The sequence below is a fragment of the Shimazuella sp. NTD250 genome, from assembly GCF_059510375.1.
This window is the reverse complement of record NZ_JCAJZS010000002.1, coordinates 346,029-403,699: the sequence shown is the minus strand read 5'-3', so window position 1 is coordinate 403,699 and position 57,671 is coordinate 346,029. Positions and strand designations below refer to the sequence as shown.

General features: G+C 40.7%; 56 protein-coding genes and 1 riboswitch (2 of these 57 cut by a window edge). Of the genes, 45 read left to right on the top strand and 11 right to left on the bottom strand.

Annotated elements, in window-relative coordinates; translation table 11 throughout:
* A protein-coding gene (locus AC5WOF_RS06900; protein ID WP_496049208.1) for a DUF2705 family protein crosses the window boundary here: on the top strand, positions 1 to 717 show its 3' portion. 48 nt of this gene lie to the left of the window's left edge; the window shows 717 of its 765 coding nt (coding positions 49-765); the start codon falls outside the window, past its left edge; it ends in the stop codon at positions 715 to 717.
* A 41-nt stretch (positions 718 to 758) separates the two neighbouring features.
* On the opposite strand, the gene map is transcribed toward AC5WOF_RS06900, so the two are convergent.
* On the bottom strand, positions 759 to 1,502 hold the full coding sequence (gene map, locus AC5WOF_RS06895) for a type I methionyl aminopeptidase (RefSeq protein WP_496049207.1): 744 nt from the start codon (positions 1,500 to 1,502) through the stop codon (positions 759 to 761).
* A gap of 10 nt (positions 1,503 to 1,512) precedes the next feature.
* A complete protein-coding gene (locus AC5WOF_RS06890; protein WP_496049206.1) occupies positions 1,513 to 1,983 on the bottom strand; it encodes a hypothetical protein in 471 nt (156 codons plus the stop codon).
* Positions 1,984 to 2,154: 171 nt separating this feature from the next.
* Between AC5WOF_RS06890 and hemA the strand changes: the two genes are divergently transcribed.
* The 7 genes from hemA to ahbA are packed head-to-tail and all read left to right on the top strand — an operon-like array spanning position 2,155 to position 9,466.
* Positions 2,155 to 3,483 (top strand): glutamyl-tRNA reductase, encoded by a 1,329-nt coding sequence (gene hemA, locus AC5WOF_RS06885; RefSeq protein WP_496049205.1) that lies wholly within the window; start codon positions 2,155 to 2,157, stop codon positions 3,481 to 3,483.
* Between the two features lie 10 nt (positions 3,484 to 3,493).
* Positions 3,494 to 4,312 (top strand): cytochrome C assembly family protein, encoded by an 819-nt coding sequence (locus AC5WOF_RS06880; protein WP_496049204.1) that lies wholly within the window; start codon positions 3,494 to 3,496, stop codon positions 4,310 to 4,312.
* 15 nt (positions 4,313 to 4,327) lie between these two features.
* Positions 4,328 to 4,993, top strand: a complete 666-nt coding sequence (locus AC5WOF_RS06875; protein ID WP_496049203.1) for a precorrin-2 dehydrogenase/sirohydrochlorin ferrochelatase family protein — start codon at positions 4,328 to 4,330, stop codon at positions 4,991 to 4,993.
* The gene (hemC, locus tag AC5WOF_RS06870; RefSeq protein ID WP_496049202.1) at positions 4,981 to 5,889 is read left to right on the top strand and encodes a hydroxymethylbilane synthase; all 909 of its coding nucleotides are present in this window, start codon (positions 4,981 to 4,983) and stop codon (positions 5,887 to 5,889) included. Before AC5WOF_RS06875 ends, hemC begins: the two co-directional genes overlap by 13 nt.
* Positions 5,890 to 5,903: 14 nt before the next feature.
* The gene (cobA, locus tag AC5WOF_RS06865) at positions 5,904 to 7,418 is read left to right on the top strand and encodes a uroporphyrinogen-III C-methyltransferase (RefSeq protein ID WP_496049201.1); all 1,515 of its coding nucleotides are present in this window, start codon (positions 5,904 to 5,906) and stop codon (positions 7,416 to 7,418) included.
* Between the two features lie 26 nt (positions 7,419 to 7,444).
* Complete coding sequence (gene hemB, locus AC5WOF_RS06860) at positions 7,445 to 8,422, top strand: porphobilinogen synthase (protein WP_496049200.1); 978 nt, start codon at positions 7,445 to 7,447, stop codon at positions 8,420 to 8,422.
* A 3-nt stretch (positions 8,423 to 8,425) separates the two neighbouring features.
* Positions 8,426 to 9,466 carry a siroheme decarboxylase subunit alpha gene (gene ahbA / locus AC5WOF_RS06855; RefSeq protein WP_496049199.1) on the top strand — a complete coding sequence of 347 codons (1,041 nt, stop codon included), beginning with the start codon at positions 8,426 to 8,428 and terminating at the stop codon, positions 9,464 to 9,466.
* A gap of 184 nt (positions 9,467 to 9,650) precedes the next feature.
* On the opposite strand, the gene AC5WOF_RS06850 is transcribed toward ahbA, so the two are convergent.
* Together AC5WOF_RS06850 and AC5WOF_RS06845 are read right to left on the bottom strand one after the other, a co-directional pair.
* On the bottom strand, positions 9,651 to 10,418 hold the full coding sequence (locus tag AC5WOF_RS06850) for a MerR family transcriptional regulator (protein WP_496049198.1): 768 nt from the start codon (positions 10,416 to 10,418) through the stop codon (positions 9,651 to 9,653).
* Positions 10,393 to 11,322, bottom strand: a complete 930-nt coding sequence (locus tag AC5WOF_RS06845) for a DUF2268 domain-containing putative Zn-dependent protease (protein WP_496049197.1) — start codon at positions 11,320 to 11,322, stop codon at positions 10,393 to 10,395. Before AC5WOF_RS06845 ends, AC5WOF_RS06850 begins: the two co-directional genes overlap by 26 nt.
* Before the next feature lie 329 nt (positions 11,323 to 11,651).
* Here AC5WOF_RS06845 and AC5WOF_RS06840 point away from each other — a divergent pair, with 329 nt between their 5' ends.
* From AC5WOF_RS06840 to AC5WOF_RS06790, 11 genes are all read left to right on the top strand, one after another.
* On the top strand, positions 11,652 to 11,813 hold the full coding sequence (locus AC5WOF_RS06840; RefSeq protein WP_496049196.1) for a hypothetical protein: 162 nt from the start codon (positions 11,652 to 11,654) through the stop codon (positions 11,811 to 11,813).
* A 246-nt stretch (positions 11,814 to 12,059) separates the two neighbouring features.
* Complete coding sequence (locus AC5WOF_RS06835) at positions 12,060 to 13,046, top strand: thiamine pyrophosphate-dependent dehydrogenase E1 component subunit alpha (RefSeq protein ID WP_496049195.1); 987 nt, start codon at positions 12,060 to 12,062, stop codon at positions 13,044 to 13,046.
* A gap of 13 nt (positions 13,047 to 13,059) precedes the next feature.
* Positions 13,060 to 14,058: an alpha-ketoacid dehydrogenase subunit beta gene (locus tag AC5WOF_RS06830; RefSeq protein WP_496049194.1), complete on the top strand. Its 999-nt coding sequence runs from the start codon at positions 13,060 to 13,062 to the stop codon at positions 14,056 to 14,058.
* A 3-nt stretch (positions 14,059 to 14,061) separates the two neighbouring features.
* A complete protein-coding gene (locus AC5WOF_RS06825) occupies positions 14,062 to 15,291 on the top strand; it encodes a dihydrolipoamide acetyltransferase family protein (RefSeq protein ID WP_496049193.1) in 1,230 nt (409 codons plus the stop codon).
* Positions 15,292 to 15,357: 66 nt separating this feature from the next.
* Positions 15,358 to 16,314 carry a sugar-binding transcriptional regulator gene (locus AC5WOF_RS06820; protein ID WP_496049192.1) on the top strand — a complete coding sequence of 319 codons (957 nt, stop codon included), beginning with the start codon at positions 15,358 to 15,360 and terminating at the stop codon, positions 16,312 to 16,314.
* 97 nt (positions 16,315 to 16,411) lie between these two features.
* Positions 16,412 to 16,810 carry a transcriptional regulator GutM gene (locus tag AC5WOF_RS06815; RefSeq protein ID WP_496049191.1) on the top strand — a complete coding sequence of 133 codons (399 nt, stop codon included), beginning with the start codon at positions 16,412 to 16,414 and terminating at the stop codon, positions 16,808 to 16,810.
* A 42-nt stretch (positions 16,811 to 16,852) separates the two neighbouring features.
* Entirely contained in the window at positions 16,853 to 17,401 is a 549-nt protein-coding gene (srlA, locus tag AC5WOF_RS06810) for a PTS glucitol/sorbitol transporter subunit IIC (RefSeq protein ID WP_496049190.1), read from the top strand.
* A 21-nt stretch (positions 17,402 to 17,422) separates the two neighbouring features.
* A complete protein-coding gene (srlE, locus tag AC5WOF_RS06805) occupies positions 17,423 to 18,412 on the top strand; it encodes a PTS glucitol/sorbitol transporter subunit IIB (RefSeq protein ID WP_496049189.1) in 990 nt (329 codons plus the stop codon).
* A 20-nt stretch (positions 18,413 to 18,432) separates the two neighbouring features.
* Positions 18,433 to 18,840, top strand: coding sequence for a PTS glucitol/sorbitol transporter subunit IIA (locus AC5WOF_RS06800; RefSeq protein ID WP_496049188.1), 408 nt, complete (start codon positions 18,433 to 18,435; stop codon positions 18,838 to 18,840).
* A 24-nt stretch (positions 18,841 to 18,864) separates the two neighbouring features.
* Positions 18,865 to 20,166 (top strand): NAD(P)H-dependent oxidoreductase, encoded by a 1,302-nt coding sequence (locus AC5WOF_RS06795; RefSeq protein ID WP_496049187.1) that lies wholly within the window; start codon positions 18,865 to 18,867, stop codon positions 20,164 to 20,166.
* A gap of 63 nt (positions 20,167 to 20,229) precedes the next feature.
* Complete coding sequence (locus AC5WOF_RS06790) at positions 20,230 to 20,559, top strand: bh protein (protein WP_496049186.1); 330 nt, start codon at positions 20,230 to 20,232, stop codon at positions 20,557 to 20,559.
* Positions 20,560 to 20,740: 181 nt separating this feature from the next.
* Here AC5WOF_RS06790 and AC5WOF_RS06785 read toward each other — a convergent pair whose 3' ends face one another.
* Together AC5WOF_RS06785 and AC5WOF_RS06780 are read right to left on the bottom strand one after the other, a co-directional pair.
* A complete protein-coding gene (locus tag AC5WOF_RS06785) occupies positions 20,741 to 21,166 on the bottom strand; it encodes a hypothetical protein (RefSeq protein WP_496049185.1) in 426 nt (141 codons plus the stop codon).
* A 287-nt stretch (positions 21,167 to 21,453) separates the two neighbouring features.
* Entirely contained in the window at positions 21,454 to 22,098 is a 645-nt protein-coding gene (locus tag AC5WOF_RS06780; protein WP_496049184.1) for a hypothetical protein, read from the bottom strand.
* Positions 22,099 to 22,636: 538 nt separating this feature from the next.
* Here AC5WOF_RS06780 and AC5WOF_RS06775 point away from each other — a divergent pair.
* Entirely contained in the window at positions 22,637 to 23,041 is a 405-nt protein-coding gene (locus AC5WOF_RS06775) for a hypothetical protein (RefSeq protein ID WP_496049183.1), read from the top strand.
* 287 nt (positions 23,042 to 23,328) lie between these two features.
* Here AC5WOF_RS06775 and AC5WOF_RS06770 read toward each other — a convergent pair whose 3' ends face one another.
* Positions 23,329 to 23,802, bottom strand: a complete 474-nt coding sequence (locus tag AC5WOF_RS06770; RefSeq protein WP_496049182.1) for a hypothetical protein — start codon at positions 23,800 to 23,802, stop codon at positions 23,329 to 23,331.
* A 219-nt stretch (positions 23,803 to 24,021) separates the two neighbouring features.
* Positions 24,022 to 25,155: an NADH-dependent flavin oxidoreductase gene (locus AC5WOF_RS06765; protein WP_496049181.1), complete on the bottom strand. Its 1,134-nt coding sequence runs from the start codon at positions 25,153 to 25,155 to the stop codon at positions 24,022 to 24,024.
* Between the two features lie 144 nt (positions 25,156 to 25,299).
* On the opposite strand from AC5WOF_RS06765, the gene hemL reads away from it, so the two are divergent.
* From hemL to zwf, 3 genes are all read left to right on the top strand, one after another.
* The gene (hemL, locus tag AC5WOF_RS06760) at positions 25,300 to 26,637 is read left to right on the top strand and encodes a glutamate-1-semialdehyde 2,1-aminomutase (RefSeq protein ID WP_496049180.1); all 1,338 of its coding nucleotides are present in this window, start codon (positions 25,300 to 25,302) and stop codon (positions 26,635 to 26,637) included.
* 415 nt (positions 26,638 to 27,052) lie between these two features.
* Positions 27,053 to 29,059, top strand: a complete 2,007-nt coding sequence (ptsG, locus tag AC5WOF_RS06755) for a glucose-specific PTS transporter subunit IIBC (protein ID WP_496049439.1) — start codon at positions 27,053 to 27,055, stop codon at positions 29,057 to 29,059.
* 323 nt (positions 29,060 to 29,382) lie between these two features.
* The gene (zwf, locus tag AC5WOF_RS06750) at positions 29,383 to 30,873 is read left to right on the top strand and encodes a glucose-6-phosphate dehydrogenase (RefSeq protein ID WP_496049179.1); all 1,491 of its coding nucleotides are present in this window, start codon (positions 29,383 to 29,385) and stop codon (positions 30,871 to 30,873) included.
* 44 nt (positions 30,874 to 30,917) lie between these two features.
* Here zwf and gnd read toward each other — a convergent pair whose 3' ends face one another.
* Positions 30,918 to 32,333, bottom strand: coding sequence for an NADP-dependent phosphogluconate dehydrogenase (gene gnd, locus AC5WOF_RS06745; RefSeq protein ID WP_496049178.1), 1,416 nt, complete (start codon positions 32,331 to 32,333; stop codon positions 30,918 to 30,920).
* A 216-nt stretch (positions 32,334 to 32,549) separates the two neighbouring features.
* Entirely contained in the window at positions 32,550 to 33,047 is a 498-nt protein-coding gene (locus AC5WOF_RS06740) for a cysteine dioxygenase (RefSeq protein WP_496049177.1), read from the bottom strand.
* 201 nt (positions 33,048 to 33,248) lie between these two features.
* Here AC5WOF_RS06740 and AC5WOF_RS06735 point away from each other — a divergent pair, with 201 nt between their 5' ends.
* The 19 genes from AC5WOF_RS06735 to AC5WOF_RS06645 all read left to right on the top strand — a co-directional run bounded on the left by AC5WOF_RS06735 (position 33,249) and on the right by AC5WOF_RS06645 (position 54,085).
* On the top strand, positions 33,249 to 34,154 hold the full coding sequence (locus AC5WOF_RS06735; protein WP_496049176.1) for a LysM peptidoglycan-binding domain-containing protein: 906 nt from the start codon (positions 33,249 to 33,251) through the stop codon (positions 34,152 to 34,154).
* A gap of 16 nt (positions 34,155 to 34,170) precedes the next feature.
* Complete coding sequence (locus tag AC5WOF_RS06730; protein WP_496049175.1) at positions 34,171 to 35,103, top strand: phosphotransferase; 933 nt, start codon at positions 34,171 to 34,173, stop codon at positions 35,101 to 35,103.
* 114 nt (positions 35,104 to 35,217) lie between these two features.
* Positions 35,218 to 35,433, top strand: coding sequence for a hypothetical protein (locus AC5WOF_RS06725; RefSeq protein ID WP_496049174.1), 216 nt, complete (start codon positions 35,218 to 35,220; stop codon positions 35,431 to 35,433).
* Between the two features lie 70 nt (positions 35,434 to 35,503).
* A riboswitch (SAM riboswitch) is annotated at positions 35,504 to 35,611 on the top strand.
* Positions 35,612 to 35,676: 65 nt separating this feature from the next.
* A complete protein-coding gene (locus tag AC5WOF_RS06720; RefSeq protein ID WP_496049173.1) occupies positions 35,677 to 35,976 on the top strand; it encodes a hypothetical protein in 300 nt (99 codons plus the stop codon).
* 358 nt (positions 35,977 to 36,334) lie between these two features.
* Positions 36,335 to 38,251 carry a stage V sporulation protein D gene (locus tag AC5WOF_RS06715; RefSeq protein ID WP_496049172.1) on the top strand — a complete coding sequence of 639 codons (1,917 nt, stop codon included), beginning with the start codon at positions 36,335 to 36,337 and terminating at the stop codon, positions 38,249 to 38,251.
* Between the two features lie 284 nt (positions 38,252 to 38,535).
* On the top strand, positions 38,536 to 40,020 hold the full coding sequence (locus tag AC5WOF_RS06710; protein WP_496049171.1) for a UDP-N-acetylmuramoyl-L-alanyl-D-glutamate--2,6-diaminopimelate ligase: 1,485 nt from the start codon (positions 38,536 to 38,538) through the stop codon (positions 40,018 to 40,020).
* The gene (locus AC5WOF_RS06705) at positions 40,010 to 41,389 is read left to right on the top strand and encodes a UDP-N-acetylmuramoyl-tripeptide--D-alanyl-D-alanine ligase (RefSeq protein WP_496049170.1); all 1,380 of its coding nucleotides are present in this window, start codon (positions 40,010 to 40,012) and stop codon (positions 41,387 to 41,389) included. Before AC5WOF_RS06710 ends, AC5WOF_RS06705 begins: the two co-directional genes overlap by 11 nt.
* A 79-nt stretch (positions 41,390 to 41,468) precedes the next feature.
* The gene (gene mraY / locus AC5WOF_RS06700; protein WP_496049438.1) at positions 41,469 to 42,431 is read left to right on the top strand and encodes a phospho-N-acetylmuramoyl-pentapeptide-transferase; all 963 of its coding nucleotides are present in this window, start codon (positions 41,469 to 41,471) and stop codon (positions 42,429 to 42,431) included.
* Positions 42,428 to 43,783 carry a UDP-N-acetylmuramoyl-L-alanine--D-glutamate ligase gene (gene murD, locus AC5WOF_RS06695; protein WP_496049169.1) on the top strand — a complete coding sequence of 452 codons (1,356 nt, stop codon included), beginning with the start codon at positions 42,428 to 42,430 and terminating at the stop codon, positions 43,781 to 43,783. The genes mraY and murD overlap by 4 nt, the downstream gene beginning before the upstream one ends.
* A 32-nt stretch (positions 43,784 to 43,815) precedes the next feature.
* Positions 43,816 to 44,916, top strand: coding sequence for a stage V sporulation protein E (gene spoVE / locus AC5WOF_RS06690; protein ID WP_496049168.1), 1,101 nt, complete (start codon positions 43,816 to 43,818; stop codon positions 44,914 to 44,916).
* A 13-nt stretch (positions 44,917 to 44,929) separates the two neighbouring features.
* Positions 44,930 to 46,045: an undecaprenyldiphospho-muramoylpentapeptide beta-N-acetylglucosaminyltransferase gene (murG, locus tag AC5WOF_RS06685; RefSeq protein WP_496049167.1), complete on the top strand. Its 1,116-nt coding sequence runs from the start codon at positions 44,930 to 44,932 to the stop codon at positions 46,043 to 46,045.
* A gap of 24 nt (positions 46,046 to 46,069) precedes the next feature.
* The gene (gene murB, locus AC5WOF_RS06680) at positions 46,070 to 46,981 is read left to right on the top strand and encodes a UDP-N-acetylmuramate dehydrogenase (RefSeq protein ID WP_496049166.1); all 912 of its coding nucleotides are present in this window, start codon (positions 46,070 to 46,072) and stop codon (positions 46,979 to 46,981) included.
* Position 46,982: 1 nt separating this feature from the next.
* A complete protein-coding gene (locus AC5WOF_RS06675; RefSeq protein ID WP_496049165.1) occupies positions 46,983 to 47,249 on the top strand; it encodes a hypothetical protein in 267 nt (88 codons plus the stop codon).
* Positions 47,250 to 47,845: 596 nt separating this feature from the next.
* A complete protein-coding gene (locus AC5WOF_RS06670; protein WP_496049164.1) occupies positions 47,846 to 48,577 on the top strand; it encodes a cell division protein FtsQ/DivIB in 732 nt (243 codons plus the stop codon).
* A 145-nt stretch (positions 48,578 to 48,722) separates the two neighbouring features.
* Entirely contained in the window at positions 48,723 to 49,958 is a 1,236-nt protein-coding gene (gene ftsA / locus AC5WOF_RS06665) for a cell division protein FtsA (RefSeq protein WP_496049163.1), read from the top strand.
* A 16-nt stretch (positions 49,959 to 49,974) separates the two neighbouring features.
* The gene (gene ftsZ / locus AC5WOF_RS06660; RefSeq protein ID WP_496049162.1) at positions 49,975 to 51,126 is read left to right on the top strand and encodes a cell division protein FtsZ; all 1,152 of its coding nucleotides are present in this window, start codon (positions 49,975 to 49,977) and stop codon (positions 51,124 to 51,126) included.
* 371 nt (positions 51,127 to 51,497) lie between these two features.
* Positions 51,498 to 52,178, top strand: a complete 681-nt coding sequence (locus AC5WOF_RS06655) for a response regulator transcription factor (protein WP_496049161.1) — start codon at positions 51,498 to 51,500, stop codon at positions 52,176 to 52,178.
* A complete protein-coding gene (locus AC5WOF_RS06650) occupies positions 52,162 to 53,652 on the top strand; it encodes a HAMP domain-containing sensor histidine kinase (RefSeq protein ID WP_496049160.1) in 1,491 nt (496 codons plus the stop codon). The genes AC5WOF_RS06655 and AC5WOF_RS06650 overlap by 17 nt, the downstream gene beginning before the upstream one ends.
* Before the next feature lie 106 nt (positions 53,653 to 53,758).
* A complete protein-coding gene (locus tag AC5WOF_RS06645; protein WP_496049159.1) occupies positions 53,759 to 54,085 on the top strand; it encodes a hypothetical protein in 327 nt (108 codons plus the stop codon).
* 145 nt (positions 54,086 to 54,230) lie between these two features.
* Here AC5WOF_RS06645 and AC5WOF_RS06640 read toward each other — a convergent pair whose 3' ends face one another.
* The gene (locus AC5WOF_RS06640; protein ID WP_496049158.1) at positions 54,231 to 54,797 is read right to left on the bottom strand and encodes a GNAT family N-acetyltransferase; all 567 of its coding nucleotides are present in this window, start codon (positions 54,795 to 54,797) and stop codon (positions 54,231 to 54,233) included.
* Positions 54,798 to 55,197: 400 nt separating this feature from the next.
* On the opposite strand from AC5WOF_RS06640, the gene spoIIGA reads away from it, so the two are divergent.
* The 3 genes from spoIIGA to sigG form a co-directional block, all read left to right on the top strand.
* Positions 55,198 to 56,106 (top strand): sigma-E processing peptidase SpoIIGA, encoded by a 909-nt coding sequence (spoIIGA, locus tag AC5WOF_RS06635; RefSeq protein WP_496049437.1) that lies wholly within the window; start codon positions 55,198 to 55,200, stop codon positions 56,104 to 56,106.
* Positions 56,107 to 56,119: 13 nt separating this feature from the next.
* Positions 56,120 to 56,842 (top strand): RNA polymerase sporulation sigma factor SigE, encoded by a 723-nt coding sequence (sigE, locus tag AC5WOF_RS06630; protein WP_496049157.1) that lies wholly within the window; start codon positions 56,120 to 56,122, stop codon positions 56,840 to 56,842.
* Between the two features lie 152 nt (positions 56,843 to 56,994).
* Positions 56,995 to 57,671: the 5' portion of an RNA polymerase sporulation sigma factor SigG gene (sigG, locus tag AC5WOF_RS06625; protein ID WP_240874880.1), read on the top strand. 100 nt of this gene lie beyond the right edge of the window; the window shows 677 of its 777 coding nt (coding positions 1-677); the start codon lies at positions 56,995 to 56,997; its stop codon lies beyond the right edge, outside the window.

Here is a 57,671-nt window from a genome sequence, read left to right as displayed (position 1 = left end):
AGCCGTGTGAGCAATTGGGTGATGGTCGGCTTCTTTTTTCTCGTCATCTTATTTAATGTGGCGATGACACCAGCTGATCTGCCTAACGCATCAGTCGAAGATCAGTTCTCCTATTTTTTGAGCAGCTCCGATTCTCCGCTCATGGTTATCACTGCACTATCGATTATTTGGGCGTCAAGTATTATGGCAGCGGAATTTTCGTCTGGTACGATTAAACTACTCCTCATTCGTCCTGTCACCCGTGTAAAGATACTGTGGTCCAAATATACACTAGTTGTGATGTATGCTTTGGGAATGACTCTTATTTATTTTTTACTGACCGTTCTGTTTGGTTATCTTCTATATCCAGACGTTTCGTTTCCAAATGAAGCCATAACTACTTTAGCTAAAATTTCAGGGCTGTCTTTTATTGAATCATTATTTATGATTACTCTTACCTATTTTATCGCAGTTACTTCTTATAATCGATCGTTGGCTCTAGGTATTTCCTTATTTCTCTATCTTATGAGCTCTGTACTTGCTTTTGTGTTACAAACCAAGCCATGGTCCAAATATTTATTCTTTACCCAATTAAACTTAACCAAGTATGCTTCTTTTGATGGTGGTATCTCAGCGATGAATACCTTGTCTTTTGCCTTATGTGTGCTCGGTGTATATTTCGTTTTATTTATTGCTGCGACTTGGATTACATTTTCAAGTCGTGATGTAGCAAGTTAATAAAAAACTTGTGCCAAATTGATCGACGGCACAAGTTTTTATTATTGTTCTGTTAAAATAATGGGACCATCTTTGGTGATAGCCAATGTATGTTCATATTGAGCAGATAAGCTCTCATCCACCGTCACTGCTGTCCATCCATCTCCTAGTACGCGGACATGATGTTTCCCTAGGTTCAGCATCGGTTCTATGGTGAAAACCATGCCTTCTGTAATGAGTGGACCGGTGTGCGGGGTTCCGTAGTGTGGGACTTCTGGTGGCTCATGCATGCGTTTGCCGATTCCATGTCCGATAAAGGGCCGTACGACGGAAAGTCTATTGGATTCTGCAAATGATTGGATCGCATGGGAAATATCTCCAATTCGGTTTCCGATCTGAGCCTGTTCAATCCCTTTATACAATGATTCTTTCGTTAATCGAAGTAATCGATCTGCTTCCTCACTCACTTCACCTACTGCATAGCTCCAAGCAGAATCTGCTAACCATCCATCCACGTTTACCACCATATCAATGGTAACAATGTCGCCATTTTGAAGCGTTTCTTTGCGAGGAAATCCATGACATACTTCATGATTGATAGAGGCACAAGTAGCATATGGGAAGCCTAAGTATCCTTTTTGTTCAGGAGTAGCGCCATGTTGTTCCAAGTAATCTTCGACAAATTGGTCGATCTCCCAAGTCGTGATGCCTGGGACAATGCGTTTGGAAATTTCCCGATGGCAAGAGGCGAGTAGTTGACCTGCTCGTTTCATTTTGTTTATTTCTCCCATAGACTTAATTCCCATTGTACTCCTCCTATTTTTTTACGATAAAGATTGCTCCAAGCCCAACAATGAAAATGGGCCAATATACATTTGTAAAAGTGGCGATTGGAGCTAAATAAGTAATATCTTTTAATCCCGGCCAAGCAAATACACCACTTAACAATAAGACGATACCAATGACTAAAGTTATGTTATTCTGATTCAAGATATATTGTAACATCAATGTTGCCCCAATCATAATGACGATAATACTCCAATGTCTGGGCCATGCAGCAACATATTGGAATCCCCATACGGTTATTCCGATCGTCGCAAAAATGCCGCCGAGTAATGTCAAATGACTTTGTTTTTGGACAAAAGAAAAGAAAATAAGGAATATACCCACTACAAATAGCAAAAAAGACCAGCTGAGGAATGAAGTTAATTTCGCCCAGTTAGCCTCTACGATCAATAGTATAACACCCATTAACACGAGAAAAAAACCAATCACACGGTTCTGCATGTGTAAGTCGCCCCTTAAGAAAAAACAATTATGAAAGTTTCTTTTCATCATATCACAGATGCTTCATGAGGTGTTCACAGTTGAAGATGGAGTTTGGTAAAGTTTGTGTTATAATGTGAATGGTTTTATGTGCGGTTCTATGTTCATTCTAAAGAATTGAGGTGAGAAAAGATGCATACCCTTGTTGTTGGTCTCAGTCATCAGACTGCTCCGGTTGAGCTTCGGGAGAAGTTTTCTTTTGATCTCGATCGAATTGCCATTGCTCTTCGATCCCTTCGAGATATGAAAAGTATGTTGGAGTGTGTGATTGTGAGCACCTGTAATCGGACAGAGTTATACATTGTAGCTGACCAGCTTCACACTGGGGAGTATTATGCCAAAGCTTTTCTCGAGAGCTGGTTTCGTGTCTCACGAGAGGAATTCGTTCCCCATTTGTATGTGAAGACTAATATGGAAGCAGTCAGGCATTTGTTTCGCGTAGTCTGTGGTTTGGAGTCTTTGGTTATTGGAGAGACACAAATTTTAGGTCAAGTCAAACAAGCTTTCCAGGCGGCTCTACAAGCAGGTACGACTGGCACTCTTTTCAATCATTTATTTAAACAAGCGATCTCACTAGGCAAGAAAGCACATACACAAACGGAAATCGGTCAAAATGCAGTTTCCGTGAGTTATGCAGCAGTGGAATTAGGGAAAAAACTGTTTACTTCCTTTGCTAAGAAAACCATTTTATTGGTTGGAGCTGGGAAGATGAGTGAACTAACCGCAAAACATTTTGGTGCTTCTGGAGTAAAAAATGTGATTGTTGCCAATCGAACTTTTACCAAAGCACAACAATTAGCTGCCGTATTTCAGGGGACTGCTTATCGATGGGAAGACCTTTCTCGGGCATTGCAGGAAGCTGATGTCGTAGTGAGTTCCACAGGAGCAAAACAGTTTGTCATCACTCGTGAAATGGTACAAGCGACATTAGTAAATCGTAAGAAACCTTTATTTTTTATTGATATTGCAGTACCAAGAGATATTGATCCAGCTGTTAATGAACTGGATAATGCATTTCTTTATAATTTGGATGACCTCGAAGAAATTGTGGCTGCAAATGTAGGACTGCGTGAGCAAGAAGCGATCCGCGTGGAAGCATGGATAAAAGAGGAACGAGCATCCTTCCAAGAATGGTTAGACACTCTTGGGGTAGTTCCTGTTATTCGTGCATTGCGCAGTAAATCATTGCAGATTCAAGCTGATGCGATGACAAAGATCGAGCGAAAATTACCTGATCTTACTGAACAACAAAGACGAGTGATCAATAAACAGACAAAAAGTATTGTGAGCCAAATGATGCATGACCCGATTATGCGCATGAAAGAATTAGCTAGTACAGAGGAAAAAGAAGTAGCATTACGATTATTTCAGCATTTATTTGCACTTGAAGTCGAAGATGAGCCAAAAGACCAAGAAGTAAAGAACGTGATGCCAAACGGTTTACCACTTCCGATGAACTAGGGGATTTGTTATGTTTACCGAGCGATGGGTTTTTGATTTTGTCCTTTATGCATATGTTTTAAGTTTGCTTTTTTCTTATGCAACCCTGCTCCGTCCCAACCGACAAGCAAGGATACTATCGAGTTCCTTGCTTATTGTTGTATGGCTCACCCTAACGATGGATATCGTTCTTCGGTTTTGGGCCAAAGGGAATATATATGGACATTTGGAGCCGCTAATGTTATATACATGGGCTTTAATCACGATCACCTTATGTATTTCCCTTGTATTTCAACTCGACTTGTTTGTATTTTGTGCAGGCTTGATAGGAATTACGGTGCTAACCATTCATTTGTTTGTATCAAAAGAAGTAGCACTGACAGCACCTCCTGGGGTGATTTCAGAATTGACGTTTGTGCATATTACCTTAGCCGTCAGTGCATATGCAACATTTTCTCTAGCTGGAATCTGTGCTATGTTGTACTTGATCAGCAGACGATTGTTGAAACAAAAAAAATGGAATTTACTTATGCGTAGATTGCCAAGCCTTGACCGGTTGGAGCAGTTTATGCTTTGGTTTGTTGGAGTGGGAGTAATGCTTTTGTTGGTATCCCTGATTTTAGGTACAATATGGGCATACCAAGTTTATGGACAACTTCACTGGATGGATATAAAAGTTATTGGTTCTCTGTTTCTATTTTTTCTTTATGCGGTTCTTTTTGGCATGGCTTGGAGAAGATGGATAGCAACACAGAAAGTTGCATGGTGGGTACTCATTTCCATGATTTTCGTAATTAGCAATTATTTTTTGTCAAAGGTTTACTTTTCTTTTCATCACTGGATTTCATAAAAAGAGGGGTACTTCATGGCACATTCTTACCCGATGATGGTTGATCTACAAGAGAAAAACGTATTAGTGGTCGGCGGCGGCAGAGTCGCAGAACGGAAAATCCAGTCTTTGCTACCAACAGGTGCTAGCATTATGGTGGTCAGTCCTACCATTACAGATGAAATTCGAAGGCTCACCAAGCAAAAAAAAATTCTGTTGCAATTGCGGGAGTATCAATCTTCGGATGGTGATGATTGCTTTTTTGTTATTGCAGCCACTAACCAAGCCTTGGTCAATCTGCAAATCTATGAAGATGCACAGAAGCGTAACCAATGGATCAATGTCGTCGATCAGCCTTCTCTTTGTAATTTTACTGTTCCATCTGTATTCAAACGAGGAAAACTGACCATATCAGTTTCAACGGAAGGTGCTAGTCCCTCTTTAGCAAAGCAAATAAGACATGATTTAGAATCTCAATTTGGTGATGAATATGCATTATTATTAGAAATAACGCAAGAAATTCGATCAAAATTGCAGTGGGAGATTGATGATTCGCAAACACGTTATCGATTAATGAAAGAACTAGTAAACGATAGATGGATTGAAGTATGTCGTTTGCGTCCTCATGCTGCAAGATCGGAGATGCTGGATTGGATAGACGCACAAATTCATATGAGAGGAGAAGCGAAATGCGGGAATTAATAATAGGAACCAGAAAAAGCCATTTGGCTATTACTCAATCCAATTGGGTGCGTACAAAATTGCTCGAACATAAGCCAGAACTCTCCATTGAATTGGAAAAAATCATAACCAAAGGCGATAAAGTATTAGATGTCACGCTTTCAAAAATTGGAGGAAAAGGATTATTTCTCAAAGAAATCGAACAAGCCCTCTTAGATAAACAAATTGATTTAGCAGTACATAGTTTAAAAGACATGCCTACCGAATTGCCAAAAGGATTGGTTATTGGGTCAGTTCCTATTCGGGAAGATGCACGAGATTGTTTGCTGTCGCGCGATGGGCTTACTTTAGAAGAGCTTCCAACAGGTTCTGTTGTTGGGACAAGTGGTCTTCGTCGGCAAGCACAAGTCTTATCCATCCGGCCTGACTTAGTTGTAGAACCGATCCGCGGTAACGTGGAAACACGAATCGCCAAATTGCGCGATGGAAAATTTGATGCTATTATTCTTGCGGTAGCTGGATTAAAGAGAATAAATTTATGCGATGAAATCAGTGAGTATTTATCCATTACTACCATGCTGCCTTGTGTAGGACAAGGAGCATTGGCGATCGAATGCCGTGAGGAAGATCAAGAGATGTTAACATTGCTTCAAGGAATTCATGATGAAGCATCTGGAAATGCTGTGAAAGCTGAACGTGCTTTTTTACAAGCGATAGAAGGGAGCTGTCATCTCCCTGTGGCAGGATATGGTATTTGGAAAGAAGATAAGGTTCACCTAACAGGATTGGTTGCTTCTCCAACAGGTAAACCTATTATTAAAGGGATAGAAATTGGTACAAATCCGATTGAAGTTGGGAAACAACTAGCTAAAAAGTTAATGGAACAAGGTGCAAAAGAGATTTTGGCCGCGGTATAGAGGAGTGCTTATAGATGAGTGCTATGGTTTATTTAGTAGGTGCGGGTCCTGGAGATCCAAAGTTGATCACGGTTAAAGGCAAAGAAGCGATCGCAAAAGCTGATGTAATTGTATATGACCGTTTGGCCAGCCCGCAACTGTTGCAAAATGCCCGTCCGGAAGCAGAGCGAATTTATGTAGGAAAGTTGCCAGACCGCCATACTTTAACCCAGGAAGAAATCAATCAGCTATTAGTTGAAAAAGCAAAAGCAGGCCTTATTGTTACTCGATTGAAAGGGGGAGACCCTTTTATTTTTGGTCGTGGAGGAGAAGAGGCAGAGACTTTAGTTGATGCAGGAATTCCTTTTGAAGTTGTCCCAGGGATTACTTCAGCTGTAGCAGTGCCAGCATATGCAGGTATCCCAGTTACGCACCGTGATTTTAACTCCTCCTTTTCTATTATTACGGGTCATGAACGGCCTGAGAAGACCGAGTCATCTATCAACTGGGAAAAGCTGGCTACTGCAACAGAGACGCTTATTTTTTTGATGGGTGTCTCGAATTTATCTTTTATTGTGAAACAACTCACGAAATATGGACGTGATGCACAAACACCAATCGCTCTGGTTCGCTGGGGAACGAGAATTGAACAGGAGACATTAGTTGGAACCTTATCTGACATCGTTGAAAAGGTAGAGGCAACAAAGTTTAGCTCTCCAGCGATCATTATTGTAGGAGAAGTAGTGAAACTTAGAGAGAAGTTATCATGGTTTGAAAAAAAAGCATTGTTTGGTAAACGAATATTGATAACGCGGGCGAGAAGTCAAAGCAGTGAACTGGCGGAAATGATAAATGAGCTTGGTGGCGAAGCGATTGAATTTCCAGTAATTCGGTTAGTCGAACCACACCACGGGGATGTTTTTAATGAGGCACTGCATCATATATCCGATTACAATTGGGTGATCTTTACGAGTGTAAATGGAGTAAAATACTTCTTTGATCGGATACGCAAACAAAAGATAGATATTCGTCAAATGACAAATGCAAGACTGGCAGCCATAGGTCCAAAAACGGCTGCTGCGTTAGAAGAGAAAGGACTCCTTGTAGAATCCTTACCTGAAGAATATAAAGCTGAGTCACTAGTTGAACGTCTGCGCCCGCTTGTAAAGGAAAGAGATAAAATCCTTTTGCCACGTGCAGATATCGCACGTGAAGTTTTGGCAGAAGGACTCCGTGAAATGGGCTGTGATGTGACCGAAGTCGATGCTTATGATACAAAAATAGATGCTACCAATGCTCATGGCATCGTGAAAATGCTTCAGCGGCAGCAGATTCATATCATAACGTTTACTAGTTCTTCTACGGTACGTAATTTCATACATGCCATCCGCCTTGCCACAACGGATATTCAAACCGTTTTGCAACATACAAAAATCGCTTGTATCGGTCCTATTACAGCGAAAACAGCAGAGAGCCTTGGCCTTAAAGTAGATGTAGTGGCAAAAGAATACACCATCGATGGCTTAGTACAAGCAATACAAACATTATAAACATTATAATTGGGGGAGGACTTCCTATGCAGTTTCACCGCCATCGTCGTTTGCGACGCAATCAAGCAATTCGTAACATGGTCAAAGAAAATCATGTTCGTGTTGAAGATTTTATCTATCCGATCTTTGTGGTAGAAGGGGAAAATAAAAAAGAAGAAATTTCTTCTATGCCTGGTGTATTTCATTTTTCATTGGACCGCTTAAATGAAGAAGTAGAGGAATTAGTTTCACTTGGAATTGTATCGATCATGATCTTTGGTGTTCCTCACGATAAAGATGAATGTGGATCATCAGCAGATGATGCACATGGTATCGTGCAGAAGGCAATTCGCCAAGTGAAAGAAAATTTCCCTGATTTATATGTGATGGCAGATACCTGTCTCTGTCAGTTTACTTCTCATGGGCATTGTGGTGTCGTAGAAGATGGAGAAATTGTAAATGATGCCTCGCTAGAGCGACTAGCAGCTACCGCTGTTTCTCAAGCTAAAGCGGGAGCAGATATGATCGCACCATCCAATATGATGGATGGATTTGTAGCTGCGATCCGCAAAGGATTGGATGAGGCCGGATTTGAAGATGTTCCGATCTTATCTTATGCTGTTAAATATGCTTCTGGCTTCTATGGACCATTCCGCGATGCGGTGCATAGTGCTCCACAATTTGGTGATCGCCGCACTTATCAGATGGACCCAGCAAATGCAAGAGAAGCACTGCGTGAAGCAGCTTCTGATGTTGCTGAAGGTGCAGACATGTTGATGGTAAAACCAGGACTTCCCTATCTAGACATTATTCATCGGGTATACCAAGAATTCAATCTTCCTGTTGTTGCGTATAACGTCAGTGGTGAATACGCGATGGTCAAAGCCGCTGCTATCAATGGCTGGATAGATGAAAAGAGAGTAGTAGAGGAAACATTGACTAGCTTTAAACGAGCGGGAGCAGAATTGATTCTCACCTACCATGCCAAAGATTTTGCCAAATGGTTAAAAGAAGGGAGTATATAAAACATGGATCATCTTGATCAAGAACTGCTGAACATACTCCAAGCTGGATTAGAGCTCGTTCCACAGCCTTTTCAAGCAATCGCTGATAAACTTGGAATACCAGAATCAGAAGTATTAGAACGTACCAAGAAATTAAAAGGGGATTCCATTCGTCAGTTATCTGCGATTTTTGATACCCGAACACTAGGATATAAATCAAGCCTTGTAGCGGCAAAAATTCCAGAAGATCGCTTGGATCAAGCAGCACAAATAATCAACCAACACCCAGGTGTTACCCATAATTACAAACGAAACCATGATTATAACCTCTGGTTTACGATTGCAGTTCCTCCAAACAGCAAACTCGGTTTAGAAAAAACCGTCGATTTGCTTGGGAGACTAGCAGGTGTTGATATCATAAGGCTGATGCCAACATTAAAATTGTATAAAATCGGTGTACAGCTAGACATGACTGGCAAAGAAGATACAACCAAAGCAAAAGCCAAACCGCAGTATACCGAAGCAGATCGACAAAATGCAGTGAAAGAAATTACTGATTTTGATATTGCTGTGATCCGCCAATTACAAAAAGATTTACCAATTGTTTCCCGTCCATTTGATGACTGGGCAAACGAAATTGGGGTAACAACAGAAGAACTCCTTTCTGCTGGTAAACAGATGATCGAGCGCAAACAAATGCGCCGTTTTTCCGCTGTTCTTAACCACCGCAAAGCAGGATTCCGTTTTAATGGGATGGGTGTATGGGCAGTACCAGAAGAAAAGACAGATGAAATAGGATATGAGATGGCAGCATTCAAAGCAGTGAGTCATTGTTACTTGCGTCCTACTTATCCGGATTGGCCATATACCATTTTCACAATGGTACATGGGAGAACACATGAAGAATGTGAAGATATACTGCAAGCGATCGAAGATGAAACAGGTATAAAACAACGAGCTACGCTATATTCGACCAAAGAGTATAAAAAAACGAGAGTTTCCTACTTTACACCAGAGATGGAAGTATGGGAAGGAAAAATTATCGAAGAAGGATTACATGTATAGCAGGAAAAAAACCACCTTTTCGTTATAGAGAAGGTGATGGGATAGCGTCTGGAAAACGAATACAACTTTAAGAAAGTTTTAATAGAAAGCCCAATTTCTCCATTTAAATGTGGAGAAATTGGGCTTTTTCGTTCGGAAAATCTATTCAATGGGTTTAAATTTTCAAGCTAGAAAAGTATGTGATTTATTCCTTTTTCTGGTTGATATGATGCATAATAGCGTTGTATAAAAAATCGGCTAAGTCTTCATCACTGAATTGATTGATATAACTTTTGAATCGATTATGAAATTTATACGTATTTGCAATACATGTTAATATCTCAGAGTCACAAACGATAGCTTGTTCTAGATTACTTTTCCATTCTGTAATTAATTGCTGTACTTCATCAGAAGAAGGAGACTGGTTTATACAGGATGCCATTCTTCTAAATACACTTTCCATGTTTTGCTCAAATACAGAGAATAAGTTTGCTTTTTCACTACGAGAGAGTTTTTCCAGTCTCCTCTCAAATTCTTTGTATTTTTCTGTTTCTCCATAGAAGAATTTCGCTTCATGAGCATACTGTTCTTGTAATGGTAAAATAGATGAATCATGAAAAATACGTAGGTTGTAGATATCTTTTCCAGATACATACTCGTCCAATGCAGTAATGATTGTTTCCAATCGTTGTTTTTTTAACAATAAAGTTTGGCTATGCTTTTTTAATAATTGTTTCTGTTCTTTCTTCGAAAGTTTCAAAATGTCCTTAATCTCTTGAAGGGAAAAATCCATTTCCTTTAAAAATAAAATGGTTTGTAGTTTTGCTAAACTATTTCTATCATAGAGCCGGTAACCATTTTCCGTAAGATGAGTTGGCTTCAATAAATTTATCTTATCGTAATAATGTAAGGTTCTTTTTGTTATGCCTGTAATTTGAACAATATCTTTAACTGCTAATAATTGTTTCTTCATCCCAAAATCCTTTTACTTCATCTAATATGACATTCGCTGGAGTAATAGTAGCTTCATAAATAGTTTTACCTGTTTTTTCTAAATAGTATTTGATTAAATAATATCCACAGGCATAACCGGCACTATAAGGCATATTAACTGGTGTAAAGTTTTGAAGTTTTGCTAATTCATCACCGTAAAGATACGGTGACAAATTCTCAAAGCCTCTTAGTTGTAATTTTTCCTTGAGCACAGGTTTAATACGCTTATTAAGAGTTTGCCTATCTGTTTTCGATACCCAAGGTCCGAGCATCTCCTCTCCAAAAATAGAAGTAGCATAGTTTTCTGCTAACCCTTCACTCACAACTAATTCACCTAATGTAACAGCAAAATGATCCCATTTAATAAATTGATAGCGGACGTTATGATTACATTCATGAGCTAAAGCTGCCTTCATTCGAGGTATGGTATATTCATTTGGCACAAGTGTACCAAAAATATAGCCAGGAATACCCCCATCGCCACTGTATCCCTCATTTATCATCAAGAAAGGGCTATTTTTATTCCCCAATAGAATAGTGAATAAATAATCAGATACACGGAGATTCACGCCATGTTCTGTAAATAAGCGAAAGCTTTTCTTAACTGCTTCTTCACACTCATCCCAAAAGGCATCGGACGAAATTAATTCTAATTCTGTTGAAATCTCATTGGTGATCTGAGAAGGTGTGATGTGCGTCATATTATTCAACATAATAACATCAAAACCATCGGGCTCCTCAGCTTTAAAAGGGATATGTTGTATTTCCCATTTTTTCATAAATGGAGTAAACATTTCTTGTCTGAATAATTCAACTTTTTCTTCTTGTGGAGCTTCTAAAACTTTACGATATATTTTATCTGATCGTAATGCTTTTATATTCACTTTTTTCACCTCTTATTTGATTTAGATAAAATTATGCACTATGACGTAACGTTACAGTCAAGGGATCTATTGAAGAATAAAACAGGGAGAGGATTGTTTTTGAAACATTATGATCTTCTGTATTTGGTCTACCTTTTTGAAAAAATTATTTCACGGTGTAAATCTTCCATATGCTAATTTTATTAAACTAAATTTTTCTGATAAAATGTAAATAACCCCGAAAGATGGGAGAATCAGCATGCAGAAAAGGACAGGTGAATTCAAAGGCGCCATCGAAAACAATTGTCGGTTCATCCGAGTAGATGTAGTGAACAACTCCTTTGGGGAGGATGTTTACTACAATGAGAGGGACAACGTTGTCTACTGTGGCAACGAGGCCTGCAAAGAGCACTACCAAGAAAGGAGCCAAGCCGCCTGATTCTGCACAAGCTGGATTTGTGCTCCTGGACAAAGGAACGCAAATCCGGCACAGAAAATCAATGTTATTTTAATAGATAGGGAAATCCACTGAAAAAAGGAGTGGGTTTTCTTTTTTTTGAAAATAACTCATAAAAAGGATGATTAAGTCACTGTACGAAAGGTAATACATCATTCTGTAGTTATTATTTAATATCTCAGAATCATTTAATTTTTAAGTTGCAACTTGACGTTCTATCTGCTGTGGCATATGATATTTACAAATGTAACTATAAAGAACAAATGTAAATAACCTTTTGTTAAGTGAGGTAGGAGGCAAAATGATGATATCAACTGAGATTCCAGCATCACTAACAACGAAACAAATCCTTGAGCTATATCATCAGATGTGGCTTATCCGTTATTTTGATGAAAAAGTAGATGAATTTTTTGCTCGCGGTGCCATACATGGCACAACTCACTTATGTGTGGGACAAGAAGCGACAGCAGCAGGAGCTTGTTATGTTTTAGACGCCAAAGATAAAATCACCAGTACACACCGGGGTCATGGGCATTGCATCGCTAAAGGTGCAGATGTCAATCGCATGATGGCTGAATTATTCGCCAAAGAAACAGGGTACTGCAAAGGGAAAGGTGGATCTATGCATATCGCAGATGTCGACCAAGGAAACTTGGGGGCAAATGGGATTGTCGGTGGAGGTATCCCAATTGCTGTAGGTGCAGCATTGACGTCTAAAATGAAAGATTTAGGCTATGTAGTATTGTGTTTTTTTGGAGATGGTGCAGCAAATGAAGGAAGTTTTCATGAGGCGCTTAATCTTGCTTCTATTTGGAAGCTGCCAGTTGTTTTTTTCTGTGAAAATAACCAATATGGTATGTCTGGACCAGTGAAAGAAATGGTCAACATTGAAAACATTGGAGATCGGGCAAGTAGTTATGGTATCCCAGGAAGAGTCATCGAAGGTAACGATTTATTTGCTGTGATGGAAGCAACACAAGAGGCTGTTCAAAGAGCAAAGGCAGGAGAAGGGCCGACGTTGATAGAGGCGAAAACATATCGCTGGAAAGGACATTCCAAAAGTGATGCAAAAAAATATCGAACCAAAGAAGAAGAACAATATTGGAGAAAAGAAAAAGACCCGATTTCTCTCCTAGCTGCTCGTATTCTCAGAGATAAACTTGCAACAAAAGACGAATTGGAAGCGCTTCAAATTCAAGCGAAAAAGCAAATTGAAAATGCAGTAGAGTTTGCAGAAAAAAGTCCAGCTCCTTCCCTATCAACACTAGAATTGGACGTATACGCTTAAAGGGGTGAGGAATATGAATACCAAAGATATGACCTTTTCGGAAGCAATCAGAGATGCTATTTCCTTAAAAATGAGAACAGATGAAGATGTATTTATGCTGGGGGAGGATATCGGAGTATATGGGGGAGCATTTGGTGTTTCCCGTGGTTTAATCGAAGAGTTTGGACCAGAACGAATCCGTAACACTCCTATTTCCGAGTCTGGAATAGCTGGTACGGCAGTTGGTTCAGCACTAACTGGGATGCGTCCTATTTTGGAATTGCAGTTTTCCGATTTTATCACGATTGCAACAGACCAGATTATCAATCAGGCAGCTAAAATTCGTTATATGTATGGTGGAAAAGGCAAAGTTCCCATGGTGTTACGAACACCTGGTGGGTCGGGTACAGGAGCTGCTGCACAACACTCTCAAAGCTTAGAAGCTTGGATGGCTCATATTCCCGGATTGAAAGTAATTCAACCTGCGAGTGCTTACGATGCAAAAGGGCTGCTTATTTCGGCGATTGAAGATGATAATCCAGTTATCTTCTATGAACATAAACTGCTTTATGGAATGAAAGAACCTGTACCAGAAGGTCTTTATCGTATTCCTTTAGGAAAAGCTGAGATTAAAAGAGAAGGAACAGATGTCACCGTTATTGCTACTTCTGTGATGGTGCATAAAGCGTTGGAAGCAGCCAAGTCTTTGGAAGCTGAAGGCATCGATGTGGAGGTGCTTGATCCGCGTACGCTCGTTCCTCTAGATGAAGAATCTATTATTGCATCTGTTAGCAAGACTGGACGTGTTGTCATTGTACATGAGGCAGTAAAACGTGCTGGGTTTGGTGCAGAAATTGCGAGTGTGATTGTGGAAAGTGATGCATTTGATTTCTTGGATGCTCCTATTGAACGCTTAGGAGGAAAAGCAGTACCCATTCCCTATAATCCTGAGCTGGAAAAGCATGCTGTACCTCAAGTTTCAGATATTGTGGAAGCAGTTAAGCGAACACTTCAACGGGGAAAAGAGGTGTAGAAAATGGCCAAGGAAGTGTTTATGCCTAAACTTGGGATGACAATGGAAACGGGTACGATCATGAAATGGCTCGTAGAAGAAGGAGAAGCTGTTACAGCTGGAGACATTATTTTAGAAGTGATGACAAATAAGATCAATATAGAAGTAGAAGCTTATGAGACAGGAACCGTGTTGAAAATCCTCTATGAAGAAGGGGATGAAGTACCTGTCAATCAAGTGATTGCTTATATTGGCGAAAAAGGTGAAAAAGTAGGCGAATCTGCTAGTCCAAAGCCTGAAAGGGCTTCGGAATCTATGGTAGAGAAAGAAGAGCCTCTTGAGATCAAGGAAACCAAAATAGAGCCAAAAAGCGATAAACCACGCGCAACTCCTTCTGCACGAAAACTTGCACGTGAACACGAGATAGCTTTATCTGTTATTTCTGGAACTGGACCAAAAGGACGAATTCATCGAAAAGATGTCGAAACCTATCTCGCTAACCAAGTTTCTGCTTCGGATGTACCAATGAACGATCCATCTACAGAGAAAGTGCCCACATCTACTTCTGCAAAAGCAATCAAAGTGACGGGTATGCGAAAAGTAATTGGTGAGCGTATGCAACAAAGTTTTTCCGAGGCACCGCATGTAACCTTGCATAGTGAAGTGGACATGAGTGAAGCAATGCGTCTACGCCAACAATTGCTGCCAACAATTGAACAGAAAACGGGATTAAGACTTTCTTACACGGAGATTATTCTCAAAGCAGTAGGTGTGACATTGCGGGACCATCCTATGGTGAACGCTACTTTGGTAAAGGATGAAATTCATCTGTCCTCGCAAATTGATATAGGACTAGCAGTCAGTCAACCAAACGGGTTACTTGTACCTGTCATTCGAGAAGTAGATAAATTGGGGCTGACAGATCTTACTGAGCAGAGCAAAACAATTGCTCGGGCAGCTCGAGAAGGAAAACTCCTTCCGAATCAATTACAAGGCGGTACCTTTACCGTAAGTAATTTAGGAATGTATCGAGTGGATCAATTTACTCCGATTATCAATCTGCCTGAAACTGCTATTTTAGGTGTAGGACAAATAAAAGACCGTCCTGTAGGAGTAGATGGTGAAATTGTATTAAGACCTATGATGGCTCTAAGCCTTTCGTTTGATCACCGGACGATTGATGGAGCCCCAGCGGCTGCCTTTTTAACCCAGTTGGTAGAGACACTGGAAAATCCTGCGCATCTATTGATCTGATGTAAACAGGTCACTTGCAGATATGGTAAGATCAAATTACATTTCCATAGATTTGAAGGTGTTTCCATGATTAACGATGATGAGAAAAAGAAGCTGATTAAAGTTGCCAAAATGTATTATCTAGAAGAATTAACCCAAGCCGTAATAGCCAAAAAAATAGGAGTATCTCGCCCGATTATTTCGAAATTGCTGCAACAAGCAAAAGAAGAAGGCATCGTGAAGATTACGATTTTGGATGATGGATTTGATGTAATCGAACGAGAGCAAAAAATTGCGGCGCAGTTTGGCTTAAGGGAAGTTATTATTACTTCCACGGAAAATATGAACCAAGAACAGGCTTTACGAGCTTTGGGGAAGGCGACAGCTAACTATGTAAGTAAATCGCTCAGATCCATTAAAAGGTTGGGTGTGTCATGGGGAAAATCTCTATTTGAGATGGTGAGGGAGTATCCGATTGAGCAGAGGAATGTGGAAGTCATCCCGTTAGTAGGTGGAATGGGTCCAAAAGAAGTGGCATTACATGCGAATCAAATTGCCTATGAGTTTGCCAAAAAAGTGAATGGTCAATCAGAATCATTGTATGCACCTGCAATGGTAGCAACAACTGAGCAAAAAGAAGGGCTTGTCAGTCTCCCGTTTATTTCTAGTGTTTTGGAACAAGGAAAGCAATGTGATATGGCAGTTGTTGGTATAGGAAATCCTTATGAACATTCTACCATGTATGAGATAGGTTATTTAAGTGATGCAGACATTGAAGAACTGAGACAAGCTAAAGTAGTCGGCGATATTAGTTCAAAATATATCTTGGAAAATGGAGAGCTGGCAGCCGTATCTATTAATCAAAGAGGAATTGGCATTGAATTAGAAGACTTAAAGAAAATAGACAAAGTGGTAGGGATAGCAAGCGGAGTTTATAAAGCAAATAGTATTTTAGCTGCATTAAAAGGCGGCTATGTGGATGTTCTAATAACCGATGATGAAACTGCAAACCAGTTGATCGAATCATTTGAAGATAAAAATTAGGTCATGTTCAAAAATTAAGCGTTTTCATTTCTTCTAAGATCCCGTATAATAGTATTTACAAATGTAATTGAACCGAACATTTGCAAAGGGTGATTCTATGGATCAATGGGGAATACTGATTATCTTTTTCGTATGTGCATGGATTCTTCAAGTGATTTTAAGTTATTACCAAAACCGACATTATGGACAAACTATCCGCCAGATGAGTGCAGATCATGATTCAGGATATCTGGGAGTAGGCGTTGTAAAAAAACGATTTGGTATCGGTTCTGTCGTCATACTCGTCTCGGATTTGTCTGGTTCGGTAGTAGATGCAAAAGAACTAACAGGTGTCACAGTCTTTTCTCGCTTTACCTCTAATCTCGAGTTACAGGGGAAGAAAATCGAACAACTCTTTTTTCTTTCTGGCAATGATCATCGTACGAAAGCCATACAAATGGCAGCAGATCAGATTGTGAACAAAAAGAATGAGCAACAGCAAGAAATAACAGATTGAAAAAGGTTTAGGAGATAAATCAACTTGAGGAGGTTTGGTCAGATGGATTTTTTAGTACACCTTGCTAAAGGATTTATTGGGATGTTTCAAGCTGGTGGAGCTCAATTTATGGGGCTAGCAAAAGGAATTTTACCTACCTTGATCTGTTTGATTGTAATTGTAAACGCTTTAATAAAATTTGTAGGGGAAGAACGAATCTACCGTTTCGCTCAGAAAACAACCAAATATGCAATTTTACGTTATACGATTTTCCCTATTTTGGCAGTCTTTTTTCTGACCAATCCAATGTGTTATTCCTTCGGAAAGTTTTTACCAGAGAAACAAAAACCAGCTTTTTATGATGCGGCGGTATCTTTTGTTCATCCGATAACTGGATTGTTCCCTCACGCAAATTCAGCTGAACTTTTTGTTTACCTCGGTATTGCCAGTGGGTTGACGACATTGCATCTCTCCTTGGAACCGTTAGCAGTTCGTTATCTATTAGTCGGGATTATTGTCATCTTGATCCGTGGATTAGTAACGGAATGGATCACGAATATGATGCTAAAACGTCAAAATCAATCCGCTCAAACAACCCAAACAACCACCTAAAATGGAAAGGGGTATATCCAAATGGCTAATTATTCAACAGTAAAAGTGAGTAAGGGAGCAGGTGGTTGGGGGACCGAATTGATCATTCAACCAACTGAACAGAAAAAATATATCGTTTCCGTTACAGGCGGCGGTATACATCCGATCGCACAAAAAATTGCCGAATTAACGGGTGCCGAAGCTATAGATGGATTTCGAAACTCAATAGATAAGGAAAATATGGCTTGTGTCGTCGTAGATTGTGGAGGTACAGCACGCTGTGGAGTATATCCTAAAATGGGGGTACTGACCATCGATGTTTTACCGGTTTCTCCATCAGGACCTCTGGCTTCCTTTATCAACGAACAAAATTTTGTCTCTGGTGTAACCGGACAAAATATCACTTTGACAGATGATGCTGCTCCGTCCACAACGGTGGAAACGAGAAGCACCAAAGAAATCAAAGAAGATGCGAAGAAAAAGGCAGCTGAAATATATCCACAAAAAACCAATATCTTAGTCAAAATTGGGAGAGCAATGGGAAATGTTGTCGGGGTGTTTTATCAAGCTGGACGTGAAACGATTGATATGGTAATTCGCAATATCTTACCATTCATGGCATTCGTCAGTACCATTATTGGGATCATCACATATACCGGAATTGGTGATTGGATTGCCCATGTGGTAACGCCGTTAGCAGGAAATATTTTCGGGTTGATCATTCTGTCGATTATTTGTGCGATTCCTATCTTATCTCCGATGTTAGGACCCGGAGCAGTTATTGCCCAAGTAGTAGGGGTGCTGATCGGGGTGGAGATCGGAAAAGGGAATATCCCTCCACAACTTGCTTTGCCAGCGCTATTTGCGATCAACCCACAAGTAGGTTGTGATTTTGTTCCAGTTGGATTGACGCTGGGAGAAGCAAAACCAGAAACCATCGAAGTCGGTGTACCAGCAGTTCTGCTCTCCAGACAGTTTACCGGTCCTGTCGCTGTATTAATCGCTTATGTATGTAGTTTCGGATTGTATTAAAAAAGAATGGGCTGGTTTCCGTGAATGATTCCAGCCCTACTATTCCTGTGGCAGGTGAGTTTATGAGTGTACTTTTTGAAGTAACAGCAACCAAAATAGGGGAACTTGTCTCGAAGTTTGCAAAGGAAAAATTACTTATTTTATTTGACGAAAATGCACCTGAAGAACTACACGATATTACTGTATTGCATACAGATCGAAAAAACGCTGGAGAAATCACCTCAAAAGATGTGTTAGTGATCGATGGTCAATCGTTTCAAATTTCATTTGTTGGGGATACAGCCAATAAAACGATACAAGAATTAGGTCATGTCACGATAAAGTTTGATGGTGGACAAGGAGATTTACCCGGAACCATCTGCGTAGAAGACAAGCCCGTTCCAAGTGTACAAATAGGATCGAAGATTCAATTCATACGTCACGACTAAAACTACAACAAATGGGGTCATCTTATGCCAATTTATCACAAACTCGAAGCACTTGGGCAAGAAGGAAATTTCATTCGTGTGGGACTTATTGGTGCCGGACAAATGGGCAGAGGTATGATCTCACAAATCGCAGCAATGAAAGGAATGGAAGTCGTCGCAACAGCAGATATCCAGACACAAAATGCTGTGCATGCTTATGAAAATGCAGGATATGCTAGTTCTCAAATCGTTCAAACAGAAGAGATCGAGAAAGCAGAGCGAGCGATAGATGCAGGTCAAGTTGTCGTTACTTCCAATATGCAACTCGTATTGCAGCTGCCAGCAGTCGATGTGATCGTAGATGCAACAGGGATTCCAAATCTAGGAGCAGAGATTGCTTGGAAATCAATATTGGCGAAAAAGCATATTGTGATGCTGAATGTAGAAACAGATGTCACGGTGGGGCCGCTTCTTCACCAGATGGCACGAGCAGCAGGTGTCGTTTATACAGGAGCTTCTGGTGATGAACCGGCAGCCATCATGGAGCTATATCATTTTGCCAAAACGATCGGTTTCGAGCCTTTGGTTTTGGGCAAGGGGAAAAATAATACGTTAAATCTTGAGGCAAATCCAGACTCTGCAAGAGAGCAAGCTTTAAAAGTAAATATGAATCCTAAAATATTAGCTTCTTTCCAAGACGGAACAAAAACGATGATTGAAATGACAGCTGTAGCAAATGCTACTGGTTTCCTTCCAGATGTACCTGGTATGCATGGACCAGAGGCAACCGTAGATCAATTGACAAAAGTGCTGCGGAAAAAAGAGGAAGGCGGCATCTTGCATTCCTATCAAACGGTAGAATTTGTGAATGGCATCGCACCGGGGGTATTTGTCATCGTTACTTCCGAACAGGAAGAAGTACACCGTGAAATGCAATATTTGAAAATGGGCGATGGTCCTAATTATGTCCTTTTTCGACCTTATCACTTAACGAGTTTGGAAACTCCTATCTCCATTGCAAAAGCGTACTTGGATAAAGAGGAATCCATCGTTCCTTATCATGGACTCGTTGCCGAAACTGTCACCGTCGCAAAGAAAGACTTGCGTGCTGGAGAGAGGTTAGATGGATTAGGTGGGTTTACTTCCTATGGTCAGATCATGAATGCGTCAGATGCGAAGAAGACTTATGCGCTTCCCATTGGATTAGCAGATTCTAGTCTCGTTGTCACAAGGGATATAAAAAAAGGGGAAGTCCTCACCTTTGACGATATTGAACAGACCAAAGTTCAAATGATTTGGGAACTGCGGCAATTGATGGAAAGAGATGCGTCTATTCGTAAGGCTTAACTTCTTTGTATGTTGCTGTATAATAAGAGTATTCCTATTTAGAATTGAATGGAGGGATGATAGGTGAGAGAGACACAAGAAACAACCGAATTTTTTTGCATCCGTTGCTCAGATGATACCCCTCATCGGATCACCTATTTTAATAATTCTATTTCCCATATCCATTGCGAGGTTTGTGGACGGAGTGTGGATGTTAAGGTAGATTTAAAACATGAAATCTATGAAGAACTAAAAAACCGGCTCACCACCAAACCGTCCCGAATCATGAAAGAGTACCAAGTCAATCGCGCATATTTTTTGCGGAAAATTCCACGTAGGATGCTCAAGAAGCCATTTCGATTGTACAAAGAAGCCAAAGAAGTGAAGTATTTTATCGGGAAGTATGCGAAGTAGGATAGATATCGTGCACACAATTCTAACTAAGGATTGTGTGTATTTTTTTTGGAGAGTATTGGTATGGGATTTTTCTAATGGAGAGATGTAGAGAATTGTATGATAAAAGCAACCAAAACGGGCGGCGGACTGCGACCTTCCACTTGTGTGGAGGTGCAGCCCGCCGTGGTGTCCGAGAGGACTAGAGGGTCTTGCCGCCGGTGGTCTCCTTGTGGAAGTCCTGCCCGTCGTTGCCGCTCGGCTGCCCGTCGTTGCCGCTCGGCTGCCTGTCGGACGCCGTCTGGTTCATCTTGCAGAAGTTGTTCCAGAAGTGCTTCGTGTGGCCGGTGTTGTCCAGCCACTTGATGTCTTCCAGAGCGAACTCGTGCCACCACGTGTTCTTCCGGATCTCCCTCTCGTGGTCGTCGAGCTGCGCCGACACCGTGTCGTTCCACCTGCGCTGGTCCCTGACGCCCTGCTCCAGGTCGTCGACCTTCTTGGCCAGCGAACCCTTGATCCAGGGGTTGGTGATCTGGCGCCGCAGGGAGTTGATCTCACGCTGCTGCTGCCGCAGGATGGAGCCTCCGATTGCGAGGAGGATGAGGACGATGATGTCAAACGCGTCCATGAGAGGACCGTGCCTTCCGAGTTGGGTGAATGGAACCTTCGTACCCCTATTATAACAAACAAAATTGGAAAAGAATATTGATTTTTTTAGACTCTTATGTATATAAGGAAATTTACTATTTGGCTGAAGGAAATAGGAGATTTTGATTAAATGACTTGTTTTATATGTGAACTTGGGTTTTTAATAAAGAGAAATAAGAGAAGGAAAAGTGGCTAAAACGGGCGGCAGACTGCGCGCTCCCACAGTGTGGAAGTTCACAGCCTGCCGTGGCACCCGAAGTCAGAGCGTCACTTCGATTCCTCCGTGGTGGAGGAGCCGTCGGGGTTCTCCTTGTAGGAGGTGTCCCCGGTGTCGCCCTTGGTCTCGGTCGCCGTCTGGCTCCGATCGACACCGTCGATGATGACGTAGTAGATGATCATGTTCAGACCACATCGCACCGTCGAGGTGAGGCTCTGCGGACGGAAGAAGAGATCCCGCCGCAGGTTGACGATCCGCCGTTCGAACCGATCGAAGTCCCCTTCCAGTTCGGAGACTCGCTCCGCCAGCCCGCCAGCCCGCACTCCGAGCTCCTCGATGTCATCGAGCTGGAGGTCGAGCTGCTTCTTGTGACTGTGGATGAGCCGATCGTGTCCGTCGAGCCGCGATGTCTGGTTCGCGGACGTCTGCCGCAGTTCGCCGATCTCCGCCCGCAGGGCAAGGATCTGGGCGTCCTTGGCACGCAGCTGCTGGAAGAAAGCGTACAGCGCGAGCACCAGACCGACGATCGCAAGGATGAGGACGATGATCAAGCCCCACTGCATGCTGACCTGCCAGCTCAGGTCGTTGATCTTGTTGCTGAGGTAGTTGAGCCGCTCGTTCTGGATGTAGTTCGTCCAGTCGAGTTTGCGGAGGGTGTCCGTCAACCATGGCCACGGGAACGAGCTGTCGTCCATGTTCGGCCACAGGGAGGGTACGGATTCCATGGTTGGACCTAGCCTTTCTTCGGTGTCGATGCCAGATTGTATTCACATTATAGCAAACAAAATTCAAATATAATAATGAATTCTTATTTGTTGTGTATATAAGAAAGAGGATGGACATCATTGTTTGACAATTAATGGGATTGATTTTGCCAGTAGGGGTTCCCATACCACTTCGGAAAAAACACACGTTTAGTATTCCTATAACTTTAAAGAATTGCATGTTAAGGGGCTTAGAATCTAACATATCTGAATTGTCTAAACATAAAATACAAGCATATAGTAAGATGAACATATGGAATCTAATGAATAACTAGTTTAATTAAAATCGGCTATAGATTTGGAGGTAATACAAAAGATGAAGTCATTTAATATGAAATTACCCCTATTCAATTGTAGTAGGGGCCCCTTTAATATATATGATGATCAGGGAATCAAAATTGGGGACGTGCAACGGTATTCTTCTAATAACATTTTTCAGCGATTAAACATAAACATACTGAAGACAGCTATGAATTGGCTAGGGTCTGATGTACTTACTAGGGGAAAAGAAGAGATAATTGTTAAAGCTGAAGAAAGAAGTTGGAAGAAGGCACAATCGAAAGAAAGACTTACAGAATGGGATGTAACAATAAACAATAAGAACGAATCTTTCAAGGGAGTATGCAAGTTTGGTATTAAAAGTGTTACTTATGAAAGAGATGATTTAACTATTATTATTCGGTATAGCAGTGAATTAAGTAATGAGAATCTTCTTTTTATAGATCAGAGTAAAAAGGAAGTCATCGCTGAAGTAGGGACTACAAAGTTCCGTAACTATACAATTTATCAGTATAGTGAAGGGATCAGTATTTATGAAATTGCCTGTCTATACTTTTTGCTCTTTAGTACTGCAGATAGCATCTATCGTCCCTAGGGATTTGTTTTATCAGGATTAGTCCCGGTATGTGCTAAAGATATGAAGATTGGGTATAAAAAGTAAGTAGTACAAAGAACCGACTCCTTAATGTGTATTTTTCCCGAATTGATACGGTGACTCCAGTAGGTGTTTTTTTATATAACATATCCCTCCATTTCTTGTAGTTGGGGGGATTTCTTTGTTAAATTGGAGGAATAAAGGGAAAGAGGGGGATAAAAACGGCGGCGGACTGCGTGCTCCCACATATGTGGAAGCCGCAGCCCGCCGTGGCGCCGAAGAGGTCATCAGAGATGCTTCGGTTCCTTCTGGTCGGAGGAGCCGTCGGTGGCCTCCAAGCCGGAGTTCTGCTCGGTGCCGTCCTCGACCACCTCCACGTACTCCCGGATGGCCTCCCGGAGCTCCCGGATCTCGTCGCCGAGACCGTGGTGGGTGCCGGAGAGACTGCCGAGCCGGTCACCGACCCCGCTCATGGTGTTGTTGAGACCCTGGAGGGTTCCCGCGATGTCGTTGAGGGCTCCGTGGATCGCCGAGTCCGCCGTCTGGGGCCTGCTGGCTTCCAGAGCGGAGATCCTGTTCTCGAACTCGTTCAGCTTCTCGCGGTCGGTGTACAGCTTGAACACCGCGTAGCCGAGGGCGGCCACGAAGATCACGAGGAGCACCACCAGGATGGCGATGGTGTCGAGCCGGTTGTCGATGCCGTCGAGCCGGCCGTCGATCCACAGGAACTTGTCCGTGAACCACTGGGAGGTGCTGTCCATGAGAGGACCTAACCTTTCGTCGGGTTGACCAGTTTGTACTCAAATTATATCGGAAAAGGTTTATAAAAGCTATTCCATTTAGATAATAAATATTCGTTCGTGTATAAACGATTCTCATCATTTCTTACACACTAGTCACGATGAGAAAAGTTATATATAGCTGGAGATAATAAAAAAACAGTCCTGCAATCAAAACCTTTTGCAAGACTGTATCCATTGTTACTGCCTCTCCAAACTACCCTCTTCTTGCTCCATCGTAACCCAGCCCAAACTCGTAATCATATTCCACTGTACATCTGGAATTTGTAATCGCTCTTGATCATTAGGGGACAGAGTTGTTTTGATTTCGCTCTCTCTGCCTTCTTTGACCTTGTTTACCCAATCTGGCTCCAAGAGTAATTCCCGTCCTATCGCTACTAGAAGTACTCCTGTATCCAGTGCGCGTAAAGCATCTTCTGGAGTATACACACCGCCAACTCCAATGATAGGCACTTGATGACCCACACGTTCTTGAATGATCTCCAACCGAGATCTTGTATCTTGCACACCATGACGGGGTGGAGTCCAAAAGTGATTCAAGGAGATATGGAGATAATCAAGTTGTTTCGTAACTAGTATATCGATCATAGACAAACTGTCAGCCATAGTGATACCAGGTGTCGTCGTTTCCTCTGGAGATATCCGGTATCCTACAATAAACGGCCTTTTGGCATGTTGATCAACGGTTTGTTTTACTTCATCGATGATTGCGAGTGCAAATTTCATCCGATTTTCGCGCGTTCCACCCCAGTCATCAGTCCGTTTATTGGCATGAGGAGAGAAAAATTGTTGAATCAGTCCACCATTAGCGCCATGTATTTCTACTCCGTCAAATCCCGCTTTAATCGCTCTTTTTGTCGCCTGACCAAAAGCCTTCACGATTTCAATTATTTCTTTGTCGGCTAATGCACGTGGTATAGGAGCGTCTTCTCTTTCTTCGGGAACATCACTCGCACTTACCACTTCTCCTCCTTCGACCGCGGAAGATTGTCGACCTCCGTGAAAGATTTGCAGAATTGCTTTTGCTCCTTCCTGTTTAATGGTGGCAGCGAGTTTTCGTAAACCGGGAATCATTTCATCACTATGAACTCCTGGTCCCATTGGTATTCCACCATTTCTCATCACATAAGTTCCTGCTGTGATCACTGCACTTACACCGTTTGCACGTCGGGCATAATAGTTTAATTCTTTGTTGGAAATAGAGCCGTCTTCATGGGAAGCCATATGTGTCATAGGAGCCATAATGATTTTATTTTTTAATGTAATGTCTCCTAACGTTACTTGTTCAAAAAGTTTTTTGTAGGATGGATTCATATTCGAATGTTCCTCTCGTGTTTTGATAAATCAATCATAATATCTCCATTCGATAAAAAAAAATATATATTTGTTTATAGATACATTCCTTTGAGTATATGAAAATAAGAAGGGTGATCACTCTTTTACCTTTTTGAAATGAACATGTTACAATGGAATCATCATGTGTGGCATTTGAGAGGAAGTGTAGAAGCATTGTCAAGAAAGTATGATCGATCAAAAGAGCAATTTGAAAAAGTACTCCCCCTTATACCTGGTGGTGTGAATTCACCTGTTCGCGCATTTCGTTCAGTGATGGAGCATCCGATCTTTGCGGAAAGTGGCGCAGGATCAAAGTTAACCGATATCGATGGAAATACATACATAGATTATATTTGTTCTTGGGGACCGCTAATTTTAGGTCACTCTCATCCTGATGTAGCAGCAGCTTTGCACGAAGCAGTGGAGAAAGGGACAAGCTTTGGTGTGCCAACTATGTTAGAGACCGAAATGGCAGAGTTGGTCAGAGAACGTGTGCCGTCAGTGGAAGTGGTGCGGATGGTGAACTCTGGAACAGAAGCGACAATGAGTGCTTTACGATTAGCTCGGGCCTATACAGGTAGGAAAAAAATCCTCAAGTTTGAAGGGAGTTATCATGGACATTCCGATAGTTTGCTGATCAAAGCAGGGTCAGGTGTTGCTACGTTGGGATTGCCAGATAGTCCTGGGGTTTTAGAACATACTGCTCAGCATACGTTGACAGTTGCTTATAACGATCTTGCGAGTGTGGAGCTTGTGTGTGAAGAAGTAGGGGAAGATATTGCAGCTATTATTGTGGAGCCAGTCGCTGGAAATATGGGTGTTGTGCCGCCGCAGCCTGGTTTTCTGGAAGGTCTTCGCAGTTTAACGGAGCAGTATGGGATTGTCTTAATTTTTGATGAGGTGATGACTGGCTTTCGCGTAGATTATCACTCTGCTCAAGGCAGATATGGAATTACTCCGGATTTGACGACAATGGGCAAAGTGATCGGTGGAGGACTACCTGTCGGAGCATATGGGGGAAAAGGGGAGATCATGCAGATGATTGCTCCAGCCGGCACGGTGTATCAAGCAGGAACACTTTCTGGAAATCCCTTAGCAATGGCGGGTGGAATCGCAACTCTAAAACAATTATCTCCACAGTCCTATGAGCAATTAGAACAGTTTGGACAGATGATGGAACAGGGATTGAGACAAAATGCGAAAGAAGCTGGTGTTCCCTATCATATTAATCGAGTGGGATCGATGGTCTGTCTCTTCTTCACAAATGAAAACGTAATAAGTTATGACCAAGCAAAAACAGCAGATACGAACTTGTTTGCAAAGTATTATCGAAACATGTTAGCAGAAGGAGTACTATTGCCGCCTTCTCAATTTGAAGGGATGTTCCTCTCTCTTGCCCATAGTGAGGAAGATATCAACCAAACATTGGAAGCGAATCGCAATGCATTAAAAAATCTATAGAAAAAATACGGTAAAACAGGCTGTTTCTCTTATAGGGACAGGCTGTTTCTCTTTGTGTTATGCTAAATTTATATATTTTTATTATTGATTTATTAAATTGATTATAGTTTAATCATAGATGTGCCTTAAATTTTGAGATTACATACAGGAGGTTAATTGTAAGCGCATACTTTATTGCGCATATATGAAAATTTTATCGTCTTATACGTGTGACTGATTCGATCAGGCATGAGTAGAAAATATCATTGTGGTGAACGCTAATGGGTATATGACTACCATTGGAAATTAGCCAAATGATTTACTCGTGATCTGGTTTTTTTGCATTTATACCATTTTTGGATATTACTTTAGAAAGGGTGTTTCATTCGTGTTTAAAGAGCTTTTTGGTAAATTACAAAAAGTTGGGAGAGCACTGATGCTGCCTGTTGCTATTTTGCCAGCAGCTGGTATTTTGCTCGGTGTAGGTACAGCCTTACAAAATCCCACACTAATACAATTTATACCTTCCTTGAATTCCACATGGATTCAGCTGGTTTCCAACGTATTGTCATCAGCTGGAGATATTATATTTGGTAATCTCTCTCTCTTATTTGCCGTAGGAGTTGCCGTAGGACTTGCAGGTGATGGAGTAGCAGCACTTGCAGCAATTGTGGGATATCTCATCATGAATAAGACGATGAGTACCATTTTAATTGCCACTCATCAGTTGGACCCTGCGAAAATCGCCAATAACCCTGCATATGCTAGTGTACTCGGAATCCCGACCTTGCAGACAGGTGTATTTGGAGGGATAATCGTGGGAGCCTTAGCAGCGATTATGTTTAATCGCTATTACAAGATTGAACTTCCTTCCTATCTAGGTTTCTTTGCTGGAAAGCGATTTGTCCCCATTGTAACTGGCTTCTTTGCCGTAATTTTGGGTGTTCTTTTGATCTTTATTTGGCCGCCGATCCAGCATGCCTTAAATGCATTTTCGACCAACATGGTAAATGCTAACTTAACCTTATCTGCATTTGTGTTTGGTGTTATCGAACGTTCTTTGATTCCATTTGGACTGCATCACATTTTTTATGCTCCCTTTTGGTACGAATTTGGTACCTACGTCACCAAAGCAGGGCAATCTGTACACGGGGATCAAAATATTTTCTTTGCTCAATTAAAAGATGGTGTAAAACTAACAGCTGGAACATTTATGGTTGGGAAATTCCCATTTATGATGTTTGGATTGCCAGCAGCCGCCCTTGCTATGTATCACGAAGCCAGACCAGAGCATAAAAAATATGTGGCTGGGATTATGGGCTCAGCTGCTTTAACTTCATTTTTAACTGGGATCACGGAGCCAATTGAGTTCACTTTCTTATTTGTGGCTCCTGTATTGTTTGCCATTCATGCAGTGTTTGCAGGTTTGTCCTTTATGGTAATGCAATTGCTCAATGTAAAAATTGGGATGACATTCTCAGGTGGTGTGATCGATTATCTCTTGTTTGGGGTACTTCAAAACCGGACTGCATGGTGGCTTGTTATCCCAGTAGGTCTCGTATTTGCGGTTATTTATTACTTTGGATTCCGCTTTGCAATTCGAAAGTTTGATCTTAAAACGCCTGGACGGGAAGATCCGAAAGAAGAAAACAATCCATCCGCTGCCAAAGTAGTTACTGGAAAGAATGAATTGCCAGGTCAAGTACTTGCTGCCTTAGGTGGAAAAGAAAATATTACTCACTTAGATGCCTGTATTACACGGTTACGTGTATCGGTTCATGATGCAAAAGATGTGAATAAAGACAAACTCAAACAACTTGGTGCAGCTGGGGTGTTGGAAGTTGGTAACAATATTCAGGCGATCTTCGGTCCGAAATCGGATACACTAAAAGGGCAAATCCAAGAGGTAATGGAAGGTCGTGCCCCAGCCAATCCGATTAATTCAGAGGAGATCGCGAATACGATGACGACTGCCCCTGTCGAGGGTAAACTCGATGAGTTTGTAGCTCCAGTGGAAGGAAAGGTTGTACCGTTATCAGAAGTTCCAGATCAAGTATTTTCCCAAAAAATGATGGGAGACGGATTTGCTATCCTACCTTCAAATGGAAAGATAGTAGCTCCATGTGATGGGAAAATTGAAACACTATTTCCGACCAAACATGCAATTGGCATTACTTCTACATCAGGGCATGAGATTTTGATTCATATTGGGATTGATACAGTAGAACTGAAGGGAGAAGGTTTTACTGCTCATGTCTCTCAGGGAGATCAAGTAAAAAAAGGACAGCATCTGCTTGATGTCGACCTCGACTTGTTGAATAAGAAAGCTCCTTCTACTATCACTCCAATCATTTTTACCAACTTAAAAGAAGGAGAAAAAGTGACCATCTTAAAACAAGGAACGGTAAAATTAGAAGAAAATCAAATCATAAAGATAGATTAAGGTAGAATAGGGGAAGGAAGACCTGCTGCGCGGGTTTTCCTCTTCCTATTTCTTTTGTTAGTATTCACTTTGTAGCAAACATGAAAGCGACCTTAATTGAGCAAAAATAAATACAAGTAATCCTAAGCGAAGATATGCACCTAAGGGACAAGTCTCGCTACGTCGCTATGCTCCTAGTCTCGCTTTGCATGACTGGAGCGTCCTTTTTGTTTTTACAACAGACATGGAAGGCATGCCTATCAAGCGGGTTTGGAACTAGGTATTAGTGGATTTGCTCATTTGGAGGACTTATTCTTTCTTATCAAAATGAGGTGTAAAACTTTATGTCAACTCAGCCAAAAGCAATTGTGGTGATCTTTGGTGCTACAGGTGACTTAGCGAAGCGCAAATTGTTCCCTTCCCTGTACAAACTGTATAATGCTGACAAACTTTCCGAAGACTTTGCAGTAGTAGGTGTAGCCAGAGGCGAGATGTCCAATGAAGACTTTCGTCAAAGTGTCATAAATTCTGCTGAGAAAATCGAAGGAAAGATAAAGGATATAAACGATTTTGCTTCCCATTTCTATTTCCAGCCAGCAGATGTAACAGATAAAAAATCTTTTGATACCATGCAAACTCTGCTGCAAAAACTGGATGACCAATACCATACGGAAGGCAATCGTATGTTTTATCTCGCAATGGCACCACAGTTTTTTGGTACGATCTGCGAAAATTTAAAATCAAGCGGTTTGACGTCAACAGATGGCTGGAGTCGTGTGGTCATCGAGAAGCCATTTGGTCATGATTATGAATCTGCAAAAGACTTAAATGATCAAATTGGCCGAGTATTTAACGAAGATCAAGTGTATCGAATCGATCACTATTTAGGTAAAGAGATGGTGCAGAACATTACTGTCATCCGCTTTGCAAATGCCATCTTTGAAGAACTATGGAACAACCAATATATTTCCAACATCCAAATCACTTCCAGTGAAACATTGGGTGTAGAAGATCGCGGCAGATATTATGAATCATCTGGGGCTTTACTTGACATGGTGCAAAACCATATGCTGCAAATGGTGGCACTGCTTGCGATGGAGCCTCCTATCAATTTGACACGAGATGAGATTCAAAGCGAAAAAGTGAAAGTATTGCGCGCATTGCGGCCATTTACAGAAGAAGAAGTAGAACAATACTTCGTTCGGGGACAATATGGGAAAGGACGCATCGAAGATCGTGATGTAATCGCTTATCGGGAAGAAAACAATGTCGATCCAAACTCTACAACCGATACATTTGTTGCTGGGAAACTAATGATCAACAATTATCGGTGGGCGGGTGTTCCGTTCTATATTCGTACCGGAAAACGAATGAAAGAAAAATCAACGAAAATTGTCGTGCAGTTTAAAGATTTACCAATGAACCTTTACCGGGATAGAAGTCATCCGCATCCTAATTTATTGGTGATCCATATTCAACCAGATGAAGGGATGACACTGCATCTTAACGCTCAGCAACGCACAGGAGAAGAAGATTCCTTACCTATTCAGTTACATTATTGCAGCAACTGCGATGATAAAATGAATACACCTGAAGCATATGAAAGACTTTTGTATGATTGTCTATTGGGGGATGCGACCCACTATACCCATTGGGATGAAGTATCCATCTCATGGAAGTTTGTCGATACGATTTCCAAAGCGTGGAACAAAGACAAAGATGTTACGTTTCCTAATTATGAAGCTGGGTCGATGGGCCCAATGGAATCCGATCAACTCTTAGCAAGAGATGGATTCTTTTGGTGGTCGGTTGCAAGTAAGCCATCCAATTCTTAAAGCATTAAAAAAGAGGTTGTAGGATTATCCCTACAACCTCTTTTCTATTTCTCCATCCATTCTGTATGGAAAGTACCTTCTTCATCAATCCGTTGATACGTATGGGCTCCAAAGTAATCTCTTTGCGCTTGTAAGAGATTAGCAGGCAGTGTCTCTGTCCGATAACTATCATAATAAGCGAGTGCGCTGTAAAAAGATGGAGTCGGAATCCCATTTTCAATCGCAATGGTGATCACATGTCGAAGCGCAGATTGGTATTCTTCGGCAATATTTTTAAAGTATGGGTCTAATAATAAATTTGTTAAGTCTGGTTCACGCTCATATGCGTCACTGATTTTTTGCAGGAATTGTGCGCGGATAATACATCCCCCACGGAAGATCATCGCGATATTTCCGTATGGCAAATCCCAGTTATATTCTTTTGCAGCAGCACGCAGCTGACTGAAGCCTTGAGCATAAGAACAAATTTTGCTCATATACAACGCTTTACGAATCGCTTCAATCAAACCTTTTTTGTCACCTTCATACCGTTTAATTGCTGGACCTTGTAATACTTTACTCGCTTTCATTCGTTCTTCTTTCATGGAAGAGATGATACGGGCGAAAACCGATTCGGTTATGATGGACAGGGGTACACCAAGTTCCAATGCATCTTGACTTGTCCATTTTCCAGTCCCTTTTTGGCCAGCAGTATCTAAGATGACGTCGACAAGAGGTCTGCCTGTCTTTTCATCTATTTTGGTAAAGATATCAGCCGTGATCTCAATGAGATAACTATCTAGTTCTCCTTTGTTCCACTCTGCAAATACGTGATGTAATTCCTCTGCCTCAAGGCCTAATACATGTTTGAGAAGGAAGTAAGCCTCCGAGATCAACTGCATGTCTCCATATTCAATCCCATTGTGTACCATTTTTACATAGTGTCCAGCGCCATCGGGACCAATATAAGTACAACATGGATCACCGTTCACTTTTGCGGAGATGGCAGTCAAGATCGGTTCTACTAGTTCATATGCTTCTTTTTGTCCACCGGGCATGATCGAAGGGCCATGCAGTGCTCCTTCTTCTCCACCGGATACGCCTGTTCCAATAAAATGAATCCCATCTGCCTCTAACTCTTTATTACGGCGGATGGTGTCATGGAAATAGGTATTTCCACCGTCAATCAATACATCGCCTTTATCTAATAGAGGTTTAACTTGTTCGATCGTAGCATCTGTTGGGGCACCAGCTTTGATCATCATTAAAATTTTGCGGGGTTTTTCGAGGCTCTGCACAAATTCTTCTATACTATATGTACCAACGATATTTTTACCAGCTGCATCTTTTTGGACAAAAGGATTGATCAAATTTGTAAAGTTATCAAATACTGCGACCGAATATCCACGACTTTCCATATTTAAGGCAAGGTTTCTGCCCATAACGCCTAAACCAATAACACCCATCTGTTGTTGTTTCATCTCTATGACCTCTTTCTTGATCTAGTAAATCAAGTGCTCATTTCTTGAAAATAACATATTGATGTATTAAGTTTCAAGTGAGTATGCAACTCAAAAAGACAAGTGGAAATCCTGACAGACTGTACCACTTGCTTATGTTTTGAAGAAGATAGGAACTTTATACCAAGCATATTAGAAGCAGTCTAGACAGATAAGTATGTACTTCGTACTTATTTTTTATGAGGAGATAGTATTTTCCAAGTGTGTTTCATTATAAATGTGGTTATTTTCAATGGGCGGGGAGTAGACGTGGAAAGTGATCAAAGGTTGGTTTCTCGGATTGTACATGGAGTGAATTTGGTCTTGGGTTACGGTAAAATACTCATTTTGTTTATATCTCTCTTCTCTTACCTGCCCAGGTGCCTCAGTAGATTGTTTTATTTGATAGATACGATTATATAATGTGCCATCGACTACTTTTACACAACAAAAAGATTCCCCATGATCGTGTATGGGAGTTTCAATTTGTGGAGGAATTTGCAGAATGATTACTTCAAAAAGTTCGGATCGAAAGATAACATTTCTTCCATATTGCAGAGGGGGAGCTGGAGATGTGATGTAAGGGGAGATCTGCGGGTAAGTAATATTCCACCTGCGCATTTCTTGTTCTACTGCCGAGGGGCTTGGATGAGTGATAGGCAATAACCAATTGGGCAATTGAGCGGTCAAATCCATACTTGTTCCTCCTCATATTTCAGCCGAGAAATCCATATACGTTTAATGTATGTGGATGAGATGAAATCATGATTTGACCTCCAAGTGATGAGAAGACAATTTTACATAGCTGTTAACATTTTGTCCGATCTAGTGATAACTCTTTTATCTCGTACATATATTTCAGCATAAGGGCTTGAAAGATAGAAGGAGGGAGAACAGGTGGAGCAACTTCGCTTTAATATTTCAGAAAAGATTCGTCTGCATCCACAGCAAGCAGGGATAAGTTCGCTTCTGGAATTGGATTTATATCCCGATGTGGAGATCAAAGATGAAGGGCAGCATCTTAAAATTCACGGTTATCTTCGGCTGAATGGCACCTATGAAGGGGATATCGATGAAGAAGCAGATGTTTCTGATTATGATCCTTATGAAAGAGAGGGGGAAGAGATTGCCTATGTAATTCCTGTCGAAATTACTCTGCCTCGTGACCGTGCAGAACTAGCAACTGTCTGTGCAGAAGTAGAATCTTTTGATTACCAGATCTTATCACCATTTGAATTACAGATTGAAGCAGTTCTGATGATAGACGGGATATTGCCAGAAGCCGAGGAAGAAGAATTGATCACAGAGGTTTCTGAAGATCAGCAAGAAGAGATAGAAGAGAAAAAAGAGATCGAGTCCCCCACTTTTGCAGCTCAGCCTGCCAAACCAGAGCCAGAACAGGTAGAGGCAAAAAAAGAACAATCCAAACCCGAAGAAGTTGAACGCACCATACATCGGGAGACAAGAAAAATAGCAAAAGAACAAGTAGGCGAAGAACCACCATCACAAGAAGCCTTTCAACCTCAGCTTGTGATTGAAGAAGGACAACAAGAGGAAGAAATCAAGGAACCAAGTAATACAGAGGAAGAAGTTCGTGGCAGAGAATGGAGCAGGTGGTTGGTAGGAAATAGAGAAGAATCGTTTACTTCCTTAAAAATGGTTATTGTCCAAAAAGACGAGACGATCGATACATTAGCTGCCAAGTATGATGTTTCTTGTAATGCGATTATTAGAACGAATCAGTTCCCAACAGATCGTTTAGTGGAAGGTCAAATCGTAAAAATTCCGGTGAAGCGGAGCTAGGGAAGGAGGGCTTTCGATGTGGGAAGTGATTCATGCATTTGGATGGGACCCTTCTTCGGTGCAACATCGGGGTGGAGTATGGGAGGTTGCGGATGGAGACCAAAAATATGCGCTGAAAGAAAGTCATGCACCGAGAGAAAAACTGTATGTACTGCACCGCATGTTAGAACAAGTTCGCACAGCTGGATATCCTCATCTGCTTCCGTGGGTTCCTACAGAGGATGGAGAAATAGTCGTTTCTGCTTATGGAAGCCAGTGGTATGCCACTCCATGGCAAGAGCCTGCTGATGATCATGTATCGGCAACAGAGCTGGCATCATCCTTAGGGCGCTTTCATCGTTTAGCAGAACCTATAGCAGCACAGTTTCCCAAGTTGCACCAAGTCATCGATCCAGATCTAAAAGAGTCTTGGGAACAGCGAAAGACACAAGTATCCAGTTGGCAAGAGACGTTAGAAGAAGGAGAAGCAAAAATATCCGAACAATCTGCTCAGCTCTCCCAAAATGGATTTACGTTTGCTATCCAAGGAATCGATCGTTATCTTCAAGTGGAAAAAGGAATTGCCCCGAGATACACGATATGTCATGGTCGGGTTCATCCTTCTAATGTACTCACAAGTGAGGAAGGATTGTACTGGATCGATTTTGACCATGCTGCGCTAGATACACCCATAAAAGACCTTGCTACTTTAATACATCGATATCCAGAGGAATCTCCCGCAGAAATACTAGCAGCCTATGAACAAGAAAATAAACTATTGCCGAAAGAAAAAAGACTTCTAGCTGTCTTTCTCTCCTATCCCGAACGATTGGTTCGTGCGGTAGACAGACAAGAAGAATTAGTAGACGTTTCAAGTGAATATGCCCATATCCAAGAATGTCAAAAACTAATCAAAAAACTATGGCCGGCAAAGAAGAAGTCAAGGTCCAAACCAAAACGAAATCGATAATCCTAACGAGGGAAACCTCGTTTTTTTATGCCAAGAGGACGGGCTAGTATATATTCAAACATTATGGAAAACATAGGTAATGATTTGAAGTATCTAAAATCGGAGGATTATAGTATGGATAAAATGTGTATGAATATGATGATGATGGTCATGATGGAGGATATGATGGGAAAAATGAGAATGATGACCATGATGATGGACAAAATGAAAGAAATGAACATGATGCCAGAAATGGACATGGATATGATGATGAACAAAATGCAAGAGTCAGATGAAATGATGACAAAAATGATGAGTATGATGCGAACAATGAAAGAAAAATCGATGTAGTTATTTACAATTAAAATAATTACATATATAATCAACAACAAATCAACCAAAACGAAAAAAATCGAAGGATCTCTTATCAAGAGAGGTGGAGGGATTGGCCCTATGAAACCTCAGCAACCTCAGTCAACAGACTGTATGGTGCTAAATCCAACAGAGTAGAAACTCTGAAAGATAAGAGGAGGACCTTTCTAACCAGAAAACCTCTTCTTAAAGAGGTTTTTCATTTGTTAGGGAGGTAAAATCATGATTCAGTTAAAAGAAACTTGGATAAACGATTATTTAGACTTGTATTTATATGCAAAAGAAATCGGCGATCAAGAATGGCAAGCTGAAATTTTACAAAAACTGAATTTCACAGACAAAGATTTATTTCTCTATCATTTATGGGCACAATTCGATGCTATAAATACGCAGTTGTTGTTAAGTTATCAACAACTAAGAAGTGCATCGGATGCTTTTGAACAGGAACAACTATGGGAGAAAGTATGGAGTTTAAAAATGGAACGTATTACCTTGTCCCGAAAAATTCGTTCTTTTTGGTAATAGAGAAATATGGTTGTGAAACAGCTGAAGTCAAAAACAAGATGAAAATGAAATAGATAATACATACGAGGGAAACCTCGTTTTTTATGTGAAGATGTGGAGTGTTTGTTTCATTTTCTGACATTCGTACTTCCCTTTACTTAAAAAAGAATAGCCTCCTAATTACCTCAAACGACCAGTATGTTCCACATCTCACTCAATAGACGAAGATGTGGGATTTTTTACGTTTGAGTCTTTGAATATAACATTCCGTTGAGCAAGTTTGATAGGAAATTCCTAAATCATAGAAATGATGATTCTTTTTTACCCTTTGTCCACATAAATTGAAATAAAGGATAGTGGAAAAGGATGAAGAGACGTGAAAGCGCTATTGGTTACGCACAAAAAACGCTTATTCATTATATTTTCAATTGCACTGTTTGTACTGATCGCGTTGCTCGGTCGTCTTACTTTTGTGCAGTTGGTACAAGGGCCTTGGTTGACAGGGAAAGCGGAAAATCTTTGGGGCAGGGATATTCCCTTTGCGTCAAAGCGTGGACGCATCTTGGATCGCAATGGGGAATTGATTGCGTATAATATCAGTTCGCCTTCGGTGATGGTCGTACCAGCTCAGATCAAGGATAAAGATGGAACAGCTTATAAACTAGCAAAAATATTAGGTGTGCCAGAAGAAAAGATTTTGCCGTTTGTAAAGAAAAGACAGCTTATCGTTCGGATTAATCCCTATGGGAGAAAAATATCAGAAGCAAAGGCAGAAGAGATTCAGGGGTTACAATTACCAGGGGTAGTAGTTACAGAAGATAGCAAACGTTATTACCCTTATCAAAGTTTAGCTTCCCACATCCTTGGCTTTACTGGAATTGATAATCAAGGGTTAGCAGGATTGGAATTGGAGTACAACAAGCAATTACAAGGTACCCCGGGATATATTTCGTTTAGTGCCAATGCACGTGGAGAAAAGTTGCCAGGAGGGGTAGATCGCTTCACACCGCCAAAAGACGGGATGGATTTAAAGCTTACAATTGATCTAAATATTCAACAAATCATCGAACGAGAATTGGATCAAGCAATGGCGCAGTATCATCCAGAAAATGTGATCGCCATTGCGATGGACCCCAAAACAGGAGAAATACTGGGGATGAGCAGTCGCCCCACTTATCGGCCAGATCAATATAGAACAACAGACCCATTGATCTACAACCGCAATCTGCCAATATGGAAAACGTATGAGCCGGGTTCGACATTTAAAATTATTACCTTAGCAGCCGCTCTGCAAGAGAAGAAAGTAAACTTACACGAAGGATTTTTCGACCCCGGTTTTATTGCTGTAGGCGGGGCACGACTTCGCTGCTGGAAGTCTGGCGGACATGGCTCGCAAACCTTTTTGGAAGTCGTAGAAAATTCCTGTAATCCCGGATTTGTCACCTTAGGCCAACGGCTTGGAAAACAAAAACTGTTGTCCTATATCCATCAATTTGGGTTTGGGCAGAAAACAGGAATAGACCTTAATGGAGAAGCAAAAGGAATCTTGTTTAAACCTTCGCGTATGGGACCAGTGGAGCTTGCAACTACTGCATTTGGTCAAGGGGTAGCAGTGACTCCGATTCAACAGGTGGCCGCTGTAGCAGCAGCTGTCAATGGCGGGAAATTGATGGTTCCACATCTTGCCAAGCAATGGATAAATCCAGAAAATGACCAAGTTGTAAGCACCATTAGCCCTGCTGTAAAAAGACAAGTTATAACAGCAGATACATCTGCTGCTGTACGGGCGGCGTTAGAAAGCGTTGTTGCCAAAGGATCAGGTCGTAAGGCATTTGTAGATGGCTATCGTGTTGGCGGGAAAACTGGAACAGCGCAGAAAGTAGGGCCGAATGGCACCTATCTTCAAAATAATCACATCGTTTCGTTTATTGGATTTGCTCCTGCTGATGATCCAAAGATTGTGGTGTATTTAGCAGTTGACAATCCAAAAGGTATCCAATTTGGTGGGGTCGTTGCTGCTCCTATCGTAGGAAATATTATTGGAGATACCATGCGGTATATGAAAGTACCAAAACGAAAAAATCAAATTGAACCAGAAGAAAATCCGCTTTATGATACGATTGTCACCACTCCAAATTTTGTTGGTCAAGATATTGATAAGATCAAAAATAGTTTGTATACAACACCAATTGAAACAGTAGGAAAAGGAAAATTGGTCATCAGCCAAATCCCACGTCCAGGAGAGCGGGTAAAAAAGGGTACTTTGATTCGGATGTATTTAGGGGACAAATAAATTAGCGGTTTCCATCTGTGTTTTTACAATGAGGTGGAAGCCTATTGTTGTTTCACAATATGGTTATATTTCGATTCGTTGCTTGTTTCGTCACTCTCCCTCAAGGGATTTTTTGCGTGAATTATGTTAAAATGGGTGTCATGATTGCCAGGACCCCCATACCTGGTTTTTCTATTGTTACACTTATCGTTTATTTTAAGTGTAGCTAAGCCTCTTTCAGAGTCTTAAAGGCAAGACACAATGCCAAGTTTTCTTGACAAGTGGAGTGGGAGGTTTACCTTATAATGAAATTAAGTGAACTAGTAGATGTATTACATGTAAAAGAATGGACAAATCCAAGTGATGAGCAAATCACCGGAATCGAAACGGATTCGAGAAAGGTGAAGCAAGGAGATTTGTTTATTGCTCTTCGCGGGTTTACGGTGGATGGTCATGACTATATCCAAACTGCTGTGGAAAATGGTGCTGTAGCAGTACTTGTAGAAGAATCTGTGGAAACGACTGTTCCGATGATTCGAGTGCCAGATACTAGAAGAGCAATGGGCTTTTTGGCAAACACCTTTTACCAATTTCCATCAAGACAATTAAAATTAATCGGAATAACAGGAACTAACGGTAAAACAACTACTTCCCACCTGATCGAACAAATTTTAACGTCTGTAGGGAGGGAGACCGGGATTATCGGCACAATTGGGGTGAAGATCAAAGATAACGTTATCCCAGTTAAAAATACCACCCCTGATGTGGTCGATCTGCAAAAGAGTTTACGTTATATGGTGGATGAAGGAGCCGAATATACGGTAATGGAAGTTTCATCCCATGCTCTGCATTTGGGAAGAACGAGGGGCACTCATTATCATATCGCCGTTTTTACCAATTTAACGCAGGATCATCTCGATTATCATGAGACGATGGAACAATATCGAGAAGCAAAGGGTCTTTTATTTAGCCAATTGGGCAATGATTACACCCCTGAAAAAGACAAAACGCAAGTAGCAGTGTTAAATGTGGATGATGCCGCTTCCAGTTATTTTGCTACAATCTCACCAGCTCAGGTCATTACATATGGCATTTCGGAACAGGCCGATGTTCGAGCAGTGAATATCGAGCATCGAGTAGATGGTGTGTCTTTTGAGCTGCATACCTATCAAGGTAATGTATCCATTTGTCTGCCTCTATTTGGTACGTTTAATGTCTATAATTCACTAGCAGCTGCTTCTGTTGCTCTAGTCGAGGGAATTGATTTGACGAAAATTAAACAAGCATTAGAATCGCTTACAGGAGTAGATGGCCGCTTTGAATCGGTGCAAGCTGGACAGGATTATACGGTATTGGTCGATTATGCCCATACCCCGGATAGTCTTCAAAATGTTCTAACAACTGCTAAATCTTTTGCGAAAGGAAAAGTAATTTGTGTGGTGGGTTGTGGAGGAGATCGGGATCGTGGTAAAAGACCATTGATGGCAAAGATAGCTACCGAAATTAGTGATTTCACAGTTATAACTTCCGACAATCCAAGAACAGAAGAGCCTAAGGCTATCATTGCAGATATGATAGAGGGTGTTTCTACTTCTTTACAAAGGTATATGACGATCGAAGATCGCAAAAATGCGATTGAACATGCCGTGCAGTTAGCAAAACCTGGTGATGTGGTGCTAATTGCGGGAAAAGGGCACGAAACATATCAAGAAATAAATGGTGTTCGCTATCCATTTGATGATCGAAAGATAGCTTATGAGGCAATAAAGGGTGAACAGCATGGAACGTAGAATAAATTGGATACTAGAGACCGTGTCAGGAAGCTATGAACATAAAGAGGATGATAGAGAAACTCTTTTGGCAGCAGGAGTATCAACGGATACCCGAATACTGACAGCAGGGAATCTGTATATCCCACTTATTGGAGATGTGTTTGATGGGCATCAGTTTATCGATAAAGCGGTAGAAGCAGGTGCAGTTGCGTCATTGTGGCAAGAAGATCGTGCTTTACCTGATGTATCGATTCCACTGATTGTCGTGCCAAATACTTTATTGGCAATGCAACAATTGGCAGAGCGTTATCTAACGGAAACATGTTGTAGAATAGTTGCGATTACAGGCAGCAACGGCAAAACAACAACAAAAGATTTGGTTGCAAGTGTTTTAACCACAACTTTTGAAGTACATAAGACAGCTGGAAATTTTAACAATCATATTGGTCTTCCGTTGACGGTATTGCAGATGCCAGAGACAACAGAAGTTGTCGTACTCGAAATGGGCATGAATCACATTGGCGAAATATCAGAGCTCTCTAAATTAGCCAGACCTGATATCGCGATGGTGACAAATATAGGAGAATCTCATATCGGTTATCTCGGTAGCCGAGAAAAAATCGCTCAAGCAAAGTTAGAGATTTGTGATGGTTTATCCAAAAATGGAACCTTACTATTGGATGGGGATGAGCCATTGTTAAAGAAGGACATTCCTTTTAGTAATATCGTTTCCATTGGCTGGAACAAAAAGTGTAAAGAGGGTCCAGAAGATGTACAGAGTCTAGGACTTACTGGCTGGACTTTTTCCTCCCGTAAGACAGGACACCATTACACTTTGCCATTGTTAGGCAGACATAATATCAAAAATGCTTTATTTGCGATTGAGACTGGGAGATTACTAGATATTCCAGAAGAAGATATAGCAAAAGGTTTACAGGCTGTTCCTGCAACACCGATGAGGTTAGAAGTGGCAGTGGCGAAAAATGGGTTGAAAGTGATTAATGATTCCTATAATGCGAGCCCTACTTCGGTAAATGCAGCGATTGATATTTTAGCAGAAGTAGAGCCTGAGTTAGAAAAATGGGCACTTCTTGCAGGAATTGAAGAATTAGGAGACGAGGGAAAATCCTATCATGAGCAAGTTGGAAAATATGCTGTTACCAAGAATCTTGCAGGATTGATAACAATAGGGGCAAAAGGGTTATGGATTTATGAAGCTGCCAAGCTTGCTTCTCCTAATCAAATGCAACTGAAGCATTTTTCGACCAATGAAGAAGCTTTTTCCTATCTTGATCAGGAAGGAAATGAAAACATTCTTCTTTTAGTAAAAGCTTCAAGAAAAGCTGGATTAGATCGTATTGTGAAACAATTAGTAGAGGGAGCGTAGAGTGGTGGCAAATATCGATATACGAATTATACTCATTCCACTCGCAGTAGCATTTGGGATTGGCGTACTTCTTGGTCCAATGATTATTCCAACACTACAGCGATTGAAATTTGGTCAAAGTATCCGGGAAGAGGGACCAGAAGCACACTTAAAAAAGGCTGGAACACCGACAATGGGCGGGACGATTATCCTCATGTCTGTGGTGTTGACAGCACTGCCATTTAGTAGTTTTATACTCTTAAATAATTCGAAACCGATTGTAAACTCAGACTTGTTCTTTCTATTGTTTGCAACTCTTGGATACGGAATTATAGGTTTTTTAGATGATTATATAAAAGTAGTAATGAAACGTAGCTTAGGATTGACAGCCAGTCAAAAACTGCTTGGTCAATTGTTCATTGGTATGGTGTTGTTTTGGGTTTTGATTGAAGTACGAGTACTTCGTATCGATTCAGGTGGAAGTTCTAAATTTATTTTTAACGTAGATATACCAGGAACAGATTGGACGATCCAGCTTAACTGGCTCTACTTACCATTGTTGTTAATTATGATGATTGGTGCTTCAAATGCTGTTAACTTGACAGATGGATTAGATGGATTATTAGCAGGAACCGCCGCAGTGGCATATGGTGCTTATGCCATAATCGGGATGGTACAAAGCAATTATACCGTTGCTATTTTTGCGATTTCCGTAGTTGGAGCACTTCTTGGATTTCTGGTGTTTAATGCACATCCTGCAAAAGTATTCATGGGGGATACAGGTTCACTTGCACTTGGGGGAGGACTTGCAGCTCTAGCGGTTATCACCAAGACGGAGTTATTGTTACCGTTGATTGGTGGCGTATTTGTAGCTGAAGCGTTATCTGTCATGTTACAGGTTCTTTCTTTTAAAATACGTGGGAAACGGATTTTTCGTATGAGTCCCTTGCATCACCACTTTGAACTCACAGGCTGGTCTGAGTGGCGTGTTGTTACGACATTTTGGTTCGTAGGTTTATTCTTAGCTGGTGTTGGTATTTACCTTGAGGTGTTTGTTCGATGATCAAAAAAGAAGATAGAGTATCTGTGCTTGGACTTGGAAAAAGCGGAGTTGCCGCAGCCAAGTTGTTGGCGAAAATAGGGGCAAAAGTGGAAGTTTTTGAACAAAAAAAAGCCCCTTCTGACAGCCCTGAAGCGATAGATCTCCAAAACCTAGGTATTCCTGTTCATTTTGGGGCACCAGTCGATCAGATTATTCATGATCAGATCGACTGGCTGGTAAAAAATCCTGGTGTACCATACAGTAACCCAGCTGTTCAAAGAGCAGTAGAACGATCAATTCCTGTCATAACAGAGGTAGAATTAGCATCATCTGTATTAGATGTTCCCATCATTGGTATAACAGGTTCAAATGGCAAGACTACCACTACTACTATCGTTGGTGAAATGTTGGATAAGTCGAATGTACCTGCCTTAGTTGCTGGTAATATTGGACGTGCACTATCAGATGCAGTGGAGGATATATCAGGAAAGAAATGGATCGTTACAGAATTGAGTAGTTTCCAATTAAAAGGGACCAAAACGTTTCATCCCCAAATTGCAGCATTACTCAATATTGTTCCCGCTCATTTGGACTATCATCAAAGCATCGAAGATTATGTAGCGAGTAAGGCGAAACTCTTTCAAAATTTAGATACTCCAGATATCGCTATTTTTAATTTTGATAATGAGTTATGCAGGAAAGTAGCTAACTCGCAAAAAGGTAGCATCTATTGGTTCTCGATCGAAGAGGAAGTAGAAAGAGGACTATTTGTGCGAGATGGATGGATGATCGCTCGTATGAATGGTGAAGAACAAGCAATTATGCCGCTATCCGAAATAGCTCTGCCAGGGGACAGAAATTTGGAAAATGCTTTGGCAGCGACGGCTATTTCCTTAGCAGCAGGGGCGAAGAAGGAAGCGATCCGCGGTGTACTGCAATCCTTTACTGGAGTAGAACATCGTTTAGAATATGTTTCGACAAAAAATAATGTACGTTATTATAACGATTCAAAAGCGACAAATGCCCAAGCTGCTATTACGGCACTGACAGCATTTAGTGAACCCTTGATCTGGATCGGCGGTGGATTAGATCGTGGTGTAGGCTTTCAAGAATTGGTTCCCTTTTTACGTGAGCATGTAAAAGTTGCAATTGTGTATGGAGAAACCGCATCCATCCTAGCAGATCGGGCAAATGATGCGGGAATCATCAAGATTGTGCATGCAACAGATGTAGAAGATGCTGTACATCATGCAAGCAACATCGCTACAGATGGAGATATTGTTGTCTTATCCCCTGCATGCGCCAGTTGGGATCAGTATACCTCTTTTGAAATACGAGGACGCATTTTTAAACAAGCTGTGCATACCTTGTAATAAGAGCAAGTCCCAAGAAGAGGTGTTGCCCTATGCACAGTAGTCTTAAAAAACCTGATAAGCTGATTGTAGCAGCTATTTTCTTGTTACTTATCATCGGGGTAGCAATGGTTTATAGTGCAAGCGCTGCTTATGCTTATCACCGTTTTGGAGACAGTTTTTTCTTTGCGAAACGGCAAGTATTGTTTGCGGCCCTAGGTGTATTTTGTATGTTTATAATCTCAAGAATGGACCCGGATAAATTTTATTTTGCAGCAAAGCCAGTTTTAATCGGATGTTTTATCCTGCTTTTGATCGTTTTGATCCCTGGTGTTGGGATTTTGCGAAATGGAGCGAGAAGCTGGCTCGGTATCGGAGCATTTAGTATTCAGCCTTCGGAGTTTACCAAACTAGGAATGATTCTCTTTTTTGCTCGTTGGTTTTCGAAGAAATCTTTTCAGATAGAGAAGTTTAAACAAGGTTTTGTTCCGGGGATGTTACTTCTTTGCTCTGCTTTTGGCTTGATTATGTTACAACCTGATTTAGGTACAGGTACAGTCTTGATGGGAACAGGCCTCATTCTCATCTTTGTTGCAGGAGCGCGGTTTCAGCACTTAGGAAGTTTTTTGATGTTAGGTATTGCGGGCTTTGTCGGCTTGGTTCTAGCTGCTCCTTACCGGGTTCAACGAATTGTTGCCTTTTTAAATCCATGGGAGGACCCGTTGGGAGCCGGTTATCATCTGATTCAATCTCTTTTTGCCATTGGTCCTGGTGGATTACTGGGGCTCGGGATTGGTATGAGCAGACAAAAACATCTGTATTTACCTGAGCCGCATACCGATTTTATCTTTTCGATATTGGCCGAAGAGCTCGGGTTTGTCGGTGCGGCAAGTGTAATTATTTTATTTGCCATACTCATTTGGCGCGGTTATCGTGTTGCCATGTCAATGCCGAATCAATTTTACAGTCTGATGGCTGCTGGTGTTACTTCAATGATTATGATTCAAGCAGGGATCAATATCGGAGTTGTATCTGGAGCATTTCCCGTAACAGGGATCACGCTTCCGTTTTTAAGCTATGGAGGGTCATCATTGACCCTGACCTTAGCAGCTGTAGGAATTTTACTTAGTTTATCACGCTTTGTTAAACAGTGAGGGAGGAGCAACTATGAAACGCATCTTACTAACCGGTGGTGGCACTGGGGGTCACATTTATCCTGCACTAGCAATTGCTCGTGCAGTTAGAGAAAAATATCCAGAAATAGAAATTGGATATATTGGTACAGATAATGGTCTAGAATCCAAGATTGTTCCTAAGGAAGAGGGAATACAATTTTTTACTGTGGAAATCCAAGGCTTTAAACGCAGCCTGTCTTGGGAGAATGTGAATACAGTTCGCAAATTTATTCGTGCTGTGAGCAAATCAAAAGAATACATAAAAAAATTTCAACCAGATGTAGTAGTTGGTACAGGAGGGTATGTGAGTGGACCAGCAGTCTTTGCGGCTCATCAGTTAAATATTCCAACGATGATTCATGAACAAAACGCCGTTCTTGGATTGACGACTAAGTTTCTTGCTCGTTTTGCAGATGTGGTAGCAGTAAGTCTAGAAGATACTGCCAAACATTTGACGGGTGCTAAAAAAGTTGTGTACACTGGAAATCCACGTGCTACCGAAGTAATTCGAGCAAACAGAACAAAAGGAAGAGAATCATTAGGTTTGATGGAAAATACACCTGTCGTACTCATTTTTGGCGGCAGCCGTGGTGCAAAATCCATTAACCAAGCAGTACTTGGAATGCTTCCAAAGCTAAAAAACCTTCCAGGTGTACGCTTTGTTTATATTACAGGAGAAGTCCATTATCAAGACATTACTGCGAAAATAAATACACAAGAATATCCCAACTTAGATGTAAAACCTTTTGTTTATAATATGCCTGATGTTTTGGCGACAACGGATCTCGTTGTAGCAAGAGCAGGTGCATCAACTTTGGCTGAATTGACTGCGCTTGGAATCCCATCCATCTTGATCCCATCTCCTTATGTGACCAATAACCATCAAGAAGCAAATGCTCGTGTATTAGAAGAACAAGGTGCTGCCCGGTTATTGTTGGAGCGAGATTGTAATGGAGAGAATCTATGGGGTAAGATAGAAAATCTCGTTCTTGACCCAGAAGAGAGAAAAGCGATGAGCGCAAATGCCAAAGCATTGGGCCGCCCAGAAGCAGCCACTCTAATCGTAGAAGAACTGGAACAACTCATAACAACAAATGTCCACTCCTAGAAGAAAGTTGGTGAACAGGGAACGATGGAAAAACATCTATTAGAAGAGTTCCAAAAGCATGGAGTAACCCATATTAAACAGAACGAAGCCCTTTCCCGACACACCACTTGGAAAGTGGGAGGTCCCGCAGATTTTTATATTGAACCTGCCGATAAAGAAGAATTAATGAATGCGATGAAAGTCGTTACTGAACATAAATTGCCTTGGCGAGTGATTGGCAGAGGCTCCAATCTCCTTGTAAAAGATGGGGGGATTCGAGGAGTTGTCTTTCAACTTCAAAAAGCATTTGACTATTTGCAAATAGAAGGAACAACGGTAACTGCTGGCGGAGCTTATTCCACTATTTTATTAGCGAGCAGAACAGCAAAAGCTGGTTTAACCGGTTTGGAATTTTCAGGGGGCATTCCCGGCAATGTCGGTGGAGCCGTTTATATGAATGCAGGTGCCCATGGTTCCGAAATCAGCAGAGTGTTAAAGAGTGCAGAAGTACTCACAGAATCTGGCCAATGGTTACAACTGAGCAATGAGGAATTACATTTCCGGTATCGTACCACCATCCTTCAAGAAGAGATCAAGGGTATCGTCACAGGAGCAACCTTTGAACTAGAAAAAGGGGATGCCAAACAAATAACGGCATCACTCGCTGCCTTTAAAGATCGAAGACGCAAGACACAGCCTTTGCAATATCCTTGTGCTGGAAGTACTTTTCGCAATCCACCAGGAGATCATGCTGGTAGATTGATCGAAGCCGCTGGATTGAAGGGATACCGAATTGGGGATGCAGAGTTCTCTACGCTTCATGGGAACTTTATTATCAATTTGGGACAAGCCAAAGCAAGTGATGTGTTAGATTTGATCGATCATGCGAGAAAGACGATTGCAGAAAAATTTAATGTAGAGCTTGTTCCGGAAGTAGAGGTTATCGGGGAAGAATAGTTTGCTTGAAAACTATTCTTATTTCATAATAGAAATAGGCTTGGAATTCTACCAAGGAGTCACCGTGAGAGTTATCTTTTGGAGCGCGGTCATCTTCGGTGCTATGGCCGGCTTGGGCTTTTGGTCCGCTGCCAAGCTCCGCAGGAAGTTCAACGATGACCAAAGCGAGATGATCGATGCCCTGAAGGCCCTCAGCTATCACCGATGGTGCTTTACTTTTTGGGCTGCTCTGGATGTCTTAATCGGCATGTGGCAGTGGCTGTTCTAAGTTCTACCTCTCTTCATCGTGTTTCATATACGACTTGAAGAGAAGCCCCTCATCACGACGAGCACTAAAAAGATGATAATAAGAATAAATATAAAGGTAAATAGGAGTTCCATTTTGGGTCTCCTATTTTATGTTGCTTAATTAGATAGAAAATAGGGACTATTATGGATTTATTTTAGTTTACTTTATAATTTAAATAACATGTTATACTCGAATAAACCGAATGTATTTGTCTTGCTCAGGAGATTGTTTTGAAGACGCCTATTGGTCTCGTGGTTCTCGTTTTGGGTTTCCTTTGTATGCTCGCCCTCCGGAGGTACCGAATGATCTACACGGTCGATAAGCCGACGGTGATCCTGTTTCTCTTTGGAGTCAGCTGCATGCTGATAGGGTCCAAGATTCTGAACAGTTGACAGACATCCGAAACTTCTGCTGGCTTTGACTTTTTGATCTCAACCAGCACCGAGCCCACCACACCCAGTGGTGGGACAACGAAAATAAATAAATTTTAAATACAAAAAATGGAGATTATTTCCAATTGCTTTATCTTTGGGATTCTCTCCTTTTTTCTTTTGTGGTAGTATAGAGGGAAGAAATTGGACAAAGGAGAAGGTGGCATGGTGGAAAGGGTTCCTCCTTTTCGCATCAGAGTCGAGCGCAAAGCTCCATCATTATGGGCAGTTTTGTTTATATTTTTGTTTTTCATAGGCATTCTATTTGTACTATTTCTACGCTCCCCACTCAGTCACATTTCCAAAATTACCATTACTGGTAATCAAATCTTAACCAAACAGGAAATTTTACAGCAATCGGGGATTCGCCAAGGAATGTCTTTTTTTGGTGTAAAAACAAAGGATGTAGAATCCAATCTTCATCGAGTAAGTGCAGTCAAACTGATCACTTTGGATAAGCAATTTCCCAGTACTATCACGATCAAAGTAGTGGAATATCCGGTTATCGCTTACATAGATGACGAGCAAGCTCTCATCCCTCTTTTGGCTAATGGAGCTTTTCTCCAAACTCATCCTGTCACCTCTATGTTGAGAACAATGCCCGTAATGGAAGGATGGGACAAAGAAAAAGCTACTTTTTCGAAACTTACATCGCAATTTGCTCACTTACCGGCTTCTACGCGCAGTCAAATTTTGACCGTACGACCGTTGGAAAATAAGCCGGCATATGCTGTGCTTTCGACACGCAGAGAGCATAAAGTAGAGGTTCGAATTGATCAATTAGCTGAAAAGATGAAATTATATTCCAGATTTTTGAATCAACCCCCTGGAACGGTTCACTTATTGGAGAGCGTATGGTTTACACCTGAACATTAAAATCAGTCTATTTTCCATTACTGTAATATTATGTAATTTACATACCAGAAAAAGGGGATTTGTCTTTACTGTTGAATTATCACATGGAAGAGATACTATCTTATCCCGCTTTTCGATACTCTTCGGGCAAGGAGGTGCCCAAGACATGAGCAATGGATATCTAGTAACGTTAGATATTGGATCTTCGCAAGTACGAGTTGTAGTAGCGGAATTAACGAAGAATAGAACATTTCCTATCGTCGGTGTTGGTACTGCTGTGTCTCAAGGTATAAAAAAAGGAACCATCATCGACGTTGAACAAGCAGCAGGGGCAGTACGGCTTGCTATAGAACAAGCAGAGCAAATGGTTGGTATAGAGATTACAGATGTATATGTAGGTTTATCTGGTAATCATGTCTCCATCCAGCATAGCCATGGTGTGGTCGCGACTTTAAATCAAGATCGAGAAATCGAGGCTGTTGATGTGGAACGTGTGTTACAAGCAACAAAAGTTATCGCACTTCCACCAGAGCGCGTTATTATAGAAGTAGTTTCGAAACAGTTTATTGTGGATGGTATTCCTGAAATTCGTGACCCGATCGGCATGGTTGGGGTACGATTAGAAGTAGATGCCATGGTTGTTACTGGTTCCAAAACGGTAGTCCACAACGTTTATCGCTGTATAGAAAAAGCTTCGCTACATATGGCGGGATTCGTCTTTTTGCCACTTTCTATTAGTGAATTTACCCTGACAGCAGATGAGAAAAATTTAGGAGTTGTTCTAGCCGATATTGGTAGCGGAACGATTAAATTAGCATTTTATTCCCAAGGAAACTTGGCTGGTACAGCAGTTATTCCTATGGGTGGAGAATATATTACTACAGATCTAGTGTACGTTCTCCAAACCCAAAAAGATGTTGCCGAAGAGTTAAAATGTAGACATGGGATTGCAGTAAAGGCACATGCAGACAAACGAGAATCGATCCCGATTCCGATGATGGCAGGTAAAGAACGATATTCTTCACAGTTAGAACTGGCGCAAATTATGGAACCACGCATTATGGAAATTTTCCAGCTGATCAATCAGCAAGTCAAAGCAATGGGTTTTGCAGCAGAACCTGCCGGTGGTTATGTATTAGTAGGTGGAGTAACGGAAACTCCCTATCTATTAGAAGCAGCTAAATCCCAGTTAGGACAAGCAGTTCGTATTGCTAGATCAAAAGAAACTTCCATTTCCTCACCTGCTTTTTTAGCAAGTGTCAGCATGATCCATCAGTTAGCGAAGCAGGGAAGTATTTTAGTAAACAAACCACCTCGTAAAGAAACAGTGCCTCGGATGAAAGAAAAGAAGCGGCCATCTGCATTTCAGAGGATGAAAAATTGGTTAAGTGAATTTATATAGTGTTGGAGGGAATAGCATGCTGGGTTTTGACTTAGAGTTTGATATTGAACAAATCGCACAGATTAAAGTAATTGGTGTTGGGGGTGGAGGAAGCAATGCTGTCAATCGCATGATTGAAGCGGGTGTACAAGGTGTAGAGTTTATTGCAGTGAACACTGATGCCCAAGCATTGAATCGTTCCAAAGCGCCTATCAAATTGCAAATTGGAGAAAAGTTGACTCGTGGTTTAGGTGCAGGAGCCAAACCAGAAGTAGGTAAAAAAGCGGCAGAAGAAAGTCGTGAACAAATTGAAAATGTACTCCGCGGAGCAGATATGGTTTTTGTCACCGCAGGTATGGGCGGAGGAACCGGCACAGGAGCAGCTCCAGAGATCGCTCATATTGCTCGTGAGCTAGGTTCTTTAACAGTTGGGGTAGTAACCAAACCATTTAGTTTTGAAGGAAGAAAGCGTTCTGTACAAGCTGAGACAGGTGTAGCTTCTCTAAAAGAGAATGTCGATACGTTGATCGTGATTCCAAACGACCGTCTGTTGGAGATTGTAGATAAAAACACACCGATGTTAGAAGCTTTCCGTGAAGCGGACAATGTACTGCGTCAAGGGGTTCAAGGTATCTCCGACTTAATCGCTGTACCTGGATTGATCAACCTCGACTTTGCTGACGTGAAGACCATCATGACAGAACGCGGTTCTGCTTTGATGGGAATCGGTACAGCAGCAGGTGACAACCGGGCGACAGAAGCTGCGAAGAAAGCAATCTGTAGTCCTTTACTAGAAACATCCATCAATGGAGCACGTGGGGTATTGATGAATATTACAGGTGGAGCAAATCTCAGTCTTTATGAAGTAAATGAAGCTGCTGATATTGTGACCCAAGCCTCTCATGCGGAAGTAAACATGATCTTTGGGGCAGTGATCAACGAAGATCTTAAAGATGAGATCCTCGTTACCGTTATAGCAACTGGATTTGATAATCAATCCCAAGAAACGGGTGGAACAACACAATCCAAGAAACCTATTTTCCATGAACGGGAAAATGAATTTACTCCACTTTTTAAACACAATAACATTCGGCTTCAAAATGAAGAAAAGAACAACAAAAACACCAATCCTGTGATTGATGAAAGCTATGAAATCCCTACGTTTTTGAGGAATCAATTTAAAAAGTAATTAAATACAAATCGCGCTTTTATAATGTGCGCCCCTTAAAGTTAGGCCAAGAAATCTAACTTTAAGGGGTGCATTTTTAATGGAGAATTATGTTTTATTTGTAATATATTCTATAAATTTACTTAAAAAGTATTATATTTGAACTGCTGGATCAAATAGTTATGTTTTCTTCATCTGCTCAGATGAAAAAGGATGCTGCACCTATGTATGATGAGACAGAGGAGGGACTGTTTTGTGCTTTAGTACAGCAGCACGACCTGTATACGTGGTGTGCTTGTGCCGTTGTGAAAGGGGTATATCTTCGCTAGTATTAATTGTATCTATTTTTGTTAAAGTAAGTTTATAAGGATACAGGAAAGGAATCTTAAAACATGATCTTAATTGTAGAAGATGAAATCGCTATCTCGCGTGTTTTGTCTGCCTATTTGCAAAAAGCTGAATATACGGTAGAACGTGCCTATGATGGGAAGGAAGCAATAGCAAAATTTGATCAACTACAGCCAGAGCTTGTTTTGTTAGATGTGATGCTTCCTAAATCAGATGGCTGGGAAGTATTAAAACAAATACGGAGCAAAAGTCCATGTCCGGTAATTATGATAACAGCATTAGATAAGTTAGACGAAAAACTTACTGGACTCGATCATGGAGCAGATGATTATATTAGCAAACCATTTGAACCAAAAGAAGTAGTTGCGCGTGTACGTGCTGTTTTACGTCGGTATAATCAGATTTTAGAAGAGAAGGATGTTATCTATTATGGTGGATTAAAGCTTGATTTTCATGCTCACATCGTTATATTGCATGGAGAAAAACTTGATCTAACCCCACGAGATTTATCGTTATTATTGTTTTTAGTGAAAAATCCCAATCAAGCATTTACGAGAGAACAATTGTTAGATCATGTATGGGGAGCTGGTTTTGATGGAAGTGATCGATCTGTAGACCTAGCAGTGAAACGATTGCGGAAAGCATTATCCAAGTGGTCAAAAAAAGAAGGAGAAATTGTTACCTTAAGAGGAGTGGGTTATCAATTATATGTCCATTCAAAATAAAGCAAACAAGAAGCAGGTTTCATTAATTAAGCATTGGACCAGACGTTATGTACTCATTTTACTTTTATGTTTAATCATTGTGGGATTGGTTTCGAATTATTGGATGAAGTCATTGCAAATAGAAGATCGATTAACTTTTCTAAAGTTTTTTGCTAGAGATCTTGCTGAAAATCAACCTCCACTGAATCAGACGAAGGCTCCAAATAGCGATATAAATGCATCAGATCATAATGACTTTGATGAAAACATTCGTAAGCGAAAAGAGAGATTTACCGATTTAAAAGTACAAGTGATTAATGAAAAAGCATATATCCAAATTTCCAATCAGTATGGTAGAGCTGTTTTCCAAAATCAAGAGGTAAAAGATCCAGAAATTAAAGCAATCCTTTCTAATCAAAAATTAGTGACGAGAGAAGCAATTGAAACAATACATACAAAAAGTGTAGGGACATTGTATCTTATTTCAGAACCAATTCGTAAAAGTAATAAAGTAAATGGGAATCTTTATATGTTTATAACGGAGAAAGATCTCTTGGGGAATATCTCCAAAGATTTATTTATAACTTGGTTCATTATTATCGTATTACTAGGTATTTCAGGTTTTTTTATTATTTATTGGTTATCCATACGATTAACTCGACCTATCCGTAAAGTAGCCGATGCAGCATCGCAAATACGCAAAGGAAATTATCAAGTTTCCTTATCAGAAGAAGAAATTAGAGAAAAAGAATTATATGAGTTAGTTTCTTCGTTTAAAGAAATGGCTGTGCGCTTAAAAAAACTAGAAGAAATGCGAACAGAACTTTTAGCAGGTGTAACACATGAATTGAAAACGCCGGTTACCTCGATAAGTGGCTTAATACAGGCTGTGAAAGATAAGGTTGTCACTGGAGAAGAAGTTGAAGAATTTTTAGATATTTCAATTGCAGAATCAAAAAGATTAAAAAATATGATTAAAGATTTGCTGGATTTTAATTCCTATGCTGTCGGTGCAATTCAGGTAAACATAGAAGAGATGAATATGAATGAATTAATCAAAGAAGTTATTCATCATTGGCAAGTAACAAATAGACATGATTCCATCGAAGTAACTGTTTCCTTACCGGAAAATATACTTTGGGCGCTTGGTGATCGTCTAAGAATTCAGCAAATACTATTCAATCTATTGCGTAATAGTCAAACAGCTAATAAAGAAGACGGAAAGATTGAATTAAAATTGTATCAAGATAGTAAGGAAATGATCTCCGTCGATGTGATAGATACCGGCTGTGGAATTCCATTGTCTGAACAATCGTTTATCTTTGAGCGTTTTTTCCGTGGTGCTGCTAAAAAGGATCGAGTGAGTGGGTTGGGACTTGGGCTGCCTTTTAGCAAAATGTTGGCAGAAACACAGAAGGGAATTTTAGTTCTGACAGAAAGCTCATCAGATGGAACTACTTTTACACTTGCACTTCCAAGCGTTAATGTGAAATAGGTTAGGATTATTCAAAAATCTTTCAAAAATATAAATAATCTGGACATATACCTGACTTATTCCTTCTGTATAGTTACTCATGTATTTAACAAGGAGGTTACATATTATGAAAAAACAAATCATCACGATAGCATTAGTAGGAGCTGTATCACTAGGAGGATTAATTCCATTTGCTGGTACTTCACATGCAGCAGCCCTAGACAAGCAGTCAGTGAAATCTGTTGAACTCAAACATCAAACTCCAACTCCAACATCAGTAATAAAACATAGAAAACACGTTCCAGTAATAAAGCACAAAAGACATGTTCCGGTAATAAAACACAAAAAACATGTTCCAGTAATAAAACATAGAAAACATCATGTACCAGTAATAAAACATAAAAAACATCATGTATTAGTAAAACATGCTCCAATCCTAACACATAAAAAGTAACTTCACAGCACCATTAAAAAAGAAGTGAAATCAAAACAGTGCCGAGTCAATCAGCACTGTTTTTTTGTAGTTAAATGATATAAATAAATATAAAGAAAAACTTAAATTTTTAATAAGAAAAAAATCCCCTAAAGGATTCTTTTTCTTATTGACGATTCTGTTGCTCTTCCCACTCACTTCGTAATAAACCCATGACGATACGGTCATAGTTACTACCATCACGAAGTACAGCTGAACGCATTCTTCCTTCTATCTTAAAACCAACTTTTTCATAAGTTTTGATCGCTGCATCGTTATATTCAATAACATCGAGCCCAACACGATTCAAATTAAGTTCGTGGAAAGCATATCGCAACATAACTTTTATTGCATCTGTTCCAAGCCCTTTGCGGCGATATTTTGGATCTCCAATGCCAATTGCCAAAAGCCCTGATTGATTGTTCCATTCAATGGAGTGCAAGGCAACGAACCCGATGAGAACATCGTTTTCTATCGTTCGTATAGCAAATTGAAAACCACCCGGCATACGACTTTGTAAGCGGTCCGGGGTTTGTATCTCGTCTAGTGTTTTTGGATAGGCAATATCGGTATCCAATCTTCGGAGTGTATCTGCATCTTCATACCAATGAACCATTTCCATTGCATCATTTGCTTGAAAAGAAGTCAATCGCACTTGGCTGCCATGAAAAAGTGAAGTTAGCTTTAATGTCATTTCTTTATCCCTCTTTTTTTCTAAAAATTATCACCTCAGTTGTTGACGAAACGTTTATCCCAATCATTGGCGTTCATTCCTTTATGTAAGATATTATAATTTTAAATCGAAATTCTTTTTATTTCAATGAAAAACATAAAGAGAGCATGGATGTTTCATTCCAAGTCTTGTTTTGTTTGAAATGCAATTCTTTCATCAGCATCTTGAGAAATGAGAGTGAGCAGATCATCTAACTCAATTATTTGAATATTTAAAATAAAAATACCCTCCATAATTGCATGCCGTGATTTTTCCTTTTTCGCCAAAAGAATCAAAAATAGTTAGGCAAGTTTCAACAGACTTAGCAATATATATCTTTTATACTGCTTACGAAGGCCAAGGGAGAGAGGAGAGGGACTAGCTGGTTGTATATGCAGATGTCGTATTTGTTTTAAATGGTTGTATCGACTTTCTCTTACTGTGGCTGACTTCGGGCATACGGAAGGAGAGAACGACGGTACTTCGTTTGTTCTCTGCATCGATTATCGGTGGTCTGTATGCAACTCTTTACCTATGGCCAAATTTTACGCTGGCCTATACGCTTCCGGTTAAAATTTTGTCTTCTATCTTAATGATTTGGATCGTATTTGGCTATCGGAATCCGTTTGTATTTCTCCGAACTTTAGGAGTTTTCTACTTTATTTGTTTTGTGACAGGTGGAACAATGGTCGCACTGCATTATTTGCTTGTAGGGGACGCACAAGTAGCTGGGGGGATATTATTTACTGAGACAAAAGGATGGGGTTCTCCTGTCTCTTGGGTATTCATTATGATTGGCTTTCCGCTCGTTTGGCTTTATACCAAGTTTTCCTTCCAATCGATGAAAGAACGAGATCAGATTGAACAGTATATGACTGCTGTTCGCATCCAAATACAAGGGAAGAGTTTTGAGTGTACTGGATTAGTCGACACAGGAAATCAACTGAGGGACCCCATTTCACGGGCACCTGTCATGTTAGTAGAAATGAAGCAGTTGATCGAATTTGTTCCCGAAGAAGTACATCGGATGTTTCTTTCAAAAGATTGGGAGCAGAGTTGGAGTGAGATTCCGCCAGAGTGGATGGTTAAAATAAGAATTATCCCATATCGTGCAGCTAGAACTGATAGTAATATGATGATTGCTTTTAAACCAGATCAAGTAGAGATATGGAGAGACGACCAGTGGAATAATGTTGGAAAAATTCTCATAGGAATAGATGTCGGGCAATTATCTACTGATGGTTCCTATCAGGCGATTATTCATCCTTCCTGTTTATCTATTGTTAGTTAAGGAGGTAGTCATATTGTTAGTCAAATGGAGATTGTTTGCACAATTGTTCTGGTACCGTTTACTTATACACATGGGACTTCGCGGACGTGAAATTTACTATATTGGTGGAAGCGAAGCATTACCACCTCCATTATCGAGGGAAGAAGAAGAGCATCTACTCGTTCGGCTTCCAAGTGGGGATGCAGCTGTACGGGCAATGTTAATCGAGCGTAATTTGCGATTGGTTGTTTATATTGCTCGTAAGTTTGAAAATACTGGGATCAACATAGAAGATTTGGTTTCCATCGGAACGATTGGTCTTATCAAAGCCGTCAATACATTTGATCCCAGTAAAAAAATCAAACTAGCTACGTATGCGTCACGTTGCATAGAAAATGAAATTCTCATGTTTCTACGTCGTAATAATAAAATCCGTTCGGAAGTCTCATTCGATGAACCTCTAAACACGGATTGGGATGGCAATGAATTGTTGTTATCGGATATTTTGGGAACGGAAAATGATACGATCTATCGTGACATAGAGGATCAGGTCGACAAGAAAATTTTACGTTTGGCGCTCGATAGTTTAACGGAGCGAGAGCGAAAAATTATGGTTTTACGTTTTGGATTAAATGGTGGAGAAGAAAAAACACAAAAAGATGTTGCAGATATGTTGGGCATTTCACAATCTTATATTTCTCGACTAGAAAAAAGAATAATCAAACGATTGCGAAAAGAGTTCAATAAGATGGTCTAGGAAAACCTTTATATTTCTTTGTATTTTTTCTGATGACATAAGAGGATGACTACTAACACAAATTAGTTAATTTACATTTTATGTATTTGAATTATATTTTTCCCTCCGAAGGAGATACTTAACATGATTTCATCCTGAGGAGGGACTTTTTCTTGGCACGAAACAAAGTAGAAATTTGTGGAGTAGATACATCAAAATTACCAGTCCTAAAAAACCAGGAAATGAGAGAGCTGTTTCGCGAGTATCAGGCAGGGGATTTGGATTCTCGAGAAAAGCTAGTGAGTGGGAATCTCCGTTTGGTCCTAAGTGTTATTCAGCGATTCCATAACCGTGGGGAATGTGTAGACGATCTCTTTCAAGTAGGCTGTATAGGACTCATGAAAGCGATTGATAACTTTGATTTAGGTCAAAATGTTAAGTTTTCCACTTATGCAGTTCCGATGATCATTGGGGAAATCCGTCGTTATTTACGAGATAATAACCCTATTCGAGTATCACGCTCCTTGCGAGATATTGCCTATAAAGCACTCCAAATGAGGGACAACCTTACAAACAGACATTCTCGAGAACCCACGGTTCAGGAGATATCCAAAGCACTAGGTGTTCCCAAAGAAGATGTTGTATTTGCTCTAGATGCTATTCAAGATCCAGTTTCTTTGTTTGAACCCGTCTTTCAAGATGGAGGGGACCCAATCTATGTGATGGATCAAATTAGCGATGAGAAAGCAAAAGATATTCAATGGGTAGAAGAAATAGCTTTAAAAGAAGCGCTTGCCAGGTTAAATGACCGGGAAAAAATGATCTTATCTATGCGTTTTTTTGAAGGCAA

What these genes read in the sequence shown, in the direction of transcription:
- AC5WOF_RS06775 (WP_496049183.1), top strand. Translation starts at nt 22,637, where the DNA reads ATGAATTGGCTAGGGTCTGATGTACTTACTAGGGGAAAAGAAGAGATA.
- AC5WOF_RS06835 (WP_496049195.1), top strand. Translation starts at nt 12,060, where the DNA reads ATGATGATATCAACTGAGATTCCAGCATCACTAACAACGAAACAAATC.
- AC5WOF_RS06730 (WP_496049175.1), top strand. Translation starts at nt 34,171, where the DNA reads ATGTGGGAAGTGATTCATGCATTTGGATGGGACCCTTCTTCGGTGCAA.
- AC5WOF_RS06825 (WP_496049193.1), top strand. Translation starts at nt 14,062, where the DNA reads ATGGCCAAGGAAGTGTTTATGCCTAAACTTGGGATGACAATGGAAACG.
- AC5WOF_RS06725 (WP_496049174.1), top strand. Translation starts at nt 35,218, where the DNA reads ATGGATAAAATGTGTATGAATATGATGATGATGGTCATGATGGAGGAT.
- gnd (WP_496049178.1), bottom strand. Translation starts at nt 32,333, where the DNA reads ATGAAACAACAACAGATGGGTGTTATTGGTTTAGGCGTTATGGGCAGA.
- AC5WOF_RS06710 (WP_496049171.1), top strand. Translation starts at nt 38,536, where the DNA reads ATGAAATTAAGTGAACTAGTAGATGTATTACATGTAAAAGAATGGACA.
- AC5WOF_RS06770 (WP_496049182.1), bottom strand. Translation starts at nt 23,802, where the DNA reads ATGGACAGCACCTCCCAGTGGTTCACGGACAAGTTCCTGTGGATCGAC.
- AC5WOF_RS06815 (WP_496049191.1), top strand. Translation starts at nt 16,412, where the DNA reads ATGGATCAATGGGGAATACTGATTATCTTTTTCGTATGTGCATGGATT.
- srlA (WP_496049190.1), top strand. Translation starts at nt 16,853, where the DNA reads ATGGATTTTTTAGTACACCTTGCTAAAGGATTTATTGGGATGTTTCAA.
- murB (WP_496049166.1), top strand. Translation starts at nt 46,070, where the DNA reads ATGGAAAAACATCTATTAGAAGAGTTCCAAAAGCATGGAGTAACCCAT.
- AC5WOF_RS06650 (WP_496049160.1), top strand. Translation starts at nt 52,162, where the DNA reads ATGTCCATTCAAAATAAAGCAAACAAGAAGCAGGTTTCATTAATTAAG.
- AC5WOF_RS06880 (WP_496049204.1), top strand. Translation starts at nt 3,494, where the DNA reads ATGTTTACCGAGCGATGGGTTTTTGATTTTGTCCTTTATGCATATGTT.
- hemB (WP_496049200.1), top strand. Translation starts at nt 7,445, where the DNA reads ATGCAGTTTCACCGCCATCGTCGTTTGCGACGCAATCAAGCAATTCGT.
- cobA (WP_496049201.1), top strand. Translation starts at nt 5,904, where the DNA reads ATGAGTGCTATGGTTTATTTAGTAGGTGCGGGTCCTGGAGATCCAAAG.
- mraY (WP_496049438.1), top strand. Translation starts at nt 41,469, where the DNA reads ATGATTATTCCAACACTACAGCGATTGAAATTTGGTCAAAGTATCCGG.
- AC5WOF_RS06820 (WP_496049192.1), top strand. Translation starts at nt 15,358, where the DNA reads ATGATTAACGATGATGAGAAAAAGAAGCTGATTAAAGTTGCCAAAATG.
- AC5WOF_RS06740 (WP_496049177.1), bottom strand. Translation starts at nt 33,047, where the DNA reads ATGGATTTGACCGCTCAATTGCCCAATTGGTTATTGCCTATCACTCAT.
- murG (WP_496049167.1), top strand. Translation starts at nt 44,930, where the DNA reads ATGAAACGCATCTTACTAACCGGTGGTGGCACTGGGGGTCACATTTAT.
- map (WP_496049207.1), bottom strand. Translation starts at nt 1,502, where the DNA reads ATGGGAATTAAGTCTATGGGAGAAATAAACAAAATGAAACGAGCAGGT.
- AC5WOF_RS06830 (WP_496049194.1), top strand. Translation starts at nt 13,060, where the DNA reads ATGAATACCAAAGATATGACCTTTTCGGAAGCAATCAGAGATGCTATT.
- AC5WOF_RS06655 (WP_496049161.1), top strand. Translation starts at nt 51,498, where the DNA reads ATGATCTTAATTGTAGAAGATGAAATCGCTATCTCGCGTGTTTTGTCT.
- AC5WOF_RS06645 (WP_496049159.1), top strand. Translation starts at nt 53,759, where the DNA reads ATGAAAAAACAAATCATCACGATAGCATTAGTAGGAGCTGTATCACTA.
- AC5WOF_RS06875 (WP_496049203.1), top strand. Translation starts at nt 4,328, where the DNA reads ATGGCACATTCTTACCCGATGATGGTTGATCTACAAGAGAAAAACGTA.
- AC5WOF_RS06705 (WP_496049170.1), top strand. Translation starts at nt 40,010, where the DNA reads ATGGAACGTAGAATAAATTGGATACTAGAGACCGTGTCAGGAAGCTAT.
- hemL (WP_496049180.1), top strand. Translation starts at nt 25,300, where the DNA reads ATGTTACAATGGAATCATCATGTGTGGCATTTGAGAGGAAGTGTAGAA.
- ahbA (WP_496049199.1), top strand. Translation starts at nt 8,426, where the DNA reads ATGGATCATCTTGATCAAGAACTGCTGAACATACTCCAAGCTGGATTA.
- AC5WOF_RS06785 (WP_496049185.1), bottom strand. Translation starts at nt 21,166, where the DNA reads ATGGACGCGTTTGACATCATCGTCCTCATCCTCCTCGCAATCGGAGGC.
- spoVE (WP_496049168.1), top strand. Translation starts at nt 43,816, where the DNA reads ATGCACAGTAGTCTTAAAAAACCTGATAAGCTGATTGTAGCAGCTATT.
- ptsG (WP_496049439.1), top strand. Translation starts at nt 27,053, where the DNA reads ATGCTGCCTGTTGCTATTTTGCCAGCAGCTGGTATTTTGCTCGGTGTA.
- murD (WP_496049169.1), top strand. Translation starts at nt 42,428, where the DNA reads ATGATCAAAAAAGAAGATAGAGTATCTGTGCTTGGACTTGGAAAAAGC.
- AC5WOF_RS06840 (WP_496049196.1), top strand. Translation starts at nt 11,652, where the DNA reads ATGTTTACTACAATGAGAGGGACAACGTTGTCTACTGTGGCAACGAGG.
- hemC (WP_496049202.1), top strand. Translation starts at nt 4,981, where the DNA reads ATGCGGGAATTAATAATAGGAACCAGAAAAAGCCATTTGGCTATTACT.
- AC5WOF_RS06890 (WP_496049206.1), bottom strand. Translation starts at nt 1,983, where the DNA reads ATGCAGAACCGTGTGATTGGTTTTTTTCTCGTGTTAATGGGTGTTATA.
- AC5WOF_RS06765 (WP_496049181.1), bottom strand. Translation starts at nt 25,155, where the DNA reads ATGAATCCATCCTACAAAAAACTTTTTGAACAAGTAACGTTAGGAGAC.
- ftsA (WP_496049163.1), top strand. Translation starts at nt 48,723, where the DNA reads ATGAGCAATGGATATCTAGTAACGTTAGATATTGGATCTTCGCAAGTA.
- zwf (WP_496049179.1), top strand. Translation starts at nt 29,383, where the DNA reads ATGTCAACTCAGCCAAAAGCAATTGTGGTGATCTTTGGTGCTACAGGT.
- AC5WOF_RS06795 (WP_496049187.1), top strand. Translation starts at nt 18,865, where the DNA reads ATGCCAATTTATCACAAACTCGAAGCACTTGGGCAAGAAGGAAATTTC.
- hemA (WP_496049205.1), top strand. Translation starts at nt 2,155, where the DNA reads ATGCATACCCTTGTTGTTGGTCTCAGTCATCAGACTGCTCCGGTTGAG.
- ftsZ (WP_496049162.1), top strand. Translation starts at nt 49,975, where the DNA reads ATGCTGGGTTTTGACTTAGAGTTTGATATTGAACAAATCGCACAGATT.
- AC5WOF_RS06640 (WP_496049158.1), bottom strand. Translation starts at nt 54,797, where the DNA reads ATGACATTAAAGCTAACTTCACTTTTTCATGGCAGCCAAGTGCGATTG.
- AC5WOF_RS06720 (WP_496049173.1), top strand. Translation starts at nt 35,677, where the DNA reads ATGATTCAGTTAAAAGAAACTTGGATAAACGATTATTTAGACTTGTAT.
- srlE (WP_496049189.1), top strand. Translation starts at nt 17,423, where the DNA reads ATGGCTAATTATTCAACAGTAAAAGTGAGTAAGGGAGCAGGTGGTTGG.
- AC5WOF_RS06850 (WP_496049198.1), bottom strand. Translation starts at nt 10,418, where the DNA reads ATGAAGAAACAATTATTAGCAGTTAAAGATATTGTTCAAATTACAGGC.
- AC5WOF_RS06780 (WP_496049184.1), bottom strand. Translation starts at nt 22,098, where the DNA reads ATGGACGACAGCTCGTTCCCGTGGCCATGGTTGACGGACACCCTCCGC.